The sequence below is a fragment of the Citrobacter sp. wls708 genome, assembly GCF_005281255.1.
GTDB lineage: Bacteria > Pseudomonadota > Gammaproteobacteria > Enterobacterales > Enterobacteriaceae > Citrobacter > Citrobacter werkmanii.
This window is the reverse complement of record NZ_SZXE01000008.1, coordinates 1-57,671: the sequence shown is the minus strand read 5'-3', so window position 1 is coordinate 57,671 and position 57,671 is coordinate 1. Positions and strand designations below refer to the sequence as shown.

Genomic DNA, 57,671 nt, shown 5'->3' with positions numbered 1-57,671 from the left:
TTATCTTCGGTGCGGCGGGCGCTGCTGCAGTCGGACAAGCAGATATTTCTGACGTGATGATAGCCCAGGGCCTGCTGCTGCCAGCAATTGTGGTGCTCGGCCTGAATATCTGGACCACTAATGACAATGCGCTGTACGCATCGGGTCTGGGATTTGCCAATATTACCGGCCTTTCCAGCCGTACGCTGTCGGTGGCTAACGGCATTATCGGCACACTGTGCGCGCTGTGGCTTTACAATAACTTTGTTGGCTGGCTAACATTTCTGTCGGCAGCGATTCCGCCGATTGGCGGGGTGATTATCGCCGACTATCTGCTGAACCATCGCCGATATGCCGATTTCAGCAAAGCACGATTTATGACCGTCAACTGGATAGCTATTTTGTCCGTTGCGCTGGGCATCGCCGCCGGTCACTATATTCCCGGTATTGTGCCAGTCAACGCCGTACTCGGCGGCGTATTCAGCTATATCCTGCTGAATCCACTTTTCAATCGCAGCCTTGCTAAATCACCAGAGGTCAGCCATGCAGAACAATAACATCACCATCCGTCAGGCGCGTTTACAGGGACGCGAAGGATTATGGCAGCTCACGATTGAAAACGGGCGCTTCAGCCGGATTGAGCCTCAGGACGCAGCTCCATTGCCGCAGGGCGAAGTACTTGATGCCGAGGGTGGTCTGGCAATCCCACCGTTCGTTGAGCCACATATCCATCTGGATACCACGCAAACCGCGGGTGAGCCGAGCTGGAACCAGTCTGGTACGTTGTTTGAGGGTATTGAACGCTGGGCCGAGCGTAAGGCAATGCTGACTCACGAAGACGTAAAAGCGCGCGCGATGCAAACCCTGAAATGGCAGATGGCTAATGGCATCCAGTATGTCCGTACCCACGTTGACGTTTCCGATCCTACGCTAACGGCTTTGAAAGCCATGCTGGAAGTGAAGCAAGAGGTCGCGCCGTGGGTAGAGCTGCAAATTGTCGCATTCCCGCAAGAAGGTATTCTGTCTTATCCCAACGGTGAAGCGCTGTTAGAGGAAGCCGTGCGTTTGGGGGCCGATGTCATCGGCGCGATTCCCCACTTTGAATTTACGCGTGAATATGGCGTGGAGTCGCTGCACAAAATCTTCGCCCTGGCGCAAAAATACGACCGACTTATCGATGTGCACTGCGACGAAATTGACGATGAGCAATCACGCTTTGTTGAAACCGTCGCGGCGCTGGCGCATCGCTACAATATGGGCGAGCGCGTGACTGCCAGTCATACCACGGCAATGCACTCCTATAACGGCGCATATGCTTCCCGTCTTTTCCGCCTGTTGAAAATGTCCGGCATTAACTTTGTCGCCAATCCACTGGTGAATATTCACCTGCAAGGACGCTTTGACACTTATCCTAAACGCCGCGGCGTCACGCGCGTCAAAGAGATGCTGGAATCGGAGATCAACGTCTGCTTCGGTCATGATGACGTCTTCGATCCGTGGTATCCATTAGGCACGGCAAATATGTTACAGGTGCTGCATATGGGGTTACACGTGTGCCAGCTAATGGGATACGGACAGATAAATGATGGACTGAATCTGATCACTACCCACAGCGCGAAAACCCTGCACCTGCAGGACTATGGCCTGAGCGTGGGGAACACCGCGAATCTGGTGATTTTACCGGCTGAAAATGGATTTGACGCGGTTCGTCGCCAGACGTCTGCGCGGTATTCTATTCGTCATGGGCGAGTCATAGCCGAGACAGTCCCCAGCCAAACCACGCTGCACTTGACGCAGCCGGAAGCGGTGACGTTTAAGCGCTAAATTGTTATATCCCGTGTCGGATGGCGCCAACCTTGTCATCCGACACCGTCTCTCTCATCGTCAGGCGTGTAACAAGCTGGCGCGCACCTTAATCACGACTTTTTTGATTTCCCCTGGGTCCCCCACTGCACAACCCGGTTTATGCGGTTCACCCGGCATAAAAATTGCGAATCTTCCCGGCTTTAAGGTGAGCGCCTGCTCATCGGCAATGTGATTGCACAGTTGATAATCGTCCTCAGCATGTATCTCTTCGCACTGGCGAGCAGAATCGGTCATCCCGAACAGAATGCGTTCTTCACCGGACAACAGCACCTGAATATCAATGTACTGCTGATGCAGCTCCGCTTTCTTTTGCTCTGGGCTCTGCGTGACGAACTGCATGACGTTCATAAAAATATTATCGCCCTGCAGCTCATAGCATCCTGGTACTTTCTCCTGCGGCCTTGCCGCAACGGCCAGCGTTAGCGCTTCCTGCAATACCGGATGTAATCCGGAAGAAGGCAGTGAACGCAGCTCATCGGTCATCATCATTATTCTCCCCGGGCCAACAGCGCAGCCCCCAATAATCCAGCGTCATGACGGTAATGCGCTGCCAGTAATTCCACGTGATAGGCCGCTGGCTCTTGTGCCAGATAATGTTCCACCAGCGCCAGATACCCTTCAGCCAGCCCAACGCTGCCGCCAATGACCATGCACTGGCAATCGGTCATGGCCTTCACATCAGCGACAAGCCTTGCCAATGTTCGCGCTGAGCGATGGATCAACTGGCTTGCCTGCTCATCACCCTGCCCGGCACGGCTAAAAATAGTTTTGGCGTCGCATCCGGCAAGCGCGCCTTCAGCAGCCGCCGCGATCCCACGACCAGATGCGATCGCTTCAACGCAGCCCACACGCCCGCAGCCACACACGGGTCCATGCGGATCGGCCAGCGTATGTCCCAGATGCCCGGCCAGACCGCCGACTCCGGTCAGCAGTTTCCCAGCACTCACTACCCCGCCGCCCACGCCGGTGGAAACAGTAATAAACACCATATCGCGATACTCGCCGCCAAGCGCATGATACTCAGCCCACGCCGCGGCCTGCGCATCATTGACCGCCAGCGTCGGCAAACCGGTGAGATCTTTTAGCGTTTGCCGCAGCGGAAAATGCAGCAACCCGCCGAGGTTATGCGGATTCAGCGCCAGCAGAGAACCCTCACGGATAATCCCCGTCGAGGCGATCGCCACCCGCTTCGCCTGCTCTTGTAGTGGCGCAATCAGTGCCTGTAACGCGGCGCGCAGCGCATCCGGCGTTTTGCTGGCAGGCGTTGGCAATTCACGCCGTTCGCGGATTTGCAGACTGCTGTCCACCAGCGCGGCAGCCAGTTTGGTGCCGCCAATATCAATCGCCAGCGTAGTCATGACGCAGCCTTCTGCATCGCGGTGATAAGCTTTTTATCCCACAGCTCAAATAACGACATCGTTCTTCCCTTTCGCTAGTTGCCCGGTTTAGCGCCGGGCAACCCGATTAACTTTTGGATTTCACCATGGTGCTTTTGTCACCGCCGAACGGCACGGCCCCGCTAAATGGCCGACCATCGATGGCATCATGCGTGCGTAACGCCTCAGGGCGCAGCCAGCGCTGTACGCGGGACGGCATATCGAGACCAATCAGCAGGATCACCACAAATGTCAGGCCGAAGGAGAGCGATCCCAGCGCAGTACCCAGATCCAGACGTTGTGCAATCAACGCGCCGATGATCGGCGCCAGTGCCCCGCCCAGCGCCCCAACGTTGTAGGTGAAGCCCAGACCCGCAGCACGCTGGTCGGTATCGAAATAGCCGCCGATTAATTTCGGTAAGATCCCGGAGATCCCCTGACCGAGCATTTGCTGGAAAAACAGCAGCAAACCGAGTACCCAGACGTTAGAACCACCGATCGCAAACACCGGAATAATCAGCAACTGCGAGGCCAAAAGACTGCAGACATAGGCTTTACGGGTACCCAGCCAGTCGCCAAGAAACCCACCGACGCAGCAACCGACCGCCGCGCCAAAGCCGCTAAAGAAGAGCACTCTGGCAACCGTTGAGGGGTCATACATGAGTTCGGTTTTCAGATACGTGGGCAGCAGCGCCTGAATCGGCCACGAGTAAAGGAAAGCGAACAGCACGACGACCATCAGCATGACGCCCGTGGGCCAACGCTTACCACTGCTTTGCACCATAAAGCTAATGAAGATAAATGCGCATATCAGTCCGAGAATCGCCACGATAGCCGCATTTTGCAGATTGCCCGCAAAGCAGAACCACAGCGCGGTTGCGGCGGCGAGAGTCATCAGAATATTGATAACCCGATGTTCGCCCCGGTAGAGAATGTCCACCATCGTCCGCACCGGCGCTTTGCCTTCGTGTTTCTCTTTCCAGTCTTCCGCTTCCGGAATATTTTTACGCAGCCAGAGGGCGAAGATAATCGGCAGAATGCCGATAAAAAACAGCGCGCGCCATCCCCAGACCGGGACCACCAGGCTGTAAACCTGGGCGGCGACCACGGCACCAACGGAGAAGCCGGAGATCAGGAAACCACTGGCTTTGTTACGCAGGTGTTTAGGCCAGCTTTCAATGACATAGGTGGCGCTGGAACCGTACTCGCCGGCCATCCCCATCCCAATAACCAGGCGGGCGATAAACATGGTGGTGTAACCCGGCGCGAAGCCGCAAGCCAGCGTCCCCACAGAGAACAGTATGATGCTGGTAACCATCGCCAGGCGGCGTCCGTAACGGTCGCCCATGGCCCCCAACATTAACCCGCCAAACCAGCGGGAGATAAAGGCGGCTGAGATCAAACTGGCAGCCTGCACCGTCGTCAGACCGAATTCGCCTTGTACTTCCGTCAGCACAAGGGCGATTAACACAAAATCAAAACCATCAAGTAAATATCCCAGCCAGGCGGCGGAAAATGCCCGCCATTGCGCCCGATTGAGATGGCGATACCACGGGATGCTCTGGGTAGAAGTACTCATTTTACTCTCCCGACGATTTTTGTTGTTGTGCCGGATAGCGGCTTTGCCTTATCCGGCCTACGGTCGAAAATCCAGGCCGGGCGAGCGAAGCGCCCCCGGCGACCCGCGATTACGCCTTTTCCGCCAGCAGTTGGTTAGCCAGCGCTTTCAGTTCCGGCAGATAGCGTTCATCTACCGGGGCAAACGGCTTACGACACAGCGGAACAGAAACCACGTCCATATAGTGCAGTACCGTTTTCAGGCCACGGAACACGCCAACCTTAATGAGCAGATCGATAACCTTATTGCACTCAGTTTGCAGCTTTTGTGCCGTCCGGATATCGCCTTCTTTGAGCGCTTTCACAATTCCCTGATAACGCCATCCCATGATGTTGTAAGTGCTACCGATACCGCCATCTGCGCCCGCCAGCAAACCAGAAGCGAAAATCTCGTCATAACCGTTATAAAGCACCAGATCGGGATGAGCGCGGCGGATCTGTTCCATCTGATAGAGATCGCCGGAAGTTTGCTTCAGCGCGCCAACGCCAGGTAGCGTCACCAGCGTGTTGATCTGATCCAGCGTCAGTTTTACGCCGCTCAGCGCCGGGATGTTATAGACCACCATCGGCAATCCATTCGCTGAATCAATAATTGCGCGGTAATGATCGCAGTGCTCTTCGAAGCTGAACGGATAGTAAAACGGCGTGACGGCTGAAACCGCATCAAAGCCGTAGCGATACGCGGCGCTCGCCAGCTGCTGGCTCTCTTCGGTGCTCACGGTGCCAACGTGGGCGATAAGCGTCACCTTGCCTTTCGCTTCTTCGGCAACAATTTCCAGCACCTGCTCTCTTTCAACGCGATTTTGGACAAAGGCCTCGCCCGTAGAGCCACCGACATAGAGCCCATCAATACCCTGGCCAATGTTGAAACGCACCAGCCGGCGCAGGCTCTCAACATCCAGCCGCTGTTGGTTATCGAATGGGGTTAACAACGCTGGCATTACGCCTTTTAGATCTCTTGCCATAACTACCTCTGTCGATGATTAGTGTTATCTGACTGCATACCTTTATACCTGTTATACCAGATCAAATAAGCAGCAATACAATACAGAACGCTTATAGTGCGATCTGCTTCACTAAAAGATCGTCAGGATCGCGATCACTTACGCAAGTTTTTATTTTTGCTGAAGGCGTGCCAGGTTGCGGAAACGCTGTTGAGGTGTTCTTGCAGTGCGCGGTCAGCTTCTTCAGGATCGCGCTGGCGAATTGCGTCGACAATGGCGATATGCTGCTGATAACTCACGTTGTTGTGCTCATACAATTCTTGATCGGCAACGGTCGGGCGGGCAGCAATCAGCCAGTCTAACAGCGCAACATGGATCGCCATAAAGATGGGATTCCCCGGGATCTCCGCCAGTACGCGGTGAAAATCAACGTCCGAGCGAATGAACAGCGTATTGTCATCCAGAGACTGGCTGTTGATCTCCAGTGCTTTCGCCAGTCTGTCGATTTGCTCGTCAGTAGCATGTTCTGCGGCATATCGTACCAGGCTGGATTCAAAGAACAGTCGCAACTGCTCGAAGTGGGCTATGCCGCCGGGATGCGCGAGGAAATCTTTGGCCATACCGGAGAGCTCGCTGATAATGGTATCAGCCGAAGGACGCGAAACGCGGGCGCGCTCGCCGTTGTTGATTTGTACCAGGCCTTTGCGTTTTAACGCTGCCAGCGCTTCTCGTACAGAAGGACGGCCCACGTTAAAGAAGGCCATCAGCTCCCGCTCAGACGGCAGTTGTTCCCCCTCGCCAAATTCCCGACGACGGATCATCTGCTCCAGTTCTTCTTCAACCATCTCAGACAGTTTTTTACGCGCCAGCGGGCGATTGCGTAAGCTACGGCCAATGGTGGATGGAGAGTCTTCAGCTTGCGAATCAAATGCGTTCATAGGGTCCATTCAGCTAAGTCGTGGTGACAAACAACAGCGGGTTAATCCTAACACAGGATCGAAAGCAGGGTGAAATGATGGTCATCCAGACAGTCTGGCTTATGAATAATATATTTAATATTAATATTATATTTCGCTTAAACATGCTGATTATCTTTAATTAAACAAGACCATACCAGCTTCGTGAAATTTATGAATATGAACGTGATAATTTATCATAACCCACTATTTTATAACAAAAAATAAATTAACCATTGCATTAAAAATAAGATATCCACTCCATAAAAAGTGCCCAGAAAAATATAACATCCATTTTGACAACAGCATTATTACCGGATTTATCATCTTCCCTGGCATGGAGTGAAACAATGTTCGGCATTATTATCTCTGTCATCGTTTTATTAACGATGGGTTACTTGATCCTCAAAAACTACAAACCCCAGGTCGTGCTGGCCGCAGCCGGGATCTTCCTGATGATCTGCGGCGTCTGGCTGGGTTACGGCATGCTGGTCGCTGACGATAAAAGTAGCGGCTATCTCCTGGTCGATATTTACAACGAAATTCTGCGTATGCTCTCAAATCGGGCGGCAGGGCTGGGGTTATCCATCATGGCGGTGGGCGGTTATGCCCGTTATATGGACAGGATGGGGGCCAGCAGAGCGATGGTTAGCCTGTTAAGCCGACCGCTGAAGCTAATCCGTTCCCCCTATGTCGTGCTGGCCGCCACCTATGTGATTGGTCAGATCATGGCGCAATTCATTACCAGCGCTTCCGGGTTAGGCATGCTGCTGATGGTGACGCTTTTCCCAACGCTGGTCAGTCTTGGCGTGAGTCGATTATCCGCGGTTGCGGTCATTGCTACCTCGATGTCGATTGAATGGGGCATTCTGGAAACCAACTCTATTTTTGCCGCGCAGGTCGCGGGCATGAAAATCGCCACCTACTTCTTCCATTATCAGCTCCCCGTCGCCTCATGCGTTATTGTCGCTGTCGCCATTGCGCATTTTTTCGTACAGCGCCGATTCGATAAAAAAACGTTACCGGAAAACAATGGGTTCGCTGAGCAAAAGACGCTGGAAGATGTGCCCCCGCTGTATTACGCCATTTTACCGGTGATGCCGCTGATCCTGATGCTGGGTTCACTGTTGCTGGCACATATGGGATTAATGCAGGCAGAGCTGAATCTGGTGGTGGTGATGCTCATGAGCATGACGCTGACCATGTTTGTCGAATTCCTGCATAAACATAATCTGCGCGAAACAATGGATGATGTGCAGGCTTTTTTTGACGGCATGGGGACGCAGTTTGCCAACGTTGTCACACTGGTGGTCGCCGGTGAGATCTTTGCCAAAGGGTTGACGACTATCGGCACAGTGGACGCCGTGATTAAAGGCGCGGAACACTCCGGCCTGGGCGGCATCGGCGTGATGATCATCATGGCCGTGGTCATCGCCGCCTGCGCGATCGTCATGGGATCAGGCAACGCACCGTTTATGTCTTTTGCCAGCCTGATCCCGGATATTGCCGCCGGGCTGCATATTCCGGCAGTGGTGATGATTATGCCGATGCATTTTGCCACTACGCTGGCGCGCGCGGTATCACCCATTACCGCGGTGATTGTCGTAACTTCAGGGATTGCCGGCGTGTCGCCCTTTGAGGTGGTAAAGCGCACCGCTATTCCGATGGCAGTAGGATTTGTGGTGAATATGATAGTCACCATCGCGCTGTTTTATTGATTGCGGAGCCAGAAAACAGAACAGGCCCGAAAGGGCCTGTTTTTTATTTCACTATTTACTTCACTACGCGTAGCGCTGGGCGCCCGCCGCGAGGCGGCGGCGGAGTGTCATCCGGATCGTTGTCGTCGCTGTTGTCAGGCTTATCGCCATCAATGACCGACATAACCGTTTCACTCTCAAAACCAGACGCTTCGTTGTCGTCATCATTTAAGCTGGCGACATCTTCGTCGTAGGCGGCTTCCGGTTCAAACATCGTACCGGCGCCGTTTTCACGAGCATAAATAGCCAGAACCGCAGCCAGCGGGACGGAAACCTGACGCGGCACACCACCGAAGCGCGCGTTAAAGCGTACTTCGTCGTTTGCCAGTTCCAGGTTCCCCACCGCGCGCGGTGCAATATTCAGAACTATTTGCCCGTCACGTGCGTATTCCATCGGAACCTGCACGTCCTGGAGCGTCACATCCACCACCAGATGCGGCGTGAGCTGGTTGTCTAACAACCACTCATAGAATGCGCGCAGCAGATACGGACGGCGTGGTGTTAGCTGTGGCAAATCCATACAGGTTAACCCCGGCCCAGACGCATTTCACGTTCAGGCTCAGTCAGAGAAGCCAGGAAAGAATCACGTTCAAAGACGCGAGTCATATAACCTTTCAGTTCTTTCGAACCGGCACCGTTGAATTCAATACCCAACTGCGGTAAACGCCACAGCAGCGGCGCCAGGTAGCAGTCTACCAGGCTGAACTCATCGCTCAGGAAGTAAGGTTTCTGACCGAATACTGGCGCAATTGCCAGCAGCTCTTCGCGCAGGCGCTTACGCGCGACCTCGGCTTCAGAAGCGGAACCGTTCACGATGACGTTCATCAGCGTGTACCAGTCTTTTTCGATACGCTGCATGTACAGGCGGCTTTCACCACGCGCAACCGGGTAAACCGGCATCAGCGGCGGATGCGGGAAGCGCTCATCCAGGTATTCCATAATGATGCGAGATTCCCACAGGGTCAGCTCACGATCCACCAGTGTCGGTACGCTCTGATTCGGGTTGAGGTCGATCAGATCCTGAGGTGGATTGTCCTTCTCCACGTGCTCAATCTCGAAACTAACACCTTTTTCAGCCAGCACGATGCGGACCTGATGGCTATAGATGTCAGTAGGACCAGAAAACAGCGTCATTACCGAACGTTTGTTGGCAGCGACAGCCATGAAAACCTCCAGGTATATTCAGAATTTTTACTGCTACCAGCCACTCAGTGACCAGCCAGAAGTGATGTCACCCAGACTCAGGAAAGCCATTACTGTTTAAAATACAAACAAAAAATGAGCGATACCTGACATTTGGGCAGAAAATTGGATGATAGTTTACCAGATTTTGTGACCTTTGTGGTGAGTCGATTCTTGAAATGGGAAAAAAGAGGTGGCAATCAGCGGATTACCGTGGTTCAAGGGAGAGAAATAGTGATAAAAAACCCGCCGAAGCGGGTTTTTTCGCAAATTGTTGTCTGCCAAAGCAGAAAGCAATTAACGTTTGGAGAACTGCGGACGACGACGTGCTTTACGCAGACCGACTTTCTTACGTTCAACCTGACGAGCATCACGGGTAACGAAGCCAGCTTTACGCAGTTCGCCACGCAGGGATTCGTCGTACTCCATCAGAGCGCGGGTGATACCGTGACGGATCGCACCAGCCTGACCAGAGATACCACCACCTTTAACAGTGATGTACAGATCCAGTTTCTCAACCATGTCGACCAGTTCCAGCGGCTGACGAACTACCATGCGGGCAGTTTCACGACCGAAGTACTGTTCCAGAGAACGTTGGTTGATTACGATTTTACCGTTGCCCGGTTTGATGAAAACGCGAGCTGCGGAACTTTTGCGGCGACCAGTGCCGTAGTATTGATTTTCAGCCATTGCCTATAATCCCGATTAGATGTCAAGAACTTGCGGTTGCTGTGCCGCGTGGTTGTGCTCGTTGCCAGCGTAAACTTTCAGTTTACGGAACATAGCACGACCCAGAGGGCCTTTTGGCAGCATGCCTTTAACCGCGATTTCAAGCACACGCTCAGGACGACGAGCGATCATCTCTTCAAAGGTCGCTTGCTTGATACCACCGATGTGGCCGGTGTGGTGATAGTACACTTTGTCAGTACGCTTGTTGCCAGTTACAGCAACTTTGTCAGCGTTCAGAACGATGATGTAATCACCGGTATCTACGTGCGGAGTGTATTCCGCTTTGTGCTTACCGCGCAGGCGCAGAGCCAGTTCGGAAGCCAGACGACCCAGAGTCTTACCGGTCGCGTCAACAACATACCAGTCGCGTTTTACGGTTTCTGGTTTAGCTGTAAAAGTTTTCATTAAAAGCTTACCCAAATAAATAAGTTACACGTAGGTGTTCACCCAAACGTTTTAGTCAGTTGAGGTTCACACGACAAAGTCCGGCAAACCTACCCCTTCGAATAGCCTATGCCGGCGAGAAAGTTTTGGGAAAAAACTCTCTTGTAACGTGGGGTCGCAAGATTATAGAGAAGTCAGGGTCAAAGATCGACCCCTTTATGTGATTTGCGGCAGGTTTAACCGGCTAAATGTTCCCGCTTCAGGTACTCCTCGCTTTGCATCTCCTGCAAACGCGACAAACAACGCTGAAATTCAAACTTCAGACGCTCGCCCTGGTAGATCTCATATAAGGGAGATGCCGCACTCACCACCAGCTTGACGTGGCGTTCGTAGAACTCATCCACCAGCGCGATAAAGCGCCGCGCTTCGCTTTCCATCAGCATCGTCATGACCGGCACATCAAACAACAGCACCGTGTGGAACAGACGCGACAGCGCAATATAGTCATGCTGACTGCGAGCATCGACGCAGAGCGTGGTGAATGACACCGCCAGCGTTTGGTTTTCGACAGCCAGCGTCTGCATCGGACGATGGTTAATCTCCAGCATCGGCGCATGTTCACCTTTGGTTCCCGCTAATGCCAGCCACAACTTATCCATCTGCTGGCGGGTTTCATCATTCAGTGGCGACAACCACAAATGCGCCTGCGTTAAGGTGCGCAGACGATAATCGACGCCGGCATCGACATTCATAATGTCACAATGCTGCTTGATGGCATCAATGGCAGGAAGAAAACGCGTGCGTTGCAAACCGTTACGATACAGTTCGTCAGGCGGAATATTGGAGGTCGCCACCAGCGTGATGCCTCGGGCAAACAGCGCCTTCATTAAGCCGCCAAGCAGCATGGCGTCGGTGATATCAGAAACAAAAAATTCGTCAAAGCACAGCACGTCCGTTTCGGCCTTAAAGCGGTCGGCAATGATTTCCAGCGGATCGCTATGCCCCTGCAGGGCGGTAAGCTCTTCATGGACGCGCAGCATAAAACGGTGAAAGTGCAAACGCTGTTTACGCCCCCCCGGCAGACTATGGTAGAACAGATCCATCAGCCAGGTCTTTCCACGTCCGACTCCGCCCCACATATACAAACCACGCACCGGCGGGTTGGTCGGCGACTCACGCTTGCCCAGCAATTTGCCAAACCGCGCCATCAGACCAATCTCCTGCGGCGCAGGTCGAGCTGGCGTCGTTAGCGCCTGGAAAATGGTTTCCAGTCGATTCACGGCTTCTTGTTGTACGCTGTCGGGCTGATGAGTGCCCTCTTTAAGGGCTTGCTGGTAACGCGATGTCGGGGAAAGGCTTTGCATGATGTTATTGTTATTCCTTGAGAATCGATGTGCCGTCGCTCACGGTTGACGAAAAAAAGGCCGTTCTACATTACGTGATATAAACACGGGATTCCACTTCTACGGGATTAGCGGTTATAGTGGCATAATCAGGCGCAGGCATGGAGCCTAAAGCCAACACCCTACGGAAACACAAGACAACGGGAGATGTTCATGACCTGGGAATATGCGCTAATTGGGTTAGTCGTCGGTATCATTATTGGTGCTGTAGCCATGCGTTTTGGTAATCGTAAATTACGCCAACAGCAGGCATTGCAGTACGAACTGGAAAAAAATAAAGCTGAGCTGGAAGAGTACCGCGAAGAGCTGGTGAGCCACTTTGCCCGCAGCGCTGAATTGCTGGATAACATGGCGGACGATTATCGTCAGATCTACCAGCATATGGCGAAAAGCTCGAGCAACCTGCTGCCAGGTATGTCGCCGGAAAACAACCCGTTCCGTAATCGTCTGGCAGAGTCCGAAGCTGGCAACGATCAGGCGCCGGTTCAGATGCCGCGTGACTATTCTGAAGGGGCCTCCGGCCTGCTGCGTAGTGGCGCAAAGCGCGACTAAACGCACATCATTAAGAAATTTATTGGGCGCAGTAATTGCGCCCTCCGCTTCTCTTCCCGTCCCAGCTATTATTTAGTCGTTAGCCTCATTGTGACCAAACCGAAAATTCAATAACATCAAACTGTTTTGAATCATCTTCCGTTTACTCAAGGTACGAGAGCAGGATCCATGAAAAAACAAACCCAGCTGTTGAGTGCATTAGCGTTAAGTGTCGGGTTAACTCTCTCGGCGCCATTCCCGGCCGTTGCGTCGATTCCCGGCCAGGTTCCCGGTCAGGCTGCGCTTCCCAGCCTCGCCCCGATGCTGGAAAAAGTGTTGCCTGCCGTGGTGAGCGTTAGGGTCGAAGGCACCGCAGTCCAAGGACAGAAAGTCCCGGAAGAGTTTAAAAAGTTTTTTGGTGATGAGCTTCCCGACCAACCTTCACAACCTTTTGAAGGGCTGGGCTCAGGGGTCATTATTGATGCCGCAAAAGGCTACGTCCTGACCAATAACCACGTCATTAATCAGGCGCAAAAAATCAGCGTTCAGCTTAACGATGGCCGAGAGTTCGAGGCGAAGCTGATCGGCAGTGACGATCAGAGCGATATCGCCCTGCTGCAAATTCAACACCCCAGTAACCTGACGCAAATCGCCATTGCCGACTCCGACAAACTCCGCGTGGGTGATTTCGCGGTAGCCGTGGGTAACCCGTTCGGTCTCGGGCAAACCGCCACTTCCGGCATTGTATCGGCGTTGGGTCGCAGCGGTCTGAACCTGGAGGGTCTGGAAAACTTTATTCAGACCGACGCCTCTATCAACCGGGGAAACTCCGGCGGCGCGTTACTTAACCTCAACGGTGAGTTGATTGGCATTAACACCGCGATTCTGGCGCCCGGCGGCGGCAGCATCGGCATTGGCTTTGCGATTCCGAGCAACATGGCGCGCACGCTGGCGCAACAGTTGATGCAGTTTGGCGAAATCAAACGCGGTCTGTTAGGGATTAAAGGTACCGAAATGACCGCCGACATCGCCAAAGCGTTCAATCTGAATGTGCAACGCGGCGCGTTTGTCAGCGAGGTTCTGCCTAACTCAGGTTCTGCCAAGGCGGGGGTGAAATCCGGTGACGTCATTACCAGTCTCAACGATAAACCACTCAGCAGCTTTGCCGAACTGCGTTCACGCATTGCGACAACTGAACCAGGAACCAAGGTCAAACTGGGGCTACTGCGTAACGGTAAACCGCTGGAGGTTGAAGTCACCCTTGATACCAGCACGTCATCGTCCGCCAGCGCAGAAATGATCGCCCCTGCGTTGCAAGGCGCTACGCTCAGCGATGGTCAGTTAAAAGATGGCACCAAAGGCATCAAAATTGATAACGTTGAAAAAAGTAGCCCAGCCGCGCAGGCCGGTCTGCATAAAGATGACGTTATCATTGGCGTTAACCGCGATCGCGTAAACTCGATTGCCGAAATGCGTAAGGTGCTGGAAACGAAGCCGTCGATCATTGCTCTGCAAGTGGTTCGCGGTAACGAGAGTATTTACCTGCTCCTGCGTTAACGCATTAAACCGGACATCCCCTCCCCGTGTGATGTCCGGTAAACTCGTGATATGCTGCTGCCGTTCCCTTTTTTAATGACGCCGCCATCATGTTTGTGAAGCTTTTACGTTCGGTCGCGATTGGTTTAATCGTCGGCGCCATTCTGCTGGCGGCGATGCCCTCTCTGCGCAAAATTAATACTCTTTCCACACCGCAGTTCGACAGTGCAGATGAAACGCCCGCCAGCTATAACCCCGCGGTTCGCCGTGCTGCACCTGCCGTCGTTAACGTTTATAACCGCAGTATGAACAGCACTGCGCATAACCAGCTTGAGATCCGTACGCTCGGCTCAGGCGTTATCATGGATCAGCGCGGCTATATCATTACCAATAAGCACGTCATTAATGATGCTGACCAAATCATCGTCGCATTACAGGATGGACGTGTATTTGAAGCGCTGCTCGTGGGCTCTGATACGTTAACCGACCTTGCGGTGCTGAAAATCAATGCGACTGGCGGACTGCCGACAATCCCCATTAATAACAAGCGCGTGCCGCACATTGGCGATGTGGTGCTCGCCATCGGTAACCCGTACAACCTTGGGCAAACCATTACCCAGGGGATCATTAGCGCCACCGGCCGTATTGGGCTAAACCCGACAGGACGCCAAAACTTCCTGCAAACGGATGCCTCCATCAACCACGGTAACTCCGGCGGTGCGCTGGTCAACTCATTGGGTGAACTGATGGGCATTAATACGCTGTCATTTGATAAGAGTAACGACGGCGAAACCCCGGAAGGTATTGGCTTTGCCATTCCGTTTCAGTTGGCAACCAAAATTATGGATAAGCTGATTCGTGACGGGCGCGTGATTCGCGGCTATATCGGCATCAGCGGTCGTGAAATTGCGCCACTGCACGCGCAAGGCAGCGGGATGGATCAAATTCAGGGGATAGTGGTTAACGAAGTGGCTCCGGACGGTCCGGCAGCCCAGGCAGGTATTCAGGTCAACGATCTGATCATTTCAGTCAATAATAAACCGGCAGTATCCGCTCTTGAGACCATGGATCAGGTGGCCGAAATTCGCCCAGGTTCGGTCATCTCCGTGGTCGTGATGCGCGATGACAAACAGCTGACGCTGCAGGTGACGATTCAGGAATACCCGGCCACCAACTAACGTCACGTCCTGGCTGCCTACTTACCATGAAAAACCGGAGCACATTGGCTCCGGTTTTTATTAGGCGATATCGTCGAGAGTTAGCACGTAATGCCTGATAGCGCGCAGCTTTCAGGCCTACAAATACACGCTGGCCTCTCTTCGCGTTACTTAACGAATTCTTCGCCCAGAGTGATATCTTTCTTCAGCGTGTCCAGCATGCCTTCCAGCGCGCTTTGCTCAAACGCGCTCAGCTTACCGATCGACTGACGCTCTTCTACGCCGTTTTTGCCCAGCAGCAACGGCTGAGAGAAGAAGCGAGCATACTGGCCGTCGCCTTCAACGTAAGCACATTCAACCACGCCTTTTTCGCCGCTCAGTGCGCGAACCAGTGACAGGCCGAAACGTGCTGCGGCCTGACCCATAGACAGGGTAGCAGATCCGCCACCGGCTTTAGCTTCCACAACTTCAGTACCCGCGTTCTGGATACGTTTGGTCAGGTCAGCCACTTCTTGCTCGGTGAAGCTCACACCAGGAATTTGTGACAGCAATGGCAGAATGGTCACGCCAGAGTGGCCGCCAATAACCGGGACTTCAACGTCGCCAGGCTGTTTGCCTTTCAGTTCCGCAACAAAGGTATTGGAGCGGATAATGTCCAGCGTGGTCACGCCAAACAGTTTGTTCTTATCGTATACGCCTGCTTTTTTCAGCACTTCTGCAGCGATAGCAACGGTCGTGTTTACCGGGTTGGTGATGATACCGATACATGCTTTCGGACAGGTTTTAGCAACCTGCTGCACCAGGTTCTTCACGATACCGGCGTTGACGTTGAACAGGTCGGAACGATCCATACCCGGTTTACGCGCGACGCCCGCAGAGATCAGTACCACATCAGCACCTTCCAGTGCAGGGGTAGCGTCTTCGCCGCTGAAGCCTTTGATTTTCACAGCAGTAGGGATATGGCTCAAATCAACGGCCACACCAGGCGTTACTGGAGCGATGTCATACAGGGAGAGTTCTGAACCTGAAGGCAGTTGGGTTTTTAACAGTAATGCTAGCGCCTGACCGATACCACCAGCAGCGCCGAGGACTGCAACTTTCATCCTAAACTCCTTATTATATTGATAAGCAAAGTGTCTATTGCTCCGCGGCGGCGACCTTAATTCACAAATCCAACGAATACAACAACCACGCGTCAAGAATGCGTAGTCACGCAAATTTGGCTTTTATGCATTTAACTTACGTAAAATAAAACCTAAGTTACGTAATTCAAAACCACCCGCACAGTAGAGCAACTTTCCAACAGGTGCTGACAATATACCCTACCCACCTCTCAAAACAACATCAATTTGATAACAATTAATTTACTTTTAACCTTATTTGCGAGCCGTGACACAGGCATGTTTCTTGATAACGAAATTTGATAAAATTCCGCTCTTTCATAACATTATTTCAGCCTTTACCAGGGCAGACCGTTTGCATAAAAATTCATCTGTATGCACAATAATGTTGATTCTACCGCCATATTACGGGTGACTTATGCGAAGCTCGGCAAAACAAGAAGAATTAGTGAAGGCGTTTAAAGCGCTACTTAAAGAAGAAAAGTTCAGCTCTCAGGGCGAAATCGTCCTCGCCTTGCAGGATCAGGGCTTTGATAATATCAATCAGTCCAAGGTTTCACGCATGCTGACCAAGTTTGGCGCCGTGCGTACACGCAATGCGAAAATGGAAATGGTGTACTGCCTGCCGGCAGAGTTGGGGGTGCCGACAACCTCCAGCCCGCTGAAAAATTTGGTACTGGATATCGACTACAACGATGCAGTCGTGGTTATTCACACCAGCCCCGGCGCCGCTCAGTTGATTGCCCGTCTGTTGGATTCGTTGGGTAAAGCGGAAGGTATTTTGGGAACGATTGCCGGTGACGATACCATCTTCACCACGCCAGCTAAGGGTTTTACGGTAAAAGATCTGTACGAAGCCATTCTGGAGCTGTTCGAACAAGAACTGTAATACCTCCTTCCCCGTCGTCTCCCGGCGGGGAAAAACCTCTGCTTCCCCCTCTTGGTTCTATTTTCCACTGCCATTCATTTAACAAATGGTGCGTTTAACCGCTAAAATTCGTTCACATAGTGAATATGAAGGCTGAAAAACGCACATTTTGCAAAATACAGTATCTAATTGATTTTACTTAATTTAATTCTATATGAATGTTAAAAACGCCAGTTTTAATTCCTTTAGGTTATAAAAAACAATCTCCTTAAAACCTAATAACCATAGAAACAATTAGCGTGGTATTAATTTATCGCGTTATTAGTGTATACTTGATTTTGTGATGAGGGTCACGAAACAAGACCCACAATAAAAGAATTCGACGAGGTAAATATCATGAAAATCAAAACTACTGTTGCAACTTTAAGTCTTCTTTCTGTTCTCTCTTTCGGTGCAAGCGCCGCGGTTACTCAGGTGAACTCACAAGAAGCACAGAACCTGCAATCCATGGGTAGCATCTCTGTATCTCAGATCGGTAGTTCACCAATGGATATGCGTCAGGCTATCGCCGCTAAAGCTGAAAAAGCGGGTGCCAGCAGCTATCGCGTCACTGAACTCCGTGAAGGTGCTCACTGGCACGCGACTGCAGAACTGTACAAATAAACCCTCGTCGTCTAAACCGACGACTTGCCCCCGCCTGCCGGGGGCTTTTTTGTACCTTACATTGAGTGACGAACATTAAAACGCAACTGCCCTTCCAGCTCTTCTTCCGCTTCATCGAACAGTAATATTAATGCGCCATATCGCCTGCGTAGTTTGTCCGGCAAATGGACAAATTCAATCTCCACCGGCAGCGGCAAGACATCTCCGGTAACGACCTCCCACAGAGAATCTAAATCGACCACTTTTTCCCGGGTCAGACCAAATGCGCGCGTGAACTCGCGGTAGAAATCACCCTGGTCTTCTATCTCGTCAAAATCAAACGTATAGATGTTCATCTATAGCCACCATCCCGACGCCAGTCACTCTACGGACCACCAATATGCAGGGCCTCCCGCATTTCAGGTAAGTATAGCCATAAAAAAACCGACGCTTCTGGCATCGGTTTTTTGTGCTTAATTGCTGGTCAGCGCGTGCTGGTATTTGTGTAGCATCCCACTGAGTCGTTTTACCGGCTCGGTCACCTGTGGAGGGGCTTGCCAGATGATTAACTTCTCCTGATAGATCTCAAGCTCTTCCAGCAACTGGCTAAAGTAGCGGCGGCGTTTATCGTCATTTCCTGCTGAAATCACATGATCGGCGGTGCGACGCAGCTGGCGATGGAAGGCAGATAAATCCTCATTTACCGGTACCGGCGCATCGCGCAGACGCTGATGCGCGATAATCATCGTCAGCGCCAGGCGAAACTTCGCCAGGTCGCCGGGGAATTTGTTCATCAGTAAAAACAACTGCTGATAAAGCGCCGGAAGGTGGTTTTCTTTACGACGAACCACGTTGGTAGTCATTGCAGAAACCGCCGCGGAGACAAACTGGTTGAGTAACACGCGACCAGTTCTGTCCCGCGAGTTATCGCGCACCAGCAGAATGACGATAAACGCCAGCACACAACCAACAATCTGCCCCAGCGCACTGTCAAGAAACTGGCTAAAGTGGAAGGTCATCGGGTTATCCAGCACGATGATATTAATGGTGCTGGCCAGCGCGCCCATCGATCCCAGCCGTCGTTTCTGCACCTCGATTCCCAGAAAGAATCCCAGCACGGCCAGGCTCAGACACAACAACAGCATACTTTGCTGCGTATTGGGGATAATCACCAGAAAATAGAGCGCCCCGAGTGGTAATGCCGCCAACGTACCGTAGATAAAATCTATCGCCACCATCCGAGGGTTAGGCAGGCGCATTGCCAGCGAGGTGACAACCGCAATCATCACCATCGCGCCGCTGCCGGATGTCCAGCCGGTCCACAGCCAGAATAAGGTGCCCAGCACACAGGAGAGCGTGGTACGCCAGAAGTTGACCATCGCATGGTGACGCTCGGCGGACTCCACTTTCACTACCGGCTCGCCTTGCAGGATCTCTTCTTCCGTCGCGCTAATTTTTGTATTACTCACCACACCGCGTTTCAGTAGCAAGTAGCGCGTCGCCGCACCTGCCCAGCTATAAATCGTTACCGGTGTTTCACGTTCGCCAGTCCAGACAATAACCCGACGCATCCGCTTCAACTGTTTATGGACATCCTGCACCGTTTCAACCGGCGTATCGAACAACTCGCGGAAGGTGTCGGTGATAAGTTCCGGGCGGGTATTTTGAATAAGGTAAGTTTCACAGGACTGAGTAATGAGCGTGAGCGACAGCGTGTTTAATGCTTTGAGTCTGCGATTAGCACGCACCCAACGTGAAGACTCCATATTGAGGTTGCTGCGCATGCCCTCCAGCGCCGCCGTTCGACGGACTAAATCGCCCCAGGCTTTGTCCACTTCTTCACTGTCGCCATGCTTTATACACAACTGCATAAGCTGATACTGCGCCACCAGCAGGCTGTCCAGTTCGACATCAATTTCCTGTTTCACCGAGCGGGGCGAAAAGAGCAGATCGGCAACAATGGCGCAGACAATCCCCATCACAATCTCGCTGCAACGCTCAAGTGCAAATTGCGGCGTCAACAACGGTTCAGCCTGGATAGTAATGACGATGATCAGCGCCGTATAACCCGAAAGTCCCCAGGCATAGGAATTCTCGATCTTCACCAGCGACGAGATCCAGGTACAAAAACCGGCCCAGATACAACACACCAGGATCATCAACAACGGAGCGCGGATCATGCTGATAATAATGATCAGGGCGGCAATACAGCCAATAAATGTGCCGACGATACGCAGCATCCCGCGGTAGCGGATGGCGCCTGAATAGGGTTCCCCACCGGCGGCAAAAGCCGGGCCTGCTGCCACAATTGCCGCGGTCAACACCGCCCAACGCGGAGTCTCAAGCTGAAAGTGAAAACCAACGAACAGCGCCAGGACAATTGCGCACGCCAGTTTTACCGCGAAGCGGATATGCTGGTTAGCAATGGAAAAAATACCCATCGCAATTATCCGAACTCGCGCAGGCGGTGCGCCATTTTACGGAAGAAGGATTCCTGACTGGCATCGCGATCCTGCTTGCCGGTGATAACAACGGTAGCCGTCGTCCCGGCTGGCCACAGGGTTCCCTGCTGCTCATCAAGACGAATGCGCACCGGTACACGCTGTGCCAGACGGACCCATTCAAGATTGGAATCAATGGTCGCCATACCTTTTGCGTCTCGCGTGCTGCTGGCATTCGTTACGCCAGCCGCCACGCTATCAACGGTACCCTTCAACACATTATTGCTACCAAGCGGGGTAATTTCAGCGCGATATCCAGGGCGTACGCCTTCCAGCTTGGTTTCTTCCATATACGCCAGGACATAGAACGAGTGCTGTTTTACCAGCGCTACCGCCGTGGAGCCTCGGGTAATAAATTCGCCGCTGTAAACATTCAGGTTAGTCACCCAACCATCCGCTGGCGCACGAATAACGGTACGTTCAAGATCCAATTTTGCCAAATCGCGGGTCGCTTGCGCCTTCGCCAACTGGTGTAATACGGTTTGCAGTACGTTGTTAGACTGATCAATCTCTTCACGAGACATGGCCTGCACGCCCAGACGGTTACGACGACCGGCTTCCTGACGTTTTTCCTGCGCCAGAACCTGGTAATAAGAGACGTCGGCTTCAGCCTGTTCGAGGGCTTTTTTATAGCGCGGCTGGTCGATGGTAAACAGCACCTGATCCTTTTTCACCAGTTGGTTATCATGGACGTTAACGTTGGAAATAAGACCCGCAACGTCCGGCGCAATGGCGACGACATCAGCGCTGAAACGCGCATCACGCGTCCACGGCGACTCGGTGTAGAACACCCATGCGCGAAAAATAGCAATGAAGGCCAGAATGACCAGTACGAGAGTCATGGCCGTACGGGAGAGTTTTTTTGTTAGTGTTTTCACTTCAACCTCAAACGAACAGGCGCGTTATTAAATAGAACAGGCAGCAATACAGCGCGGTGTTAAACAGAGCCGGATGCCAGACAAAATCATAGATGCCAGTTGGAACCAGCACCCGGCGCACCAGCCAGAAAATCGCCAGTGACAAAAGCAATTCGAAAAAAATCGGTGGGAAGGACAGACCAAACACCACGATAACGGGAAACAGACTCATGTTGACCTTGGTAGCTTAAGAGAGTGCAGGTGATAGATTTTCTAGCGTATGTCACCGCAGAGAAGGGCAAGGAAGAGCCAGGCGAGAGCGACATAGCCGTTATTTGAATAATAATATATTAACGTAACTGTTATGCTGTTATCTATATTATGTGATCTAAATCACTTTTAAGCCAGAGTGAATAATGGAACGATTAAAACGTATGTCGGTGTTCGCCAAAGTTGTCGAACTGGGCTCCTTCACCGCCGCCGCAAGACAGCTGCAAATGAGCGTTTCATCGATAAGCCAGACGGTCTCTAAACTGGAAGATGAACTACAGGTCAAGCTGCTAAACCGCAGTACGCGCAGCATTGGGCTAACCGAAGCCGGTAAAATTTATTATCAGGGCTGCCGTCGAATGCTGCACGAAGCGCAGGATGTGCATGAGCAGCTGTATGCCTTTAATAACACTCCTATCGGCACATTGCGTATTGGCTGTTCTTCAACCATGGCACAAAATGTCCTCGCCGGGCTGACGGCGAAAATGCTGAAAGAGTACCCCGGCCTGACGGTAAATCTGGTCACCGGCATCCCGGCACCGGATTTAATTGCTGATGGCCTGGACGTGGTCATCCGCGTCGGCGCGTTACAAGACTCCAGCCTGTTTTCACGTCGTCTGGGAGCCATGCCGATGGTGGTCTGCGCCGCTAAAAGTTATCTCGCCCAGTTTGGCGTTCCGGAAAAACCTGCCGATCTCAGCAATCACTCATGGCTGGAATATAGCGTGCGCCCGGATAACGAATTCGAGCTTATCGCCCCGGAGGGGATCTCTACCCGCCTGATTCCAGAAGGGCGCTTCGTCACTAACGATCCGATGACGCTGGTGCGCTGGCTGGCCGCAGGCGCGGGTATTGCCTATGTACCATTGATGTGGGTGATCAATGAGATCAATCGCGGCGAAGTGGAGATCCTGCTTCCCCGCTACCAGTCGGATCCGCGTCCGGTCTATGCGCTGTACACCGAAAAAGACAAACTGCCGCTTAAGGTTCAGGTAGTGATTAACTATCTGACGGATTATTTTGTCGATGTGGCGCAGCTGTTTCAGGGAATGTATGGTCGAGGGAAAGAGAAATAAAAGAGTCCAGGCCGGATAAGGCGTTGACGCCGCATCCGGCAAGATGCCCGATGGCACTGACGCTTATCGGGCCTGGATCATGATGCTATGCGGTGCCGCCGACCGTCAAATTATCGACCTTCAGCGTCGGCTGGCCCACGCCCACCGGCAGGCTTTGCCCTTCTTTACCGCAAACGCCTACGCCGTTATCCAGTTTCAGATCGTTACCTACCATCGAAATTTGCTGCATCGCTTCGATACCGGAGCCAATCAGCGTCGCGCCTTTCACGGGTTTGGTCACTTTACCGTTTTCAATCAGATACGCTTCGGACGTTGAGAACACAAATTTCCCGGAGGTGATATCCACCTGACCACCGCCGAAGTTCGGCGCATAAATGCCGTATTCGACGGATTCAATGATTTCCTGCGGCGTTGATTTGCCCGGCAGCATATAGGTGTTGGTCATCCGCGGCATCGGCAGGTGCGCGTAAGATTCACGGCGTCCGTTACCCGTTGGCGCCACACCCATCAGGCGCGCATTCAGTTTGTCCTGCATGTAGCCTTTCAGAATACCGTTTTCGATCAGCACGTTGTACTGGCCCGGTGTACCTTCGTCATCAATAGCCACGGATCCACGACGGTCCGCCATTGTGCCATCATCCACTACGGTACACAGTTCTGACGCGACCAGTTCACCCATATGACCGCTAAATACCGAGGTACCACGGCGGTTAAAGTCGCCTTCCAGACCATGACCGACCGCTTCGTGCAGCAGAACGCCAGGCCAGCCAGCGCCGAGTACCACCGGTAACGTACCTGCCGGCGCGGCTACTGCGGACAGATTGACCAGCGCCATGCGCACAGCCTCTTTCGCCCACGCGTCGGCACGAACGTCACCATCGAGATCGCCAAGGAAATAGTCATAGCCAAAGCGACCGCCGCCACCGCTCGCGCCGCGCTCACGTTTACCGTCTTCTTCGACCTGTACGCTGACGGACAAACGCACCAGTGGACGGACATCCGCGGCCAGCGTACCGTCGGTCGCCGCCACCAGAATCAGCTCATAAACACCGGTCAAGCTGGCGGTCACTTCCTGAACGCGCTTGTCAGCAGCACGCGCAACGCGGTCAACGCGACGCAGAATATCCAGTTTCTCTTCGCGGCTCATGCTTTGTAACGGATCGACCGAAGTGTAAAGCGCCTGATGCTCTACCGCACCCAGCGTTTTTACTTTGCCGTCACCACTGTCGCGCACAATAGTCCGGGCAGCATGCGCACTTTGCTCCAGCGCCAACAGGCTAATCTGGTCTGCATAAGCAAACCCCGTTTTTTCGCCGCTGATGGCGCGTACGCCAACACCCTGATCGATATTGTAAGAACCATCTTTAATGATGCGATCTTCTAAAACCCAGGATTCGTGATAGCTCGACTGAAAATAGAGATCGCCGTAATCGAGACGGCGTTCGGCCAGTTGGCCCAGAATGGCAAACAGATCCTGATGTTTCAGGCCATTCGCCGCTAGCAATTGTTCACTTACCAGGTTCAGACTCATCGTTTTGTTACTCATTTAATTCTGCCGGATGGCGGCAAAAACGCCTTATCCGGCCTACGTTGTTAGGCTACTGTAGGCCGGATAAGCGCTGCTCCATCCGGCAATACTATGTACTGAGATTGGGGCAATTACTTGCCCCCGTCAAATCATTGCTGGCTTTCTTTGCGCGGCTGACGCAGAACTTCGTTAATCTGCGGCTTATCAACCGGACCGGTGATACGGTAACGCAGAATCGAAACTTTACTCCACAGCGGCCCCAGAACCTTACTGGCGGCAAACACCGCCGCGCCGACAATCGGGTTGACGGCGAACGCGGCGGCAACCCCAACGGTGGCAGAAATTTCAGGCGCGACAACCGCTTCCATATCCAGTTCGCGGCGTACCAGATTCACCGAGCCTTTCATCGCGATGTCAGCTTCCAGACCGTCCACCAGCGTGTCGTCGGTATGCATCACACCATCCTTAATCCACGCCGTGCTGCGAATGGAGTCGAAATAGAAGCCTTCACTGAAGGTATCGCTAAAATCAAAGCGCAGTTTACGTAGCAACGCGTCAAAGCTTAACAGGCGTAACAGTTGCCCCGCATGTCCGGTACTGAGTTCGGTAAGCTCACCTTTGCCCAACCGGGTGCGCAAAATCCCATTCAGCGACGCTTCATCCGGATCCCACGGTGGATTACGCCAGTGCAGGTCGTACTCCACATTGAACGAAGAGTTACGAATCGGCGTCGATACGCCAAAGAAACCGGCGGCAGAGTCAATTTTTTTGCCGTTCAGTTTTCCCTTCAGTGACGTACGCTCTTTACCCGGCACATTCACCCATTCACCATCGGCAGTCAGTCTGGCAAAGCCGGTATCCAACAGACCGTTGCTCAACGAGAGCGTATCGCCTTTGATCGCCACATCGGCATCAATACGTCCATATTTCTGTCCCCACAGCCAACACTCTGCACAGCGGAGTTGAACATCCGGCCAGCCACGGAAGCTGACGTTATTGATGGTAGAGAAAGGCGACGCTGGCGCTGTGCCGGGAGAAGGCTTTGCGGCGCTCGGGTTGTAATAGAGGTATTTAATGTTCGCCAGCCACGGGGCGTTATTGCGCATAGCCAGCGTGGCGTTGATCTCACGCCCCTGCGCCTGCACGCTGGAACCGTTGCCCGAAGGCTCAGACACAATACTTAAATTGTTCCACTGCTGCCCCCCCAGGGATAACGATGGCGTACGTACCGTGATGCGTTGCGGGAAGTTGGCGTTCGAGCCAACGTTATCCGCAGCGCCTTTCTGGAACAAGGCCAGCCATTGCGCGCCGTCCATAGGGGGAAGATTGAGCTCAATGCCTTGCTGATCGGGTAACGCGGGCACGGTGCGGCTTTCCGACGTCCAGATAGCGCGGTCAAGGGTCAGCTTCTGATTCAGCAGCCAGTGGCTGTTGAAGTGATTCTTGCTCCCTGCGTTGCCGGTGAGATCAAAGCTGCGCAGATTGCCGTTGGCCTTCACGTTTACCGGCAGCGCCTCACCGGCCGCCTTATTCAGTGGAGCAGGTAAGTGACTACTTACATTCTTCAGGTCACTCTTTAACGCAATGTCGTAGGTCGCCCCGGCATGATACGGAAGATTGATATCCACCTTGCCATTCCACGCCATACTGCCGCTTAACGCATCGTTCACCTGCGTCGGCAAAATCCCCATACGGTTTGGCTGCCAGTCGCCTTGCAGATTCACCGCCACCTGATAGGCTTTGGCCCCTTCGGTAGTGGAAAAATCGACGTTCAGCGGCTGATTAAACCAGTTTGCCGTCATCGGCTCACTCTGCAGATCGCCGTTCACAAAGCTGAATTTACCGGTCAAATTCTTCAACGTGCTGTCGAGCGGTTTAATAAACAGACTGTTATTACGCAGATTGACATCACCTTTGGCCGTAACCAGCGAGCCATCCAACGGGATATCGAGATGTAAGCGAGCATTCACATCGCCATCAATCTGCAACTGCTCAAGCGTGGCGCCAAGAGAATCTTTTAGCGGCGTATCATCAAAATAAGGTCCAACCGCTTTGCCCGGCCCGTTGATGTCGGCATCAATCAGCAGTTTTTCTTTTGCATAGTCGGGAATATTGGCCGTCAGATTGCTGGCTTTTACGCCGCCTAAATTAACGCCATCCGTTTTCATCCACAGACCGTCGTTAATGAAGTTCAGTTCAATATTGAGGTCAGTCAACGCAGGCCAGTCGGGCTGAAAGGCGAATTTAGCATTGCGTAACGGCACCAGGACCTGAAACTGCCCTTCATTATGCAGATATGGGAACAAATGCGGGTTACCGCCATACACCAACGTGGCATTATCCGCTTCGCCGCCCTGAATCGCGCCGCTGAGGTAGTCAACCAGCTCTTTGCCCATCAGATTTTCAGGGAAGTAGCGCCAGGCCTGAGAGCCGTCATCAGTACTGATCCCCGCCAGAATGCCTAACCATGGCTCGTCACCGGTCGGTTGCAGATAGCGAAAACCACCGCGCGCATGTACCGCTTTCGCTTTGACATCAATATTGCGCCCATCTAACTGAAAACCTTTATCATTCTTCAGCCAGCTTAGCGTCGCCACGCCGTTTTCTATTTCCAATGGTGCGCGGAAGACGCTCTCATACGGCATGCGGGCTTGCTTGATGGAGGCGGTAAGCGCACCATTTTCCACGCTGCCCGAAAGCGTACCGGAGAAATGCTCCGCCCCCGGTAACAACTTCCACTGTTTCCAGGCCAGATTGGTCCACGAGGACTGGAAACGGGTCTTTTCTGTTGCCTGTAATGGGATATCCAGCGCCAGCACATCAATTTTGCCGCTTGGCTGCGTGGCGCGCCAAATATCCCCCAGCGCTGGCGATAACTTAGCCGCCATCGGGCGCAGCCCTTCTAATCCAGCCAGCTCCAGATTGCTGGCGCGAATGCGTAGCTCGTCACTGCGCTTGTTATTCTCACCACCGACTTCCTGCTCAGGGATCCAGGCCAGCGTTAACGCCCCGCTTGGCCAGGGTTTATCATCCATGGTGATACGGGTATCGGGAATAGAGAATTGCCAGCCCGGCTGTTCGCGGCTAATGTGCGCCGTCAGGTTATCCACGGAGAGCGTATGCGTGCGGTTGTTACCCAGCCAGCTGGCGCCGCCTTTCTTCAGCCAGACATCGCCTCCGGAAACGACGCCTTTATTGATCGTCATCCATGCTTCCAGGCTAAAACGCGCGGTTTGCAACGCGACATTATCCTGCATCCATTTGCCCAGCCACGGTTTGACGTCAATGTCGTCTGCCTGCAGCCAGACCCGACCATTATTCAACAGCCCATTGTCGTCGCGCAGATCCATGCGCACCTGCATAACGCCATGTTGACCGGTCAGACTGGAGAGACTGACCTGCCCCTCAGCGCGATGCCGGTTTTTACCGTTCAGCCAGGTAAGCTGTGGGATCGCCAGTTCAGCGCGCTGGCCTGAGAGGGTTAAAAAGCTGATTTGACTGTCGCGGAGATCGAAATGATCGAACTGACGCAGGAAGAGATCGCTGAGGTGACCCGCTTCAATTCCATCACCGCTTTCACTACTCTGGATAGGGGTATTGGTGCGCAACTGCAATTGCCAGAAGGTGAGATCGCGAAACTGCCAGCGCATGTGCAGTAAACTTTGCCAGACATCCAGCGCTAACGTGACGCGTTTTACCGAAAACTCACCGCCGTCTTTGAGCTGAGCGTGGATATCACGCGCTTCAAGCGTAGGGCCGAAATTTTGCCAGTTGGCGGATAGCTGGCTGGCGGTAACGGGCAGGCCAGTCGCGGATTCAATCTTACCGAGAATGGCCGGACGCCAGCTATCAAGATGAGGTAGCGCAAGGCGCAGTCCACTGACCATCAGCGCTGCAATGACAACGAATGCGGCTCCAGTGAGCAGTAATATCCCCGGCAATCGCCTCACGCGCCTCTCCTTGTCTGCAAAAAAATGTGACTCACACCCCTTGAGTGTATATTGCCGGATGGCGGCGCTTGCGCCTTATCCGGCCTACATGCGCTGGTGCTACTACTCAATTACATCATTACGACGTCGAACTGCTCCTGGTTATAGAGCGGTTCAACCTGGACTTTGACCTGTTTACCCACAAAGATTTCGACTTCCGCCAGCGCATGCGACTCTTCGCCTTTCAGGGTTTCTGCCACTGCCGGAGATGCATAAACCAGGAAGCGATCGGAGTCGTATGCATGGTGTACGCGGACAATTTCGCGCATGATTTCATAGCATACGGTTTCCACCGTTTTCACGGTACCGCGTCCATGACAGGTAGGGCACTCATTGCACAGCACATGCTCCACGCTTTCACGCGTGCGCTTACGCGTCATCTCCACCAGGCCCAGCTGTGAAAAACCGTTAATGCTGGTTTTTACGCGGTCCTTGCTCAGAGCCTGCTCCAGAGAGTGCAACACCCGGCGCCGATGATCTTCATTATTCATGTCGATAAAATCGATAATGATAATGCCGCCCAGGTTACGCAGACGCAGCTGACGCGCAATGGCCTGCGTTGCTTCAATATTAGTATTAAAAATAGTGTCGTCGAGATTACGATGTCCAACAAACGCGCCGGTATTGATATCCACGGTGGTCATCGCTTCGGTTTGATCGATGATCAAATAGCCGCCGGATTTCAGCTCAACCTTGCGTTCCAGCGCGCGCTGGATTTCATTCTCAACGTCAAAGAGATCGAAAATAGGCTGACGTCCGCTGTAATGCTCCAGCTTGCTGGTCATCTCGGGAATGTACTCCGCCGTAAATTCCAGCAACGCCTCATAGGTCAGGCGAGAGTCGACGCGGATCCGATCAAGCTGGGCATCGGCAAAATCACGCAAAACGCGCTGCGCCAGCGCAAGTTCGCCATACATCTGGTAGCGCGTTTGCGGACGTTTTTTGCGCTCCATGACTTTCGTCCAGACGCGCTTCAGGTAGGCAGCATCCGAGGCCAGATCCTCTTCGCATACGCCTTCCGCCGCTGTACGAATAATAAATCCGCCCTGCTCATCACAGTAATCGGCTACCACTTTTTTCAGACGTTCGCGTTCGCTTTCGCTTTCGATACGTTGGGAAACGCCAACGTGCGACGCGCCCGGCATAAAAACAAGATAACGGGAAGGCAGCGTAATGTCCGTCGTCAGACGAGCGCCCTTAGTACCCAGCGGATCTTTTACCACCTGCACCATCAAATCCTGGCCCTGGCGAACCAGTTCAGAAATGTCGCGCACGGTGAACTGTTTTTGTTCTTCACCGGCCACGCATTCGGTGTGTGGCATGATGTCTGAAGCGTGAAGAAATGCGGCTTTATCCAGTCCAATATCTACAAAAGCCGCCTGCATACCCGGAAGTACACGACTTACACGACCTTTGTAGATATTGCCTACGATTCCACGTCGCGCCTCACGTTCAATATGAATTTCCTGCAGAATACCGCCATCAATGTAAGCCACCCGTGTTTCCGATGGCGTTACGTTTACCAACAATTCAGCCGTCATGTTTATCCCTTTGCTCACGCAGTGCGTTAAAATTGGTCAGCAACTCATACGTTTCTACCAGCGGTAAGCCGACTACGGCGTGATAGCTGCCATTTATCTTCCTGACAAAACAGCCACCCAACCCTTGAATACCGTATGCACCTGCTTTATCCATTGGTTCACCGCTGGCAACATAACCCGCGATGTCCTCATCGGTGAGTGCTCTGAATGTCACTTCCGTCACCACCAGACAGTCCAGACTGTGCTGGCGATCGGCCAATGCCACGGCAGTCATGACCTGATGCGTGTTGCCCGACAGCTTACGCAGCATTGCGGCGGCATGGGCGGCGTCGTGCGGTTTTTCCAGCACTTCACCGTTAAGAATAACAATGGTATCCGCACCCAATACCGGCAAATCGCGCTGCGCCAACGCAACGCCAGCCTGCGCTTTTTCGCGCGCCAGACGAGAAACGTACTGCTGCGCGCTTTCCTGCGGGTGCCGCTGTTCTTCAATCCCAGGAACCAGCCGTTCAAACGTGATACCAAGTTGAGCGAGCAGTTCCTGACGACGTGGAGAACCTGAAGCAAGATACAGAGTATTCATATCAACCTTTATTGCACCGCAAACTGCTGACGGATTTTACGCATCAGTAAGAATAGCCATGGCCAGAGCACACCATTCACTACACTACTCCAGAACACTTCAGGTCTGAAAGAGACATTGATCACTAAAAACTCGGCCCAGAAAACAATAATATCCACGACCAGTGATAACAACACGACCACCAGCGCCTGTTGCCAGAGCGCGAGGTTGCGGAATAGTTGGAATTTCAGCGCGACCAGATAGGCAATGATACTCATCGACAAGGCCCGCACGCCAAGCGTGGAACCGCTAATGAGATCCAGTATGGCACCCACCACGAACCCTGTGCCCACATTTACGCGATGCGGTAGCGCCAGAATCCAATACAACAAGATGAGCAGCACCCAGTTTGGCCGGAAAACAAGAATGTCATCCGGCCAGGGCATAACTTGCAGCAACAGTGCAATAAGGAACGAAAGCCAAATAACCCAACGCCCCTGGCTACGATAGCTTGCCACTTACTGTCCTCCCGGCTTACGCGGAGCAGGTTGTGGCGACGTGGTGTCCGTAGGCGCTGTAGTGACGCCTGTAGCAGGTGCCGGTACTGGCGCAGGCGGCCCCATGGCATCTGGCGCAGGCAGAACTTGCGGCATCATTTGCATCAAACGTTCATTGGCAACACGGTGTACTTCTTCCGGCGTCATCGGATTGGCGCCATTACGATCGGCTCCCCACAACAGCAGCAGATAGCGCAAACGCTGCAAACCCGCGGTCGGACGAGCCTGAATGACGGTATAAGCACGCTGAGTGTCCAGCTTAACGGAAGAAACAACAGCAACCGGATAACCTTCCGGGAAGCGTCCACCCAAACCGGAAGTCACCAGCACATCGCCAACGCGAATGTCGGTGTTCGCCGGCAGATGTTCAAGCTGAAGATCGTCCGTACAACCGTTGCCCGCAGCAATGACGCGAATATCGTTACGCAGAACCTGGATTGGCAGAGCATGCGTCGCATCGCAAATCAGCAGTACGCGGCTGGTCAGTTTTGCTACAGCAACGACCTGACCCACTACACCTTTGTCGCTGATAACTGGCTGACCTTCGTAGACGCCGTTAACGCTCCCTTTGTCGATCACGACCTGATCGCTGTATGGGTCATTAACCGTTGAGATGACCTGCGTCACCATCTTTTGTTCGTCCTGACGCAATGGCGATCCCAGCAGCTCGCGCAAACGCGCGTTCTCCTGTTTATATTGCCCCAGCATCAGCAGCTCGCTATTTTTCAGCAGCAGTTCCTGACGCAGCGCCCGGTTTTCAAGTTCGAGTTGGTCACGCGAAGCCAGCGTTTGCGACACGCCGTCGAGTAATTCACGAGGACCATTAGAGATAAAGTAGAAAGGACTGACGGCGGTATCCATGTACGTTCGGATTTGACTAAACGTACCCAGGCGGCTGTCGGCAATAATAACGCCGAGCGCCACCAGCACCGCCAGAATAAGGCGAATCTGTAGCGACGGGCCACGGCTAAAAATTGGCTTCATAGTCTATGCGTATTCTCGTATCAGAGCGGAAGGGCAACCCGCGGGCCACCCTACCTGCGTCCGATTACTCTTCGCTGAACAGGTCGCCGCCGTGCATATCGATCATTTCCAGTGCTTTGCCGCCACCGCGCGCCACGCAGGTCAGCGGATCTTCAGCAACAACAACTGGAATACCGGTTTCTTCCATTAACAGACGATCAAGGTTACGCAGCAGCGCACCGCCACCGGTCAGCACCATACCGCGCTCGGAGATGTCTGACGCCAGCTCTGGCGGACACTGTTCCAGAGCAACCATTACCGCGCTCACGATACCGGTCAGCGGTTCCTGCAGCGCTTCCAGAATCTCGTTGGAGTTCAGGGTAAAGCCGCGTGGAACACCTTCTGCCAGGTTACGGCCGCGTACTTCGATCTCGCGGACTTCATCGCCCGGATAAGCGGAACCGATTTCGTGTTTAATACGTTCTGCGGTGGCTTCACCGATCAGAGAACCGTAGTTACGACGAACGTAATTAATGATGGCTTCGTCGAAGCGGTCACCACCAATACGTACGGAAGAAGAGTAAACCACGCCGTTCAGGGAGATAACGGCAACTTCAGTGGTACCACCACCGATATCCACAACCATTGAGCCGGTTGCTTCAGAAACTGGCAGACCCGCACCAATCGCGGCCGCCATCGGCTCTTCGATCAGAAAGACTTCACGGGCGCCTGCGCCCTGAGCGGATTCACGGATCGCACGGCGTTCAACCTGGGTTGCGCCAACCGGTACACACACCAGTACGCGCGGGCTTGGGCGCATGAAGCTATTGCTGTGCACTTGTTTGATAAAGTGCTGGAGCATTTTTTCAGTCACGAAGAAGTCAGCGATAACGCCGTCTTTCATTGGGCGAATTGCAGCGATATTGCCCGGCGTACGACCCAGCATCTGCTTCGCATCATGACCTACTGCAGCCACGCTTTTCGGCGAACCGGCACGATCCTGACGAATGGCCACAACAGAAGGCTCATTCAATACGATGCCTTGTCCTTTTACATAAATAAGGGTATTCGCGGTACCCAGGTCAATGGACAGGTCATTGGAAAACATGCCACGAAATTTTTTCAACATACTAAGGGATAATCCTGAAAGCTGGGGCGGAAAACAAAATCCGCTTACTTTACCAACCACACGCAGCAGCGACAAGGCGCAAAAATCATCTGCTACGGTGAAAATTAGTGCAGTTCGTTTCCTTTGTTACAAAACCGGCCTGAGTCCATCAGGGCTGAAAAAATCAGCAGCATTCCTCGCTTTTGTTTGCAACCTGTCAAAGGTCATTCACCTGCATGTTTGCTGTTACAACCTGGCGAGCAGACAAGCACACCCCCAGAAGGCACAGCGCGCGTTATTCTACGTGAAAACGAATTAAACGGCAGGTTAAACCGAATATCTTTGCGAATATTTTTTCACGTTAGTGTCAAGTGGCTGTGATGCGGCAAAAAAATCCCCTTGCCCACCAGCAACTCCGCGTTCCGTCAGCGTATGCCACTCGCTACGCGAACGAACTCCCGTGGCATAAACCTGCGTTGGCGTGCCTGAACAGGCCTCCGCCAGGCTTTGAACCAACAGTTGGTTTTCGGTTCGCTTATCAATATTCCTCACCAGGCTTGGATGCAGCTTCAATAACTCAACGTTAAGCTCTTTAATCCAACTGGTGCTCACCAGCGTTAAACCGGCCTGCGTAACGGCGATCCGTACCCCTAGCGCATCCATCAATCGAATGACGGGCTGTAATCGGCTGATATGTTGACAAACATCTGCCTCAGCAAGTTCAATAATTATGCGTTTGCGTAGTGATTTTTCGCACTGCATCAACGTATCACGCAGCCAGCGCTGAAAACGTGGGCGAATTAGCGATTCAACCGTTATCTGCATCGCCAGGCTTTCCTGCGGCCAGTAGCCCAAAAGCAGGATCAGACGACTTAACTGTAAACGGTCATACTCTTCAGCCAGGCCAAATTGCAGCACCATCGGCATATATTCCGCCGAAATAACCTCTTCGCTGCCATCAAAAATACGGCACATCAGTTCCCGGTGGTGTACCCGTCCTTCACGCGTTACCGCAGGTTTTTGATATATTCTCGGCCCGCCCCGGCTGAGCATCTGTTCAATCAGCGTCCGCCAGCGCACGTTGCCCCGGCCTTTTTCCGGCAGGGAGTCATCATAGACCGACCAGCTGTTCCCACCCTGCAGGACCGAATTCCGGGTGGCGGCCTCAGCATGATCCATCACCTGTTCCGTCGACTGACCACTGCGGCAAACGCAAATGCCAATATGAACCATATCGGCACGATCGATCATTTTATTAGTCGGAAGCGCATCGACCGCTTTTAATAATTGCCCGGCGATGCTTTCGGCTTCTTTCAGCGTGCGATGTGGCAACAGGATGGCAAAATCGCTACGGTGGTAGCGCGCCAGCAATGCCCCGGGATAACGCGTCATAAACGTCGACAACAAATTGATTAGCGTTGAAATTTGTTCTTCCGCCAGGGTGATTCCCCAGCTATCTCGCAGCAGAGTAAAGTCCGGCAGACGCACCATCATCACGACGCCATGCGCTCCCACCTTTTCTTGATCTTCCAGCAGCGTGGCCAACTGGTTATCAAAAAACAGACGGTTACTCAGCCCGGTTTTTGTATCCTGCGCAACATAGGAGCGAATCAGGGTGTCCAATCGGCTGCGTTGCTCGCGGGCATTTTGAATTTCAGTCAGCAACATATCGAGCGCACTGCTGGTGCGCGCTGGCCATTCATAGACCGTTCCTCGTACATTCGGCCCGCGTTCACCGTTCAGAATACGCGTGGAACGAATCTCCAGTAACTCCTGGCCTGAAAGCTGACGCTGAAGCCAGCGTACCGACAAAAAAAGCATCAGAATAATAAACGCAATGGCCAGCGTGAGCGGCGCGGTAGTCAGTAGCGAATGGAAATAGTTGCCCATCGGATCCTGATAAACCAGGCGAACTGACATGCCCGGATGCTTGACCAACGGTACGGTGATGTCGCGGTAGAGGTTGTTCGTTCCTGCCGGGCGGTAGCTGCTGGTTCGGGAGTGGTCATACACTATATGCTCCCCTTGCAGCAACTCGATACGCACGATATCAACAGAAACCATCAGTTCATCGATTTGCGGCGTCAGCGAAACGAAATCGCGGGAGACAAGATGTGTATCAATCGCCGTCGCCACCGCCTGCACTCGCGTAGTGAACTTATATTGAATAGCGTTGTAGAAACTCAGCGAGCAGCCAATCAGAGTCACAAAGATCGTTAACCCAGTAAGCAGCGTGACAAAAGCTGAGAATTTCGTCGTTAATCGCATCCTTGTGTTAACTCCGACAGTTATGAAACAGGTGTGAAAGAGATAAAGCGACTCGAAAATGCAAAACTGAACGCAAAATCCGCCAATTTATGCAAACTGTGGGGGCATACTACCAAATCAGGTATATCTGGCAATTTATTGCGCAGAATCGGCATCATGTTTTGATTAGCGAGTATAGTCTTCATTAACAATTTTCCAATCCACTATACGAATTGAGGACAGGTTATGCAGGCTTTGATCTTAGAACAGCAGGACGGAAAAACCCTCGCATCCGTTCAACCCCTCGACGAAAACCAGCTCCCGGAAGGCGATGTAACGGTGGAAGTCCACTGGTCGAGCCTGAACTATAAAGACGCCCTGGCTATCACTGGCAAGGGTAAAATCATCCGCAACTTTCCGATGATTCCTGGCATTGATTTCGCCGGTACCGTGCGTGCAAGCGAAGATCCCCGTTTTCATGCGGGTCAGGAAGTCTTACTGACCGGCTGGGGTGTGGGTGAAAACCATTGGGGCGGACTGGCTGAACGTGCGCGCGTCAAAGGCGACTGGCTGGTAGCGCTGCCGCAAGGGCTGGACGGGCGTAAAGCGATGGTCATCGGCACCGCCGGTTTTACCGCCATGCTGTGCGTCATGGCGCTTGAGGATGCAGGAATTCACCCGCAAGACGGCGAGATTGTCGTCACCGGCGCCAGCGGCGGCGTGGGCAGCACTGCCGTGGCATTACTGCATAAGCTGGGCTATCAGGTTGTGGCAGTATCAGGACGCGAAAGCACCCACGACTATCTGAAGAGCCTGGGCGCGAATCGTATTCTCAGCCGCGATGAGTTTGCTGAATCTCGCCCGTTGGAAAAACAACTGTGGGCCGGTGCAATTGATACCGTTGGCGATAAAGTGCTGGCGAAAGTCCTGGCACAGATGAACTACGGTGGCTGCGTGGCCGCCTGCGGCCTGGCGGGCGGCTTCGCGCTGCCGACCACCGTCATGCCATTCATTCTGCGTAATGTACGTTTGCAAGGGGTGGACTCGGTGATGACCCCACCGGCACGTCGCGCAGAAGCCTGGGCGCGTTTGGTTAAGGATCTGCCGGAATCGTTCTATGCTCAGGCCGCCACGGAGATTACGCTAGCGGATGCGCCGAAGTTCGCCGATGCCATCATCAATAACCAGGTGCAAGGTCGTACCCTGGTGAAGGTGAAATAACAGGCATCGGCGCAGAAATTTACACTTAACTAACAAAATTTCGCGGCATATATAGAGACTCCCTGCCATATTAACTACGCATCCCTTGTCTGTCATGACGCGTAAGCCGGGAGTCTGTTATGAAGAAATTACGTCCATTTACAGAAGCCGACGTCACCGCCGAGTCGGCTTTTTTTATGCAGCGCCGCCAGGTACTGAAAGCATTAGGGATCAGCGCTGCCGCGTTGTCTTTGCCTCACGCTGCGCAGGCCGACCTTCTGAGCTGGTTTAAGGGTAATGACCGCCCTCCGGCGCCTGCGGGTAAGCCGCTTAATTTCAGCAAGCCCACCGCCTGGCAAAATTCGCTTCCTTTAACGCCAGCAGATAAAGTTTCTGGCTACAACAACTTCTATGAATTTGGTCTCGACAAAGCGGATCCAGCGGCCAACGCAGGCAGCCTGAAAACCGATCCGTGGACCTTGAAAATCACTGGCGAAGTCGCAAAACCCCTCACTCTCGATCATGATGCGCTGACCACCCGTTTCCCATTGGAAGAGCGGATTTATCGGATGCGCTGCGTGGAAGCCTGGTCAATGGTGGTGCCGTGGATTGGCTTTCCATTACATAAACTGCTGGCGCAGGTTGAACCCACCAGCAACGCAAAATATGTCGCTTTCGAAACGCGCTACGCCCCGGATGAAATGCCTGGTCAGAAAGATCGCTTTATTGGCGGCGGGCTGAAATATCCCTATGTTGAAGGGTTACGCCTGGATGAAGCGATGCATCCACTAACCCTGCTTACCGTAGGGGTTTATGGTAAGGCCCTTCCGCCGCAAAATGGCGCCCCCATCCGCTTAATTGTGCCGTGGAAATACGGATTTAAGGGCATAAAGTCGATCGTGAGTATCAAACTTACGCGCGAACGCCCCCCAACAACCTGGAACCTGGCCGCGCCTAATGAATATGGGTTTTATGCCAACGTGAATCCACATGTCGATCACCCCCGCTGGTCCCAGGCCACCGAACGTTTTATTGGCGCTGGCGGTATTCTGGACGTACAGCGTCAATCCACGCTGTTGTTTAACGGTTATGCCGAAGAGGTTGCTTCCCTGTATCGTGGTCTTAATCTACAGGAGAATTTTTAAGTGCGTCTGACTGCAAAGCACATTATCGGGCTGAAAGTTTGCCTGCATCTTGGCGGATTTTTGCCGTTAATTTGGCTCTTTTGGGCGGTAAATCATGGCGGTTTGAGCGCCGATCCGGTCAAAGATATCCAGCACTTTACCGGTAGGACAGCTCTGAAATTCTTACTGGCGACCTTGCTGGTCTCTCCACTCGCGCGCTACGCTAAACAGCCATTATTGATACGCACTCGTCGCCTGTTAGGGCTATGGTGTTTCGCCTGGGCGACGCTGCATTTAACCAGCTACGCGTTACTGGAACTGGGTATTCATAATCTGGTGCTGTTGGGGCGGGAATTCATTTCGCGACCGTATTTGATGTTGGGTATTGTCTGTTGGGTCATATTATTTGCTCTCACCTTAACGTCCACGCAATCTGCACAGCGAAAGCTGGGTAAGTATTGGCAATTTTTGCACAACTTCGTCTATCTTGTGGCGATCCTGGCACCCATACATTATCTGTGGTCGGTTAAAATCATCTCCCCTCAACCGATTATTTATGCCGCACTTGCTGCGGTGCTGTTAGCCTGCCGCTACAGGAAGTTTCGCCAGTGGTGGCGGTAGTTTCACGATATGTGCAGTACGTTGCAAAACACGGACGATCCGATTTTCTTTACATGTTAACGGTTGATTATCTTCCCTGATAAGACCAGTATTTAGCTGCCAATTGCTACGAAATAGTTATAATGTGCGCCTTTGCTATCCCCGGTAGCGTTTTTACGGCGCGGAAAGGGTGACAATCGCATATTGAAGGTATATTTTGTCTTTTACCCGAAAATGACAGAAGATAGCCGCACAATGACTAACAAGTCTGGCAATCTCATGTAATGGCATCAGCACCCAGTGCAACGCCTGAGATGCGTGGCATCTTGTCACTCACTGTTATAAAAATGCTATACAGACGGCGGTAAAACGCCTGTCACAATCTCACTAAACAAAGAGTACGGAACCCACTCATGGATATTCGTAAGATTAAAAAACTGATCGAGCTGGTTGAAGAATCAGGCATCTCCGAACTGGAAATTTCTGAAGGCGAAGAGTCTGTACGCATCAGCCGTGCGGCGCCAGCTGCAAGTTTTCCAATGATGCAACAGGCTTATGCTGCACCAGTGATGCAGCAGCCAGCTCTGTCTAACGCTGTCGCACAAACTGCCTCTCCAAGTATGGAAGCTCCGGCAGCAGCGGAAATCAGTGGTCACATCGTACGCTCCCCAATGGTTGGTACGTTCTACCGCACCCCGAGCCCGGATGCGAAAGCGTTCATCGAAATCGGCCAGAAAGTGAATGCGGGCGATACCCTGTGCATCGTTGAAGCCATGAAAATGATGAACCAGATCGAAGCCGACAAATCCGGCGTCGTTAAAGCGATTCTGGTAGAAAGCGGTCAACCGGTAGAATTTGACGAGCCGCTGGTCGTCATCGAATAACGAGGCGAACATGTTGGATAAAATTGTCATCGCTAACCGCGGCGAGATTGCCTTGCGTATTCTTCGTGCCTGTAAAGAACTGGGTATCAAGACTGTCGCAGTGCATTCAAGCGCGGATCGCGATTTAAAACACGTATTGCTGGCGGATGAGACGGTCTGTATTGGCCCGGCTCCGTCCGTAAAAAGCTATCTGAACATCCCGGCTATCATCAGCGCCGCTGAAATCACCGGCGCGGTGGCAATTCACCCGGGTTATGGCTTCCTCTCTGAGAACGCCAACTTTGCTGAGCAGGTAGAACGTTCCGGCTTTATCTTCATCGGCCCGAAAGCCGACACCATCCGCCTGATGGGCGACAAAGTGTCCGCGATTACCGCGATGAAGAAAGCTGGCGTACCGACTGTCCCAGGCTCTGACGGCCCGTTGGGCGATGACATGGACGCTAACCGCGCTCATGCTAAACGCATCGGCTACCCGGTTATCATCAAAGCCTCCGGCGGCGGCGGCGGTCGCGGTATGCGCGTCGTGCGCAGCGATGCCGAACTGGCGCAATCCATCTCCATGACCAAAGCGGAAGCGAAAGCGGCTTTCAATAACGACATGGTCTACATGGAGAAATACCTGGAAAACCCACGCCACATCGAAATTCAGGTGCTGGCAGACGGTCAGGGTAACGCGATTTATCTGGCAGAGCGTGACTGCTCCATGCAGCGTCGTCACCAGAAAGTTGTCGAAGAAGCACCAGCGCCGGGCATTACTCCGGAACTGCGTCGCTACATCGGCGAGCGTTGCGCCAAAGCGTGCGTGGATATCGGCTATCGCGGCGCGGGTACTTTCGAGTTCCTGTTCGAAAACGGTGAGTTCTACTTCATTGAAATGAACACCCGTATTCAGGTTGAACACCCGGTAACCGAAATGATCACCGGTGTTGACCTGATCAAAGAACAACTGCGCATCGCAGCGGGTCAGCCGCTGTCTATCAAGCAGGACGAAGTTGTGGTTAAAGGCCATGCGGTAGAGTGCCGTATCAACGCCGAAGACCCGAACACCTTCCTGCCGAGCCCGGGTAAAATCACGCGTTTCCACGCGCCGGGTGGCTTTGGTGTGCGCTGGGAGTCTCATATTTACGCAGGTTACACAGTACCTCCGTACTATGACTCAATGATCGGTAAGCTGATTTGCTATGGCGAAAACCGCGACGTCGCTATCGCACGCATGAAAAACGCCTTGCAGGAACTGATCATCGACGGCATCAAAACCAACGTTGATCTGCAGATCCGTATCATGAATGACGAGCACTTCCAGCATGGTGGAACCAATATCCACTACCTGGAGAAAAAACTCGGACTTCAGGAAAAGTAAGCAAGCGTTAACCGAAAAGGCCGGAAATTCCGGCCTTTTGTTTTTCTCCCCTCCCACAGGTGCCATAAGGTACAATCCCCGCTTTCTTTATTCACAAGGGACAAAAAATGGACGCTCGTTTTGTTCAGGCCCATAAAGAGGCGCGCTGGGCGCTGTGGCTGACCCTTTTATATCTTGCCGCATGGTTAGTGGCCGCTTACTTACCAGACTCCTCTCTGGGTTTTACCGGCCTCCCGCATTGGTTCGAAATGGCCTGTCTGCTGACGCCATTGGTTTTCATCGTACTGTGCTGGGCGATGGTGAAGTTTATCTATCGCGACATTCCACTGGAGGATGATGATGCAGCTTGAAGTTATTTTGCCGCTGGTCGCCTATCTTCTGGTGGTTTTCGGTCTCTCTGTTTACGCCATGCGCAAAAGGTCGACCGGCACCTTCCTGAATGAATATTTCCTCGGCAGCCGCTCTATGGGCGGGGTCGTGTTAGCCATGACGCTAACGGCAACCTACATTAGCGCCAGCTCGTTTATCGGCGGCCCAGGTGCCGCTTATAAATACGGACTGGGATGGGTTTTGTTAGCAATGATCCAACTGCCCGCCGTCTGGCTGTCATTGGGTATTCTCGGCAAAAAATTCGCCATTCTGGCACGCCGTTATAATGCGGTTACCCTCAACGATATGCTGTTTGCCCGCTACCAAAGCCGCCTGCTGGTGTGGCTGGCGAGCCTCAGCCTGCTGGTCGCGTTTGTCGGTGCAATGACCGTACAGTTTATTGGCGGCGCGCGTTTGCTGGAAACGGCAGCGGGTATCCCTTACGAAACCGGCCTGCTGATTTTTGGCGTCAGTATCGCGTTATACACAGCGTTCGGCGGATTTCGCGCCAGCGTGTTGAACGACACGATGCAGGGCATGGTGATGCTGATTGGGACTATCGTACTGCTGGTCGGTGTCGTCCATGCCGCTGGTGGTCTCAGCAATGCGGTAGTCACTCTGCAAACCATCGATCCTAAACTGGTCTCGCCGCAGGGCGCTGATGACATTCTGTCCCCCACGTTTATGACTTCATTCTGGGTACTGGTGTGCTTTGGCGTGATTGGCCTGCCGCATACGGCGGTGCGCTGCATCTCCTATAAGGACAGCAAAGCGGTACACCGTGGAATTATCATTGGCACCATCGTGGTGGCTGTCCTGATGTTTGGTATGCATCTGGCCGGCGCGTTGGGCCGGGCGGTGATCCCTGACCTGACGGTACCGGATCTGGTTATTCCCACGCTAATGGTAAAAGTCTTGCCGCCGGTAGCAGCCGGGATCTTCCTCGCCGCGCCCATGGCCGCGATCATGTCGACGATCAATGCCCAATTGCTGCAAAGTTCCGCTACGATCATTAAAGATCTCTATCTGAACCTTCGCCCGGAACAACTGCAAAATGAAACACGGCTGAAACGCATGTCGGCAGTGATCACTCTGCTGCTGGGCGCGTTACTGCTGCTGGCCGCCTGGAAGCCGCCAGAGATGATTATCTGGCTTAACCTGCTGGCGTTTGGTGGGTTGGAAGCCGTCTTCCTATGGCCGCTGGTGCTGGGCCTTTACTGGGAGCGGGCAAACGCGGCAGGCGCACTGAGCGCAATGATTGTCGGCGGCGTACTTTATGCCGTACTCGCTACTTTTAACATTCAGTACCTGGGCTTTCATCCGATTGTGCCCTCGTTACTGATAAGTTTGCTGGCTTTCCTGATCGGCAACCGTTTCGGTTCCGCCGTTCCGCAAGTCGCCATATTGACTACTGATAAATAAAGAGTTTTGCCATGCCATGGATTCAACTGAAACTGAACACGACCGGTGCAAACGCTGAAGAGTTGAGCGATGCGCTGATGGAAGCGGGCTCCGTTTCCATTACTTTCCAGGATACGCATGATACGCCGGTATTTGAACCTCTGCCGGGCGAGACTCGCCTGTGGGGCGATACCGACGTTATCGGCTTGTTCGATGCAGAAACCGACATGAAAGAAGTCGTTGCGATTCTGGAGCAGCACCCACTACTGGGTACAGGCTTCGCGCATAAAATCGAACAGCTTGAAGACAAAGACTGGGAACGCGAATGGATGGATAACTTCCACCCGATGCGCTTTGGCGAACGTCTGTGGATTTGCCCAAGCTGGCGCGATGTCCCGGATGAGAACGCCGTCAACGTGATGCTCGACCCGGGTCTGGCGTTTGGTACCGGTACTCACCCAACCACCTCTCTGTGCCTGCAATGGCTGGACGGTCTCGATCTTAACGGTAAAACGGTTATCGACTTTGGCTGCGGATCCGGCATCCTTGCCATTGCGGCACTGAAGCTGGGTGCAGCGAAAGCGATTGGTATAGATATCGATCCGCAAGCGATTCAGGCCAGCCGTGATAACGCCCAACGTAATGGCGTTTCTGAGCGTCTGGAACTTTATCTGCCTAAAGACCAGCCAGAGTCGATGAAAGCCGATGTGGTGGTCGCCAACATCCTTGCTGGCCCATTACGTGAACTCGCACCTTTAATCAGCGTGCTGCCCGTTGAGGGCGGTTTGCTGGGGCTTTCTGGTATTCTTGCCAGCCAGGCGGAAAGCGTCTGTGAAGCCTATGCCGACCTCTTTACGCTCGATCCGGTTATCGAGAAAGAAGAGTGGTGTCGCATTACCGGACAGAAAAAATAATCCCTTCCGGCGTGGTTATCCGACCACGCCATTTTCAGACAACAGACCAGCATACTGATACTTTACCCAACGATATAATAACTAATTGATTTTTATATTTTTTGTTAAGTAAACGTATGCACTTCAATCGTTTTACAACAATTTTACTGGCAGCATGCTTAATGCCCCTGAAGACGCTGGCCGTGCCATGGGGCTATACCGGAGAAACCAGCCCTGCGCAGTGGGGCAAAATAAGCAAAGAGTATGCAACGTGTCAGACGGGTATCAACCAGTCACCCGTTGATATCCAGACCACGACAACCAGCAAACTCGGCCTGCCCGCGCTCAATTTACAATACATTGATGGCCCGACAAGATTTCGCAGCATTAACCATACGCTGCAGGCAACAATGAGCTCCTAACCCCCTAATTTCATTGAAATTGAAGAAAAGCTCTATTATTTAAAACATTTTGATTTTCACGCTCCAGGCGAACATACCCTCAACGGTAAAATCTATCCACTGGAGCTGCAGTTGACCCACGAAAACCAACATGGTGATATCGCCATTGTGGCGGTCATGTTTGACATTGGTGAGCCTAACCAGGCGATTCAAAACCTGTGGGAGTCCTTTCCCACCATGGAGGGCAACAGCATGCCCATTTTTTCGCCCGTCGATATCAACCAGCTTCTACCCGACAACAAGACCTACTGGCTCTACAGTGGCTCGATAACAACGCCTCCCTGTACTGAAGGCGTCACCTGGGTTGTCCTGAAAAAGCCTGTGGCCCTTTCCGCCGAACAGTTAGATAAATTTCACTACATTGTTGGGCCAGCGAACAATCGTCCACCGCAGCCGCTGAATGAACGCACGATTACGGACAGCAATTCAGGTGGCACCGAGATCCTGTACTAAAATGAGGTAACGATCACACAATAGCGAGGTAATTTGCTGATTAATTCAGCAGAATATCTTGTCAGTACCTTCTGTAACTGAAGAAAAAATGAGAAGTTACGCAAAATTATATGCGTATATAAAATCGACACATTTTTGTAACATCATGATTTATATGATTAAATATTTTCATGAGTTCATATTTACGGCAATTCATTGATCCACCTCAGTGGATTGGTCAAAGTTTGGCCTTTCATCTCGTGCGAAAAATGCGTAATATACGCCGCCTTGCAGTCACAGTATGGTCATTTCTTAACTCATGCGCATCGGACAACACCAGCTCAGAAATCGCCTGATCGCAGCACCTATGGCTGGCATCACTGACAGACCATTCAGGACGCTGTGCTATGAGATGGGAGCCGGATTGACGGTATCCGAGATGATGTCTTCTAACCCGCAGGTTTGGGAAAGCGACAAGTCTCGTTTACGGATGGTGCACGTTGACGAACCAGGAATTCGCACGGTGCAAATTGCCGGTAGCGATCCTGTTGAGATGGCCGATGCCGCACGTATTAACGTGGAAAGCGGCGCCCAGATTATTGATATCAATATGGGGTGTCCGGCTAAAAAAGTGAATCGCAAGCTCGCAGGTTCAGCCCTCTTGCAGTACCCGGATTTAGTGAAATCAATACTAACCGAGGTCGTCAATGCAGTGGACGTTCCTGTCACACTCAAGATTCGCACCGGCTGGGCTCCGGAACACCGTAACTGCGTAGAGATTGCCCAACTGGCTGAAGACTGTGGCATTCAGGCTCTGACCATTCATGGACGCACCCGCGCCTGTTTGTTCAATGGAGATGCTGAGTACGACAGTATTCGGGCAGTTAAGCAGAAAGTTTCCATTCCGATTATCGCGAATGGCGACATTACTGACCCGCTTAAAGCCAGAGCTGTACTCGACTATACGGGGGCGGATGCCCTGATGATAGGCCGTGCTGCTCAGGGAAGACCCTGGATCTTTCGGGAAATCCAGCATTATCTGGACACTGGGGAGCTGCTGCCCCCGCTGCCACTGGCAGAGGTGAAGCGCTTGCTTTGTGCGCATGTTCGGGAACTGCACGACTTTTATGGTCATGCAAAAGGGTACCGAATTGCGCGTAAACACGTATCCTGGTATCTCCAGGAACACGCTCCGGATGACCAGTTTCGGCGCACATTCAACGCCATTGAAGATTCCAGCGAACAGCTGGCGGCGTTGGAGGCATACTTCGAAAATTTTGCGTAAACAGAAATAAAGAGCTGACAGAACTATGTTCGAACAACGCGTAAATTCTGACGTACTGACCGTTTCTACCGTTAACTCTCAGGACCAGGTAACTCAAAAGCCCCTGCGTGACTCGGTTAAACAGGCACTGAAGAACTATTTTGCTCAATTGAACGGTCAAGACGTTAATGATCTCTATGAGCTGGTACTGGCTGAAGTAGAACAGCCCCTGTTGGACATGGTGATGCAATACACCCGCGGCAACCAGACCCGTGCTGCCCTGATGATGGGCATCAACCGTGGTACGCTGCGTAAAAAACTGAAAAAATACGGCATGAACTGATACTAATCAGTTAAATGTTTGTTTTAAAAGGCGCTACTCGGCATGGGGAAGCGCCTTTTTTATTAATGTCACACGGGAGGCTTTGGCGATGAACGCAAGAGGTGAACCTGTCTATTTTGGCGATGAATCTAAAAAGATAATCCTGGGTGATGCGCTGACCGAGCTAAAAAAGCTACCCGCTGAAAGCATCGATCTCATTTTTGCCGACCCACCTTATAACATCGGCAAAGACTTTGACGGGATGGTGGAATCCTGGGACGAAGAGACCTTTCTGGCGTGGCTGTTTGAGTGTATCGACGAGTGCCATCGTATTCTCAAACCACACGGTAGCATGTACATCATGAACAGTACGGAGAACATGCCGTACATCGACCTCAAATGTCGCCAGCTTTTTACCATCAAAAGCCGTATCGTGTGGTCATATGATAGCTCAGGGGTACAGGCTAAAAACTACTTTGGTTCGATGTATGAACCTATCCTGATGATGGTAAAAGATCAGAAAAACTACACATTTAACCGTGATGATATTCTGGTTGAAGCCAAAACGGGCGCTAAACGTGCGCTAATAGACTACAGAAAGAATCCGCCCCAGCCTTACAATCAGAAAAAAGTACCTGGAAATGTCTGGGATTTTCCCCGCGTTCGCTATCTGATGGATGAATACGAAAATCACCCCACTCAAAAACCCAAAGCCCTCCTGGAACGGATCATTCTGGCTTCCTCCAACCCGGATGACAAAGTGCTCGATCCGTTCGCCGGCAGCTTTACAACCGGCGCCACCGCAGTCGAATTAGGTCGCAAATTTGTCGGTATTGAAATCAATGATGAATACGTAAAAATGGGGCTCAGAAGACTGAGTATTGGTTCTCATTTTTCAGAGACTGAACTTGCAAAAGTGAAAAAACGTAAGACAAAAAACCTGTCCAAAAAGAGCCGATTAACGGCAAACAATGGCGCTCTTTCGGCAAAGTAAAAGCATTGTAAGTCTGCTTTTCAGCTTACTGATTTCGTGTATATTCCCTGCACGCTTGGGCATGAATACACAGGATTTAGCAATGATTCGCAAGTATTGGTGGCTGGTTGTTTTTGCGGTCTTCGTTTTTCTTTTTGATGCGCTGCTCATCCAGTGGATAGAACTGATGACGACAGAGCACGACAAGTGCCGGAATATGAACTCAGTGAATCCTCTAAAGCTGGTCAACTGCGCCGATCTCGACTAGCACCGTCGACAGCCGTCAGGCCCTGGCGGCTAAACTACCCAACCTGGTTTTCACTCTGTATTAATTGCATTACACAGCCATCCGGACTTAACATTTTTAATACATTATCAACTAATGCTGGTGCTTGCCCATAAAGATCATAACTCTCTGGATTCATTAGCCAGTTTTTTATTATTCCGCTAAAGCTACCATGCAAAATAATTATGATGACGTCTAAATCCAGACTGGTGGCAATCAAATTTTCATCTACGCACCGTTGGAGAGAATCGCGAATGCTTTGGTGGCTGAGACCTATTTTATCACGAATGGCCTGCTCTGATATCATATCTTTATGGAATTCGCATTTATGATATAAAATCTGCATTAATGCCTGCTGGCGAGGGTTCTCAGCAATATATTGTAATCCCACCACAAATTTTTCACGCAACCGCTGTAAAGGGTTATCCCCCCAACGACCAATAAGCCTGTCCTGAATAAGATCGCGTAAGGGAGGTTGTTGTAACCATAGCTCATTAAACAATTGAGTTTTATTTTCGAAATGCCAATAAAGTGCACCCCGCGTCACATTGGCGGCATCCGCTATGTCGTTTAGCGTCGTATTACTTACGCCACGTGCGGCAAACTGTACAATCGCCGTTTCCATCAGGTGCTGTCGCGTTTTGAGGGCATCCGCTTTCGTTTTTCTGGCCATGATTCCGACTATCTGGATTGGAGTAGAGAATGATTAACTTTCTTATCTAATATTTTCTATCTGGAACAAATGTATCACTTAGCGTTTATTTAGACGAGGGCTAAAGTATTTAATTACGGACATTACACACGAATAGATAAAACAAATAACAGAAACCAATATATTCACCAATCAGATGATCATTTCAAGATGTATTTATCAGCATCATAGTGTTGCTATAAATATCACAATGAAACGGTAGCTGATTAATCTTTTTTTGCTTTTATGTGCCGTGAACCCCGCCCATAAATAAGTATTGCTTACATCGCAAGCTAATAATTTGTAGGATAGCCAACTATTATTTTTCTTGTGCGCGTTATCACCTCCGCTGTTACCCGGTTAATAACGAGCGTTCGGTTTTTTAAGGAATAGAAATGACGAAAAATGCCAGGTTTTCACTCCTGCCCTCATTCATCATCATCTCCGCTGCATTACTCGCCGGTTGTAACGATCAGGGAGAAACACAAGCACATCCCGCAGAGCCGCAGGTGACTGTCCATGTCGTCGAAAAGGCCCCTTTAGCCGTGACGACCGAATTACCCGGGCGCACCACAGCATTCCGTATTGCAGAAGTCCGTCCTCAGGTTAGCGGAATTGTACTTAAACGGAATTTCACCGAGGGGAGCGATGTTGAAGCCGGTCAATCGCTTTATCAGATCGATCCAGCGACTTACCAGGCTGACTATGACAGCGCCAAAGGCGAACTGGCAAAGAGCGAAGCGGCCGCCGCTATCGCGCATTTAACGGTAAAACGTTATGTGCCGCTGGTTGGCACTAAGTACATCAGCCAGCAAGAGTACGATCAAGCAATTGCTGATGCCCGCCAGGCTGATGCCTCCGTAATCGCGGCAAAAGCGGCGGTCGAAAGCGCACGTATCAACCTGGCCTACACCAAAGTGACATCGCCCATTAGCGGACGTATCGGTAAATCTAACGTCACCGAAGGCGCATTGGTCACGAATGGTCAGGCAACTGAGCTTGCTACCGTGCAACAGCTCGATCCTATCTATGTCGACGTCACGCAGTCCAGTAACGACTTTATGCGCCTCAAGCAGTCTATTGAACAAGGTAGTCTGCATAAAGACAGCGCCAGCAGTACCGTCGAACTGGTGATGGAAAATGGTCAGGCATATCCGCTGAAAGGCTCATTGCAATTTTCTGATGTGACGGTTGATGAAAGCACCGGATCAATCACTCTCAGAGCCGTATTCCCTAACCCACAGCACACGCTGCTGCCAGGCATGTTTGTGCGCGCGCGCATTGATGAAGGCGTCCAACCGAATGCCATTCTTGTTCCGCAGCAGGGTGTAACGCGCACGCCACGCGGCGATGCCACCGTGATGGTCGTTAACGACAAGAGCCAGGTTGAAGCGCGGACAGTTGTCGCCGCTCAAGCCATTGGCGACAAATGGCTCATCAGCGAAGGTCTGCAACCCGGTGACAAAGTTATCGTGAGCGGCTTACAGAAAGCACGCCCTGGCGTTCAGGTTAAAGCAACCGCCGATACCGAAACCCCTGCGACGAAAGCCCAATAAGGTAACCGGATATGGCTAACTTTTTTATCAGGCGTCCTATCTTTGCTTGGGTACTGGCCATCATTCTGATGATGGCGGGCGCTCTGGCAATCATGCAACTGCCCGTGGCGCAGTACCCGACCATCGCGCCCCCTGCCGTATCGATTTCCGCCACCTATCCAGGTGCGGATGCGCAGACGGTGCAGGATACCGTCACGCAGGTTATCGAACAGAATATGAACGGTATCGATAACCTGATGTATATGTCCTCCACCAGCGATTCTGCCGGGAGTGTGACCATCACGCTGACCTTCCAGTCCGGTACCGACCCCGATATCGCGCAAGTTCAGGTGCAAAACAAGCTGCAGCTCGCCACCCCCTTACTGCCGCAAGAAGTTCAGCAGCAGGGGATCAGCGTCGAGAAATCAAGTAGCAGCTTTTTGATGGTCGCGGGTTTCGTTTCTGACAACCCGCAAACCACGCAGGATGATATTTCCGACTACGTCGCCTCGAACGTTAAAGACTCAATCAGCCGTCTGAATGGTGTGGGTGACGTGCAGCTGTTTGGTGCGCAGTACGCTATGCGCATCTGGCTGGATGCAAACTTGTTGAATAAGTACCAGCTCACACCGGTTGATGTGATCAATCAGTTGCAGGTGCAGAACGATCAGATTGCCGCCGGTCAGTTGGGCGGTACGCCTGCGTTGCCTAATCAGCAGCTTAACGCCTCAATCATCGCGCAGACACGCCTGAAAGATCCTGAAGAATTCGGGAAGGTCACGTTACGCGTCAACAGCGATGGTTCGGTTGTTCACCTGAAGGATGTCGCGCGTATTGAGTTGGGTGGTGAGAACTACAACGTGGTCGCGCGTATTAACGGTAAACCAGCCTCCGGTCTCGGGATCAAACTGGCAACCGGCGCAAACGCGCTGGATACCGCTAACGCTATCAAAGCCAAGCTGGTTGAACTGCAACCGTTCTTCCCGCAGGGAATGAAGGTGGTCTACCCGTATGACACCACGCCGTTCGTCACTATCTCCATTCATGAGGTCGTGAAAACGCTGTTTGAAGCAATCATACTGGTATTCCTCGTGATGTATTTGTTCCTGCAAAACATCCGGGCTACGCTCATTCCAACCATTGCCGTGCCTGTTGTATTGTTGGGCACATTTGCCGTGCTTGCCGCGTTTGGCTACTCCATAAACACCCTGACGATGTTCGGCATGGTACTCGCCATCGGCCTATTGGTTGATGATGCGATAGTGGTGGTGGAAAACGTGGAACGTGTGATGATGGAAGATAATCTGCCGCCCAAAGAGGCGACAGAAAAATCCATGTCACAAATTCAGGGCGCGCTGGTCGGTATCGCCATGGTGCTGTCTGCGGTATTTATCCCGATGGCCTTCTTTGGCGGCTCAACCGGGGCTATCTATCGGCAGTTCTCTATCACCATCGTTTCTGCAATGGCGCTTTCAGTGCTGGTAGCGCTGATCCTGACTCCCGCGCTTTGTGCAACGCTGTTGAAGCCGGTATCGGCGGAACATCACGAGAATAAAAGCGGTTTCTTTGGCTGGTTTAATGCCAAATTCGATCACAGCGTCAATCATTACACCAATAGCGTCAGCGGTATTGTGCGTAAAACCGGGCGTTACCTGGTCGTCTACCTGGTTATCGTGATTGGGATGGCGGTGTTGTTTATGCGCCTTCCAACCTCCTTCTTGCCAGAAGAAGATCAGGGCGTATTCCTGACGATGATTCAGCTTCCGGCCGGCGCAACGCAAGAGCGAACCCAGAAAGTGCTGGATCAGGTTACCCACTACTACCTGAATAACGAGAAAGCCAACGTCGAAAGCGTCTTTACGGTTAACGGCTTTAGCTTCAGCGGACAGGGGCAAAACTCAGGGATGGCGTTTGTCAGCCTCAAGCCCTGGGAAGAACGCAGTGGCGACGAGAATAACGTTGAATCGATTATCGCCAGAGCAACCCGCGCGTTTAGCCAGATTCGTGATGGCTTAGTGTTCCCTTTCAACATGCCAGCCATTGTTGAACTGGGTACCGCAACCGGCTTCGACTTCGAACTGATTGACCAGGGCGGGCTGGGACATACCGCGTTAACGCAAGCACGTAACCAACTTTTGGGCATGGTTGCTAAACATCCTGACCTGTTGGTTCGCGTGCGTCCAAATGGTCTCGAGGATACCGCGCAGTTCAAACTGGATGTTGATCAGGAAAAAGCCCAGGCCCTTGGTGTCTCGCTGTCCGATATTAATGAAACCATCTCCGCTGCGCTGGGTGGCTATTACGTCAATGACTTCATAGACCGTGGCCGCGTGAAAAAAGTGTACGTACAGGCCGATGCCAAATTCCGTATGTTGCCGGAAGACATCAATAATCTGTATGTTCGTAGCGCCAATGGCGAAATGGTACCGTTCTCCACGTTCAGTTCCGCACATTGGATCTACGGGTCACCACGTCTGGAACGTTACAACGGCATGCCTTCTATGGAACTGTTAGGGGAAGCGGCCCCAGGCCGAAGCACCGGTGAAGCGATGGCGCTGATGGAAAGTCTGGCTGAGAAACTGCCTAACGGTATCGGCCATGACTGGACGGGTATGTCCTATCAGGAACGACTCTCGGGGAACCAGGCGCCTGCGCTGTATGCCATCTCGCTCATCGTTGTCTTCCTTTGCCTTGCCGCTTTGTATGAGAGTTGGTCAATTCCGTTCTCGGTGATGCTGGTTGTACCGCTTGGCGTGGTTGGCGCACTGTTAGCAGCATCGCTACGTGGTATGAATAACGACGTGTATTTCCAGGTTGGGTTGCTAACCACTATCGGTCTCTCGGCTAAAAACGCCATCTTGATCGTCGAGTTTGCCAAAGACCTGATGGATAAAGAGGGCAAAGGACTGATCGAAGCGACGTTGGAGGCATCCCGCATGCGTCTTCGCCCTATCCTGATGACCTCTCTGGCCTTCATTCTGGGGGTTATGCCTCTGGTTATCAGCCACGGGGCGGGTAGCGGTGCGCAGAATGCGGTCGGTACAGGTGTAATGGGGGGAATGCTAACCGCAACATTGTTGGCGATCTTCTTTGTTCCCGTCTTCTTTGTTGTCGTCAGACGGCGTTTTAGTCGGCACACTGATTAATTTGTAAAATAAAGGCGTCTACGGACGCCTTTTTCATCAGTACACTCTCTCTTTGTTTATTAATAAGATAGCCATTTATTTCATTTAAGTCGTTCCTTCAAACCCACCCGCAACCTTTCTTTTTATCCATTATTTTTACAATCCACATGAATTGAGATTATTCCTCCTGTCAGTCTTTTTTTAAGAAGTGGTAAAATAATGACCGAGTTCGCAGATGGCTTAGCGTTTGTCTTTGCTCAATTAGCGAAACGCTTATTTTTGAGGTAACATCATGAAAAGATTAATATCCGTTGCATTGCTTACCGCGTTTCTTGCCGGTTGTGCACACGATTCTCCCTGCGTACCTGTATACGACGATCAGGGACGCCTGGTTCATACCAATACCTGTATGAAAGGCACCACGCAGGATAACTGGGAAACAGCCGGTGCCATCGCCGGTGGCGCAGCCGCCGTTGCCGGATTGACGCTTGGGATAGTTGCCCTGACCAAATAACTCTTCTTAAAGGTTTTAAAGCGCGGTGGTTACCGCGCTTTTAGCAATAAAATAAAACTCACATATAAGACAAAACGTTGGTTTATAGCTCTTACTGAATAATAAAATTATTATAGATATCCCTCACATATCCACGACTTGAAATTAGCATTTTTCCTGTTTTTTGTTACACCGCGTTTTCTTTTCATTATTCTCACGCGATCAATATTAACGTCCGAAATCGTTATCACGCGTCCTGTCTGATTTTAAAATTTTTGCGCTGAAATGTGGCTTACGTTTCAATTTTGCACCACTTCAGGGCGCTGCATTTATTTTTTCCTGTCTACACTCTGCATATTGCGCCGAATAATCGTGCGCAAAAACCTGGCACTACCTTTGCTTAAAAGAGTATGGCCAAAGCCACAGACCGGTAAAAGACGTTTTCAGAACGTTTTCATAACAATAATTCCTCCACACAGGATGCTCTATGAAAAAGATGATAATAGCCAGCCTGGCTGCGGCCGGCGTGCTCCTTGCGATTGCAAATCAGGCGCATGCCGGCGCAACACTTGATGCCGTAAAGAAAAAAGGGTTTGTGCAATGCGGGATCAGTGACGGGTTGCCTGGCTTCTCTTACGCCGATGCGAACGGTAAGTTTTCAGGTATTGATGTCGACGTATGCCGAGGCGTTGCCTCCGCCGTATTTGGTGATGATACCAAAGTAAAATATACCCCACTTACCGCCAAGGAACGTTTTACCGCGTTACAGTCGGGCGAAGTCGACATGCTCTCGCGTAATACCACATGGACCTCCTCTCGTGATGCAGGTATGGGCATGTCTTTCACTGGCGTAACCTATTACGATGGCATTGGTTTTCTTACCCACAATAAAGCCGGCCTGAAGAGCGCCAAAGAACTGGATGGCGCAACGGTGTGTATTCAGGCAGGAACCGATACCGAACTGAACGTGGCTGACTACTTTAAAGCCAACAATATGAAGTACACCCCTGTCACTTTTGACCGCTCGGATGAATCGGCTAAGGCACTGGAATCAGGACGTTGCGATACGCTGGCCTCCGACCAGTCGCAGTTGTACGCCCTGCGAATCAAGCTGAGCAATCCTGCAGAATGGATTGTCCTGCCAGAAGTGATTTCTAAAGAACCCTTAGGCCCGGTTGTACGTCGTGGCGACGATGAATGGTTCTCCATTGTTCGCTGGACGCTGTTCGCCATGCTGAATGCGGAAGAGATGGGTGTTAACTCGAAAAACGTTGACGAAAAAGCGGCTAATCCTGCAACGCCGGATATGGCGCATCTGTTAGGTAAAGAAGGGGATTATGGTAAGGATCTGAAGCTTGATAACAAATGGGCTTATAACATTATTAAGCAAGTAGGTAACTACTCGGAGATCTTTGAACGTAACGTTGGATCGGAAAGTCCATTGAAGATCAAACGTGGACAGAACAACCTCTGGAACAACGGTGGCATTCAATATGCGCCACCAGTGCGCTAATACAAAGTGATGTAACGGGCGCCGCAGCTGCGGCGCTCAGCCCAGAGTCATTGTTACCGAGGTTTTCTTATGCTTCATCGCCGCTCAACCGTAAAAGGATCGCTATCCTTTTCTAACCCTGCGGTCCGCGCCTGGTTATTCCAAATACTCGCCGTCATTGCGGTCATTAGCATTGCGGTCTATCTCATTCATAACACGATTAATAACCTGAGCAGTCGCGGTATTACCTCGGGATTTTCTTTTCTCGATCGCAGCGCCGGATTTGGTATCGTCCAGCATCTGATTGATTACGAGCAAGGCGATACCTATGGCCGCGTGTTCCTGGTCGGTCTGCTTAATACGCTGTTAGTTTCCGCACTATGTATCGTCTTCGCTTCATTTCTCGGTTTCTTTCTCGGGCTGGCACGCCTGTCAGATAACTGGTTATTGCGAAAGCTCTCCACGGTCTATATCGAAACGTTCCGCAATATCCCACCGCTATTGCAGATCTTCTTTTGGTATTTTGCCGTATTACGTAACCTGCCCGGCCCACGTCAGGCGGTTAACGCGCTGGATTTAATGTTTCTGAGCAACCGGGGGCTGTATATTCCGGCGCCGCAAATGGGAGAAGGTCTTTTTGCCTTTTGTACCGCGGTCCTTATTGCCGTCGTTGTCACCTTCGGGCTATTCCGTTTCAACAGAATGCACCAGATCAAAACCGGTCAGTTACGCCGTACCTGGCCCACAGCTCTGGCGTTGATCGTGTTCTTACCAATGATTTCACAGTGGTTTTTTGGCGCGGCACTTCACTGGGATATCCCCGAACTACGCGGTTTTAACTTTCGTGGCGGCATGGTGCTTATACCTGAACTGGCGGCTCTGACGCTGGCGCTTTCAGTGTATACCTCAGCGTTTATTGCAGAAATAATTCGGGCAGGAATTCAGGCTGTTCCTTATGGCCAACATGAGGCAGCACGCTCTCTGGGTTTGCCAAATCCGGTGACGCTCCGCCAGGTCATCATCCCGCAGGCGCTGCGCGTCATCATTCCTCCACTAACCAGTCAGTACCTGAATATCGTTAAAAATTCATCGCTCGCTGCCGCCATTGGCTACCCGGATATGGTTTCCCTGTTTGCCGGCACGGTACTCAATCAAACGGGACAAGCCATTGAAACTATTGCCATCACGATGTCGGTGTATCTGATCATCAGCCTGAGCATTTCTCTACTGATGAATATTTATAACCGTCGTATCGCACTGATCGAGCGCTAAGGAGCCATGATGACAAAAGCACTACTGTCTCACCCCTCGCGCCAGAGCAGTAACCCGGCAAGCCGCTGTCTGTTCTGGGTTCGCAAAAACCTGTTCTCCAGTTGGTCAAATAGCCTGCTCACGCTGCTATGCGTGTGGCTAATTTGGTCCTTCCTTCCACCGCTGTTGAACTGGGTATTTTTTCAGGCCAACTGGGTAGGCTCTACCCGAGCTGACTGTACCAAAGCGGGGGCCTGCTGGGTGTTCATTCATGAACGCTTCGGACAATTCATGTATGGACTTTACCCACACGATCAGCGCTGGCGCATTAATCTGGCCCTGCTGATTGGCCTGGTCTCAATCGTTCCCATGTTCTGGAAAACCATTCCCCACCGTGGTCGTTATATCGCCGTTTGGGCAGTCGTTTATCCTTTGGTGGTCTGGTGGTTGATGTACGGTGGTTTTTTCGGGCTTGAGCGAGTAGAAACCCGGCAGTGGGGCGGGTTAACGCTGACGCTTATCATCGCATCCGTCGGTATTGCGGGTGCGCTCCCGTGGGGGATTCTACTGGCATTGGGGCGTCGTTCTCATATGCCCGTCGTGCGGATTTTATCCGTGATTTTTATTGAGTTCTGGCGCGGCGTACCGTTGATCACCGTCCTGTTTATGTCCTCTGTCATGCTGCCTCTGTTTATGTCTGAGGGGACCAGTATCGACAAGCTTATCCGGGCACTGGTCGGTGTCATTCTTTTCCAGTCAGCCTATGTTGCAGAGGTGGTTCGTGGGGGATTACAGGCCTTGCCAAAAGGTCAGTATGAAGCGGCTGAATCACTGGCTCTGGGGTACTGGAAAACCCAAGGATTGGTCATTCTTCCCCAAGCCCTCAAGCTGGTTATTCCTGGTTTGGTTAATACGATTATTGCCCTGTTCAAGGATACCAGTCTGGTCATCATCATCGGCCTGTTTGATCTCTTCAGCAGCGTGCAGCAAGCAACCGTGGATCCTGCATGGCTGGGTATGTCGACGGAAGGATATGTTTTTGCCGCACTGATTTACTGGATCTTTTGTTTCAGTATGTCGCGTTACAGCCAACATCTGGAAAAACGTTTTAATACCGGGCGTACACCGCACTGAGGAATTTATGAACCAATTATTAAGGCCGTCTACCGACGCGATGATTACGCTGGAAAACGTCAACAAATGGTACGGACAGTTCCACGTTTTGAAAAACATCAATCTGCAGGTAAAACAAGGAGAGCGTATCGTCTTATGCGGTCCTTCCGGCTCGGGTAAATCGACAACTATCCGTTGTATTAACCATCTGGAAGAGCATCAGCAAGGACGTATTGTGGTGGATGGGATTGAACTCAATGAGGACATTCGCAATATTGAGCGCGTCAGGCAGGAAGTTGGCATGGTCTTTCAACACTTCAATCTCTTTCCTCATTTGACGGTCCTGCAAAACTGTACGCTGGCGCCAGTCTGGGTGCAAAAGATGCCGAAAAAAGAGGCTGAAGTGTTGGCAATGCACTACCTTGAGCGAGTTCGCATTGCTGAACATGCGCATAAATATCCAGGGCAAATCTCTGGCGGGCAACAGCAGCGTGTGGCCATTGCACGTTCTTTATGTATGAAACCTAAAATTATGTTGTTTGATGAACCCACATCAGCGCTGGATCCTGAAATGGTGAAAGAGGTGCTTGATACCATGATCGGTCTGGCGCAATCGGGTATGACTATGCTGTGCGTTACCCATGAAATGGGCTTTGCCCGCACAGTGGCTGACCGGGTGATCTTTATGGATCTTGGCGAGATTGTGGAGCAGGCACCACCGGATGAGTTTTTTGCCAATCCCAGGTCAGAACGTACGCGGGCATTCCTGTCGCAGGTGATTCATTAATCTTCTGTTTTGCCCGGTGGCCTGCGCTTACCGGGCCTACGGGTTAGCAAGAAACATAACGCAAAAAGGCCATCCTTTCGGATGGCCTTTTCACTTATTTGATGTCTGGCAGTTCCCTACTCTCGCATGGGGAGACCCCACACTACCATCGGCGCTACGGCGTTTCACTTCTGAGTTCGGCATGGGGTCAGGTGGGACCACCGCGCTACAGCCGCCAGACAAATTCTTTTCTAAGTGCCGAACTTTAACCGAAAAACTGGTGCTGATACCCAGAGTCGAACTGGGGACCTCACCCTTACCAAGGGTGCGCTCTACCAACTGAGCCATATCAGCACACTAAATTTGATGCCTGGCAGTTCCCTACTCTC

General features: G+C 52.0%; 55 protein-coding genes, 1 tRNA gene and 1 rRNA gene (1 of these 57 running past the window's edge). 31 read left to right on the top strand and 26 right to left on the bottom strand.

All coding sequences use genetic code 11. The features are described from left to right. Both codB and FDW97_RS02885 read left to right on the top strand, forming a co-directional pair. On the top strand, positions 1-536 hold the final stretch of the coding sequence (gene codB / locus FDW97_RS02890) for a cytosine permease (protein ID WP_085048636.1). The gene continues 718 nt to the left of window position 1, outside the view; 536 of the gene's 1,254 nt are visible here — the last part of the coding sequence; its start codon lies off the left edge, out of view; it ends in the stop codon at positions 534-536. Next, entirely contained in the window at positions 523-1,803 is a 1,281-nt protein-coding gene (locus tag FDW97_RS02885) for a cytosine deaminase (RefSeq protein WP_085048635.1), read from the top strand. The genes codB and FDW97_RS02885 overlap by 14 nt, the downstream gene beginning before the upstream one ends. A gap of 60 nt (positions 1,804-1,863) precedes the next feature. Here FDW97_RS02885 and nanQ read toward each other — a convergent pair whose 3' ends face one another. From nanQ to nanR, 5 genes are all read right to left on the bottom strand, one after another. Beyond that, positions 1,864-2,331 carry an N-acetylneuraminate anomerase gene (gene nanQ / locus FDW97_RS02880; RefSeq protein WP_038642896.1) on the bottom strand — a complete coding sequence of 156 codons (468 nt, stop codon included), beginning with the start codon at positions 2,329-2,331 and terminating at the stop codon, positions 1,864-1,866. 2 nt (positions 2,332-2,333) lie between these two features. Then, positions 2,334-3,203, bottom strand: a complete 870-nt coding sequence (gene nanK / locus FDW97_RS02875) for an N-acetylmannosamine kinase (RefSeq protein ID WP_087856902.1) — start codon at positions 3,201-3,203, stop codon at positions 2,334-2,336. Between the two features lie 106 nt (positions 3,204-3,309). Further along, positions 3,310-4,800, bottom strand: a complete 1,491-nt coding sequence (gene nanT, locus FDW97_RS02870) for a sialic acid transporter NanT (protein ID WP_038634306.1) — start codon at positions 4,798-4,800, stop codon at positions 3,310-3,312. A gap of 109 nt (positions 4,801-4,909) precedes the next feature. Beyond that, positions 4,910-5,803: an N-acetylneuraminate lyase gene (nanA, locus tag FDW97_RS02865; protein WP_110496719.1), complete on the bottom strand. Its 894-nt coding sequence runs from the start codon at positions 5,801-5,803 to the stop codon at positions 4,910-4,912. A 134-nt stretch (positions 5,804-5,937) separates the two neighbouring features. Continuing rightward, positions 5,938-6,729: a transcriptional regulator NanR gene (nanR, locus tag FDW97_RS02860; protein WP_137350625.1), complete on the bottom strand. Its 792-nt coding sequence runs from the start codon at positions 6,727-6,729 to the stop codon at positions 5,938-5,940. Positions 6,730-7,088: 359 nt separating this feature from the next. Between nanR and dcuC the strand changes: the two genes are divergently transcribed. Continuing rightward, on the top strand, positions 7,089-8,456 hold the full coding sequence (gene dcuC, locus FDW97_RS02855; RefSeq protein WP_069324410.1) for an anaerobic C4-dicarboxylate transporter DcuC: 1,368 nt from the start codon (positions 7,089-7,091) through the stop codon (positions 8,454-8,456). A 55-nt stretch (positions 8,457-8,511) separates the two neighbouring features. On the opposite strand, the gene sspB is transcribed toward dcuC, so the two are convergent. The 5 genes from sspB to zapE all read right to left on the bottom strand — a co-directional run bounded on the left by sspB (position 8,512) and on the right by zapE (position 12,154). Further along, complete coding sequence (gene sspB / locus FDW97_RS02850; RefSeq protein WP_038634317.1) at positions 8,512-9,015, bottom strand: ClpXP protease specificity-enhancing factor; 504 nt, start codon at positions 9,013-9,015, stop codon at positions 8,512-8,514. 5 nt (positions 9,016-9,020) lie between these two features. After that, on the bottom strand, positions 9,021-9,659 hold the full coding sequence (gene sspA / locus FDW97_RS02845; protein ID WP_003025132.1) for a stringent starvation protein SspA: 639 nt from the start codon (positions 9,657-9,659) through the stop codon (positions 9,021-9,023). A gap of 315 nt (positions 9,660-9,974) precedes the next feature. After that, a complete protein-coding gene (gene rpsI, locus FDW97_RS02840) occupies positions 9,975-10,367 on the bottom strand; it encodes a 30S ribosomal protein S9 (RefSeq protein WP_000829815.1) in 393 nt (130 codons plus the stop codon). A gap of 15 nt (positions 10,368-10,382) precedes the next feature. Continuing rightward, the gene (rplM, locus tag FDW97_RS02835) at positions 10,383-10,811 is read right to left on the bottom strand and encodes a 50S ribosomal protein L13 (protein WP_003025141.1); all 429 of its coding nucleotides are present in this window, start codon (positions 10,809-10,811) and stop codon (positions 10,383-10,385) included. 215 nt (positions 10,812-11,026) lie between these two features. Next, on the bottom strand, positions 11,027-12,154 hold the full coding sequence (gene zapE, locus FDW97_RS02830) for a cell division protein ZapE (RefSeq protein WP_137350624.1): 1,128 nt from the start codon (positions 12,152-12,154) through the stop codon (positions 11,027-11,029). A gap of 192 nt (positions 12,155-12,346) precedes the next feature. Between zapE and zapG the strand changes: the two genes are divergently transcribed. The 3 genes from zapG to degS all read left to right on the top strand — a co-directional run bounded on the left by zapG (position 12,347) and on the right by degS (position 15,438). Continuing rightward, positions 12,347-12,745: a Z-ring associated protein ZapG gene (zapG, locus tag FDW97_RS02825; protein ID WP_003025147.1), complete on the top strand. Its 399-nt coding sequence runs from the start codon at positions 12,347-12,349 to the stop codon at positions 12,743-12,745. Positions 12,746-12,913: 168 nt separating this feature from the next. Beyond that, positions 12,914-14,281 (top strand): serine endoprotease DegQ, encoded by a 1,368-nt coding sequence (gene degQ / locus FDW97_RS02820; RefSeq protein ID WP_038634331.1) that lies wholly within the window; start codon positions 12,914-12,916, stop codon positions 14,279-14,281. A gap of 89 nt (positions 14,282-14,370) precedes the next feature. Next, positions 14,371-15,438: an outer membrane-stress sensor serine endopeptidase DegS gene (gene degS / locus FDW97_RS02815; protein WP_137350623.1), complete on the top strand. Its 1,068-nt coding sequence runs from the start codon at positions 14,371-14,373 to the stop codon at positions 15,436-15,438. A 146-nt stretch (positions 15,439-15,584) separates the two neighbouring features. Here the strand turns inward: degS and mdh are convergent, their stop codons facing one another. Next, on the bottom strand, positions 15,585-16,520 hold the full coding sequence (gene mdh / locus FDW97_RS02810; protein ID WP_069324412.1) for a malate dehydrogenase: 936 nt from the start codon (positions 16,518-16,520) through the stop codon (positions 15,585-15,587). A 436-nt stretch (positions 16,521-16,956) separates the two neighbouring features. Between mdh and argR the strand changes: the two genes are divergently transcribed. Continuing rightward, on the top strand, positions 16,957-17,427 hold the full coding sequence (gene argR / locus FDW97_RS02800; protein ID WP_003025162.1) for a transcriptional regulator ArgR: 471 nt from the start codon (positions 16,957-16,959) through the stop codon (positions 17,425-17,427). 375 nt (positions 17,428-17,802) lie between these two features. Next, positions 17,803-18,069 carry a peroxide/acid stress response protein YhcN gene (gene yhcN / locus FDW97_RS02795; protein WP_038634340.1) on the top strand — a complete coding sequence of 89 codons (267 nt, stop codon included), beginning with the start codon at positions 17,803-17,805 and terminating at the stop codon, positions 18,067-18,069. A 56-nt stretch (positions 18,070-18,125) separates the two neighbouring features. Here the strand turns inward: yhcN and FDW97_RS02790 are convergent, their stop codons facing one another. From FDW97_RS02790 to aaeX, 4 genes are all read right to left on the bottom strand, one after another. Further along, positions 18,126-18,404 carry a hypothetical protein gene (locus FDW97_RS02790; RefSeq protein WP_038634342.1) on the bottom strand — a complete coding sequence of 93 codons (279 nt, stop codon included), beginning with the start codon at positions 18,402-18,404 and terminating at the stop codon, positions 18,126-18,128. Between the two features lie 117 nt (positions 18,405-18,521). Continuing rightward, a complete protein-coding gene (gene aaeB, locus FDW97_RS02785) occupies positions 18,522-20,489 on the bottom strand; it encodes a p-hydroxybenzoic acid efflux pump subunit AaeB (protein ID WP_038634345.1) in 1,968 nt (655 codons plus the stop codon). Positions 20,490-20,494: 5 nt separating this feature from the next. Then, entirely contained in the window at positions 20,495-21,427 is a 933-nt protein-coding gene (gene aaeA, locus FDW97_RS02780) for a p-hydroxybenzoic acid efflux pump subunit AaeA (RefSeq protein WP_038634348.1), read from the bottom strand. 7 nt (positions 21,428-21,434) lie between these two features. After that, positions 21,435-21,638 carry a p-hydroxybenzoic acid efflux pump operon protein AaeX gene (gene aaeX, locus FDW97_RS02775; protein ID WP_003025177.1) on the bottom strand — a complete coding sequence of 68 codons (204 nt, stop codon included), beginning with the start codon at positions 21,636-21,638 and terminating at the stop codon, positions 21,435-21,437. 184 nt (positions 21,639-21,822) lie between these two features. Between aaeX and aaeR the strand changes: the two genes are divergently transcribed. Then, the gene (gene aaeR / locus FDW97_RS02770) at positions 21,823-22,752 is read left to right on the top strand and encodes an HTH-type transcriptional activator AaeR (RefSeq protein ID WP_038634351.1); all 930 of its coding nucleotides are present in this window, start codon (positions 21,823-21,825) and stop codon (positions 22,750-22,752) included. 85 nt (positions 22,753-22,837) lie between these two features. Here the strand turns inward: aaeR and tldD are convergent, their stop codons facing one another. The 7 genes from tldD to mreB all read right to left on the bottom strand — a co-directional run bounded on the left by tldD (position 22,838) and on the right by mreB (position 33,021). Beyond that, on the bottom strand, positions 22,838-24,283 hold the full coding sequence (tldD, locus tag FDW97_RS02765; protein WP_038642897.1) for a metalloprotease TldD: 1,446 nt from the start codon (positions 24,281-24,283) through the stop codon (positions 22,838-22,840). A 146-nt stretch (positions 24,284-24,429) separates the two neighbouring features. Next, entirely contained in the window at positions 24,430-28,230 is a 3,801-nt protein-coding gene (gene yhdP / locus FDW97_RS02760) for an AsmA2 domain-containing protein YhdP (RefSeq protein ID WP_085048630.1), read from the bottom strand. A 110-nt stretch (positions 28,231-28,340) separates the two neighbouring features. After that, entirely contained in the window at positions 28,341-29,810 is a 1,470-nt protein-coding gene (gene rng, locus FDW97_RS02755; RefSeq protein WP_038634356.1) for a ribonuclease G, read from the bottom strand. Next, positions 29,800-30,393: a nucleoside triphosphate pyrophosphatase gene (locus FDW97_RS02750; RefSeq protein WP_085048629.1), complete on the bottom strand. Its 594-nt coding sequence runs from the start codon at positions 30,391-30,393 to the stop codon at positions 29,800-29,802. Before FDW97_RS02750 ends, rng begins: the two co-directional genes overlap by 11 nt. A gap of 8 nt (positions 30,394-30,401) precedes the next feature. After that, positions 30,402-30,890, bottom strand: coding sequence for a rod shape-determining protein MreD (mreD, locus tag FDW97_RS02745; protein ID WP_038634362.1), 489 nt, complete (start codon positions 30,888-30,890; stop codon positions 30,402-30,404). Beyond that, entirely contained in the window at positions 30,891-31,913 is a 1,023-nt protein-coding gene (mreC, locus tag FDW97_RS02740; RefSeq protein ID WP_038634365.1) for a rod shape-determining protein MreC, read from the bottom strand. Positions 31,914-31,977: 64 nt separating this feature from the next. Then, positions 31,978-33,021, bottom strand: coding sequence for a rod shape-determining protein MreB (mreB, locus tag FDW97_RS02735; protein ID WP_000913396.1), 1,044 nt, complete (start codon positions 33,019-33,021; stop codon positions 31,978-31,980). On the opposite strand from mreB, the gene FDW97_RS23390 reads away from it, so the two are divergent. Then, positions 32,999-33,319, top strand: coding sequence for a hypothetical protein (locus FDW97_RS23390; RefSeq protein ID WP_154050627.1), 321 nt, complete (start codon positions 32,999-33,001; stop codon positions 33,317-33,319). The genes mreB and FDW97_RS23390 overlap by 23 nt on opposite strands. A gap of 8 nt (positions 33,320-33,327) precedes the next feature. On the opposite strand, the gene csrD is transcribed toward FDW97_RS23390, so the two are convergent. Beyond that, positions 33,328-35,268 (bottom strand): RNase E specificity factor CsrD, encoded by a 1,941-nt coding sequence (csrD, locus tag FDW97_RS02730; RefSeq protein WP_087856908.1) that lies wholly within the window; start codon positions 35,266-35,268, stop codon positions 33,328-33,330. Between the two features lie 225 nt (positions 35,269-35,493). Here csrD and FDW97_RS02725 point away from each other — a divergent pair, with 225 nt between their 5' ends. The 14 genes from FDW97_RS02725 (at position 35,494) to FDW97_RS02665 (ending at position 46,798) form a co-directional block, all read left to right on the top strand. Continuing rightward, positions 35,494-36,468, top strand: a complete 975-nt coding sequence (locus FDW97_RS02725) for an MDR family oxidoreductase (RefSeq protein ID WP_137350622.1) — start codon at positions 35,494-35,496, stop codon at positions 36,466-36,468. 119 nt (positions 36,469-36,587) lie between these two features. After that, a complete protein-coding gene (gene msrP / locus FDW97_RS02720; protein WP_085048625.1) occupies positions 36,588-37,592 on the top strand; it encodes a protein-methionine-sulfoxide reductase catalytic subunit MsrP in 1,005 nt (334 codons plus the stop codon). Beyond that, positions 37,593-38,192: a protein-methionine-sulfoxide reductase heme-binding subunit MsrQ gene (gene msrQ / locus FDW97_RS02715; protein ID WP_137350621.1), complete on the top strand. Its 600-nt coding sequence runs from the start codon at positions 37,593-37,595 to the stop codon at positions 38,190-38,192. Between the two features lie 392 nt (positions 38,193-38,584). Continuing rightward, entirely contained in the window at positions 38,585-39,055 is a 471-nt protein-coding gene (gene accB / locus FDW97_RS02710) for an acetyl-CoA carboxylase biotin carboxyl carrier protein (RefSeq protein WP_003025210.1), read from the top strand. 10 nt (positions 39,056-39,065) lie between these two features. Then, positions 39,066-40,415: an acetyl-CoA carboxylase biotin carboxylase subunit gene (gene accC, locus FDW97_RS02705; RefSeq protein ID WP_003828838.1), complete on the top strand. Its 1,350-nt coding sequence runs from the start codon at positions 39,066-39,068 to the stop codon at positions 40,413-40,415. 107 nt (positions 40,416-40,522) lie between these two features. Next, positions 40,523-40,765: a YhdT family protein gene (locus FDW97_RS02700; protein ID WP_038634384.1), complete on the top strand. Its 243-nt coding sequence runs from the start codon at positions 40,523-40,525 to the stop codon at positions 40,763-40,765. Continuing rightward, a complete protein-coding gene (gene panF / locus FDW97_RS02695; RefSeq protein ID WP_038634386.1) occupies positions 40,755-42,206 on the top strand; it encodes a sodium/pantothenate symporter in 1,452 nt (483 codons plus the stop codon). Before FDW97_RS02700 ends, panF begins: the two co-directional genes overlap by 11 nt. Positions 42,207-42,217: 11 nt before the next feature. Then, positions 42,218-43,099: a 50S ribosomal protein L11 methyltransferase gene (prmA, locus tag FDW97_RS02690; protein ID WP_085048622.1), complete on the top strand. Its 882-nt coding sequence runs from the start codon at positions 42,218-42,220 to the stop codon at positions 43,097-43,099. A 161-nt stretch (positions 43,100-43,260) separates the two neighbouring features. Then, entirely contained in the window at positions 43,261-43,500 is a 240-nt protein-coding gene (locus FDW97_RS23580) for a carbonic anhydrase family protein (RefSeq protein WP_226809236.1), read from the top strand. Between the two features lie 12 nt (positions 43,501-43,512). Next, the gene (locus FDW97_RS23575; protein WP_326929220.1) at positions 43,513-43,992 is read left to right on the top strand and encodes a carbonic anhydrase family protein; all 480 of its coding nucleotides are present in this window, start codon (positions 43,513-43,515) and stop codon (positions 43,990-43,992) included. A gap of 298 nt (positions 43,993-44,290) precedes the next feature. Continuing rightward, positions 44,291-45,256: a tRNA dihydrouridine synthase DusB gene (gene dusB / locus FDW97_RS02680; protein WP_038634395.1), complete on the top strand. Its 966-nt coding sequence runs from the start codon at positions 44,291-44,293 to the stop codon at positions 45,254-45,256. A 25-nt stretch (positions 45,257-45,281) separates the two neighbouring features. After that, on the top strand, positions 45,282-45,578 hold the full coding sequence (gene fis / locus FDW97_RS02675; protein ID WP_000462905.1) for a DNA-binding transcriptional regulator Fis: 297 nt from the start codon (positions 45,282-45,284) through the stop codon (positions 45,576-45,578). Between the two features lie 88 nt (positions 45,579-45,666). After that, positions 45,667-46,551 carry an adenine-specific DNA-methyltransferase gene (gene yhdJ, locus FDW97_RS02670; RefSeq protein WP_137350696.1) on the top strand — a complete coding sequence of 295 codons (885 nt, stop codon included), beginning with the start codon at positions 45,667-45,669 and terminating at the stop codon, positions 46,549-46,551. 82 nt (positions 46,552-46,633) lie between these two features. Further along, on the top strand, positions 46,634-46,798 hold the full coding sequence (locus FDW97_RS02665) for a DUF2556 family protein (protein WP_032940702.1): 165 nt from the start codon (positions 46,634-46,636) through the stop codon (positions 46,796-46,798). A 34-nt stretch (positions 46,799-46,832) separates the two neighbouring features. On the opposite strand, the gene envR is transcribed toward FDW97_RS02665, so the two are convergent. After that, positions 46,833-47,489: an acrEF/envCD operon transcriptional regulator gene (gene envR, locus FDW97_RS02660; RefSeq protein WP_137350620.1), complete on the bottom strand. Its 657-nt coding sequence runs from the start codon at positions 47,487-47,489 to the stop codon at positions 46,833-46,835. Positions 47,490-47,902: 413 nt separating this feature from the next. On the opposite strand from envR, the gene FDW97_RS02655 reads away from it, so the two are divergent. The 7 genes from FDW97_RS02655 to FDW97_RS02625 all read left to right on the top strand — a co-directional run bounded on the left by FDW97_RS02655 (position 47,903) and on the right by FDW97_RS02625 (position 57,303). After that, complete coding sequence (locus tag FDW97_RS02655) at positions 47,903-49,063, top strand: efflux RND transporter periplasmic adaptor subunit (protein WP_085048618.1); 1,161 nt, start codon at positions 47,903-47,905, stop codon at positions 49,061-49,063. An 11-nt stretch (positions 49,064-49,074) separates the two neighbouring features. After that, entirely contained in the window at positions 49,075-52,188 is a 3,114-nt protein-coding gene (locus tag FDW97_RS02650) for an efflux RND transporter permease subunit (protein ID WP_085048617.1), read from the top strand. Between the two features lie 271 nt (positions 52,189-52,459). Continuing rightward, a complete protein-coding gene (locus FDW97_RS02645; protein WP_003025292.1) occupies positions 52,460-52,681 on the top strand; it encodes a lipoprotein in 222 nt (73 codons plus the stop codon). Positions 52,682-53,147: 466 nt separating this feature from the next. Next, the gene (locus tag FDW97_RS02640; protein ID WP_087856913.1) at positions 53,148-54,173 is read left to right on the top strand and encodes an amino acid ABC transporter substrate-binding protein; all 1,026 of its coding nucleotides are present in this window, start codon (positions 53,148-53,150) and stop codon (positions 54,171-54,173) included. 69 nt (positions 54,174-54,242) lie between these two features. Further along, positions 54,243-55,424, top strand: a complete 1,182-nt coding sequence (locus FDW97_RS02635; protein WP_038634418.1) for an amino acid ABC transporter permease — start codon at positions 54,243-54,245, stop codon at positions 55,422-55,424. A gap of 9 nt (positions 55,425-55,433) precedes the next feature. Next, the gene (locus FDW97_RS02630; protein WP_038634420.1) at positions 55,434-56,537 is read left to right on the top strand and encodes an amino acid ABC transporter permease; all 1,104 of its coding nucleotides are present in this window, start codon (positions 55,434-55,436) and stop codon (positions 56,535-56,537) included. 7 nt (positions 56,538-56,544) lie between these two features. Continuing rightward, on the top strand, positions 56,545-57,303 hold the full coding sequence (locus FDW97_RS02625) for an amino acid ABC transporter ATP-binding protein (RefSeq protein WP_038634423.1): 759 nt from the start codon (positions 56,545-56,547) through the stop codon (positions 57,301-57,303). Between the two features lie 103 nt (positions 57,304-57,406). Here the strand turns inward: FDW97_RS02625 and rrf are convergent. Beyond that, positions 57,407-57,522 (bottom strand): 5S ribosomal RNA (gene rrf / locus FDW97_RS02620). A gap of 38 nt (positions 57,523-57,560) precedes the next feature. Next, a tRNA-Thr gene (locus FDW97_RS02615) sits at positions 57,561-57,636 on the bottom strand. Positions 57,637-57,671: the final 35 nt, after the last annotated feature.

Excerpts from the sequence above, each read along its gene's own strand:
- zapG (WP_003025147.1), top strand. The coding sequence starts at position 12,347 with ATGACCTGGGAATATGCGCTAATTGGGTTAGTCGTCGGTATCATTATT.
- nanT (WP_038634306.1), bottom strand. The coding sequence starts at position 4,800 with ATGAGTACTTCTACCCAGAGCATCCCGTGGTATCGCCATCTCAATCGG.
- rpsI (WP_000829815.1), bottom strand. The coding sequence starts at position 10,367 with ATGGCTGAAAATCAATACTACGGCACTGGTCGCCGCAAAAGTTCCGCA.
- FDW97_RS02655 (WP_085048618.1), top strand. The coding sequence starts at position 47,903 with ATGACGAAAAATGCCAGGTTTTCACTCCTGCCCTCATTCATCATCATC.
- FDW97_RS02700 (WP_038634384.1), top strand. The coding sequence starts at position 40,523 with ATGGACGCTCGTTTTGTTCAGGCCCATAAAGAGGCGCGCTGGGCGCTG.
- panF (WP_038634386.1), top strand. The coding sequence starts at position 40,755 with ATGCAGCTTGAAGTTATTTTGCCGCTGGTCGCCTATCTTCTGGTGGTT.
- FDW97_RS02640 (WP_087856913.1), top strand. The coding sequence starts at position 53,148 with ATGAAAAAGATGATAATAGCCAGCCTGGCTGCGGCCGGCGTGCTCCTT.
- mdh (WP_069324412.1), bottom strand. The coding sequence starts at position 16,520 with ATGAAAGTTGCAGTCCTCGGCGCTGCTGGTGGTATCGGTCAGGCGCTA.
- FDW97_RS23580 (WP_226809236.1), top strand. The coding sequence starts at position 43,261 with ATGCCCCTGAAGACGCTGGCCGTGCCATGGGGCTATACCGGAGAAACC.
- mreB (WP_000913396.1), bottom strand. The coding sequence starts at position 33,021 with ATGTTGAAAAAATTTCGTGGCATGTTTTCCAATGACCTGTCCATTGAC.
- FDW97_RS02630 (WP_038634420.1), top strand. The coding sequence starts at position 55,434 with ATGACAAAAGCACTACTGTCTCACCCCTCGCGCCAGAGCAGTAACCCG.
- FDW97_RS02750 (WP_085048629.1), bottom strand. The coding sequence starts at position 30,393 with ATGAATACTCTGTATCTTGCTTCAGGTTCTCCACGTCGTCAGGAACTG.
- rplM (WP_003025141.1), bottom strand. The coding sequence starts at position 10,811 with ATGAAAACTTTTACAGCTAAACCAGAAACCGTAAAACGCGACTGGTAT.
- aaeB (WP_038634345.1), bottom strand. The coding sequence starts at position 20,489 with ATGGGTATTTTTTCCATTGCTAACCAGCATATCCGCTTCGCGGTAAAA.
- zapE (WP_137350624.1), bottom strand. The coding sequence starts at position 12,154 with ATGCAAAGCCTTTCCCCGACATCGCGTTACCAGCAAGCCCTTAAAGAG.
- yhdJ (WP_137350696.1), top strand. The coding sequence starts at position 45,667 with ATGAACGCAAGAGGTGAACCTGTCTATTTTGGCGATGAATCTAAAAAG.
- nanR (WP_137350625.1), bottom strand. The coding sequence starts at position 6,729 with ATGGACCCTATGAACGCATTTGATTCGCAAGCTGAAGACTCTCCATCC.
- accB (WP_003025210.1), top strand. The coding sequence starts at position 38,585 with ATGGATATTCGTAAGATTAAAAAACTGATCGAGCTGGTTGAAGAATCA.
- envR (WP_137350620.1), bottom strand. The coding sequence starts at position 47,489 with ATGGCCAGAAAAACGAAAGCGGATGCCCTCAAAACGCGACAGCACCTG.
- fis (WP_000462905.1), top strand. The coding sequence starts at position 45,282 with ATGTTCGAACAACGCGTAAATTCTGACGTACTGACCGTTTCTACCGTT.
- rng (WP_038634356.1), bottom strand. The coding sequence starts at position 29,810 with ATGACGGCTGAATTGTTGGTAAACGTAACGCCATCGGAAACACGGGTG.
- mreC (WP_038634365.1), bottom strand. The coding sequence starts at position 31,913 with ATGAAGCCAATTTTTAGCCGTGGCCCGTCGCTACAGATTCGCCTTATT.
- FDW97_RS02635 (WP_038634418.1), top strand. The coding sequence starts at position 54,243 with ATGCTTCATCGCCGCTCAACCGTAAAAGGATCGCTATCCTTTTCTAAC.
- nanK (WP_087856902.1), bottom strand. The coding sequence starts at position 3,203 with ATGACTACGCTGGCGATTGATATTGGCGGCACCAAACTGGCTGCCGCG.
- FDW97_RS02645 (WP_003025292.1), top strand. The coding sequence starts at position 52,460 with ATGAAAAGATTAATATCCGTTGCATTGCTTACCGCGTTTCTTGCCGGT.
- csrD (WP_087856908.1), bottom strand. The coding sequence starts at position 35,268 with ATGCGATTAACGACGAAATTCTCAGCTTTTGTCACGCTGCTTACTGGG.
- tldD (WP_038642897.1), bottom strand. The coding sequence starts at position 24,283 with ATGAGTCTGAACCTGGTAAGTGAACAATTGCTAGCGGCGAATGGCCTG.
- nanQ (WP_038642896.1), bottom strand. The coding sequence starts at position 2,331 with ATGATGACCGATGAGCTGCGTTCACTGCCTTCTTCCGGATTACATCCG.
- yhcN (WP_038634340.1), top strand. The coding sequence starts at position 17,803 with ATGAAAATCAAAACTACTGTTGCAACTTTAAGTCTTCTTTCTGTTCTC.
- accC (WP_003828838.1), top strand. The coding sequence starts at position 39,066 with ATGTTGGATAAAATTGTCATCGCTAACCGCGGCGAGATTGCCTTGCGT.
- degQ (WP_038634331.1), top strand. The coding sequence starts at position 12,914 with ATGAAAAAACAAACCCAGCTGTTGAGTGCATTAGCGTTAAGTGTCGGG.
- sspA (WP_003025132.1), bottom strand. The coding sequence starts at position 9,659 with ATGGCTGTCGCTGCCAACAAACGTTCGGTAATGACGCTGTTTTCTGGT.
- FDW97_RS02625 (WP_038634423.1), top strand. The coding sequence starts at position 56,545 with ATGAACCAATTATTAAGGCCGTCTACCGACGCGATGATTACGCTGGAA.
- FDW97_RS23390 (WP_154050627.1), top strand. The coding sequence starts at position 32,999 with ATGCCACGAAATTTTTTCAACATACTAAGGGATAATCCTGAAAGCTGG.
- FDW97_RS02665 (WP_032940702.1), top strand. The coding sequence starts at position 46,634 with ATGATTCGCAAGTATTGGTGGCTGGTTGTTTTTGCGGTCTTCGTTTTT.
- FDW97_RS02885 (WP_085048635.1), top strand. The coding sequence starts at position 523 with ATGCAGAACAATAACATCACCATCCGTCAGGCGCGTTTACAGGGACGC.
- FDW97_RS02650 (WP_085048617.1), top strand. The coding sequence starts at position 49,075 with ATGGCTAACTTTTTTATCAGGCGTCCTATCTTTGCTTGGGTACTGGCC.
- aaeR (WP_038634351.1), top strand. The coding sequence starts at position 21,823 with ATGGAACGATTAAAACGTATGTCGGTGTTCGCCAAAGTTGTCGAACTG.
- sspB (WP_038634317.1), bottom strand. The coding sequence starts at position 9,015 with ATGGATTTGCCACAGCTAACACCACGCCGTCCGTATCTGCTGCGCGCA.
- dcuC (WP_069324410.1), top strand. The coding sequence starts at position 7,089 with ATGTTCGGCATTATTATCTCTGTCATCGTTTTATTAACGATGGGTTAC.
- FDW97_RS02790 (WP_038634342.1), bottom strand. The coding sequence starts at position 18,404 with ATGAACATCTATACGTTTGATTTTGACGAGATAGAAGACCAGGGTGAT.
- dusB (WP_038634395.1), top strand. The coding sequence starts at position 44,291 with ATGCGCATCGGACAACACCAGCTCAGAAATCGCCTGATCGCAGCACCT.
- argR (WP_003025162.1), top strand. The coding sequence starts at position 16,957 with ATGCGAAGCTCGGCAAAACAAGAAGAATTAGTGAAGGCGTTTAAAGCG.
- aaeX (WP_003025177.1), bottom strand. The coding sequence starts at position 21,638 with ATGAGTCTGTTTCCCGTTATCGTGGTGTTTGGTCTGTCCTTCCCACCG.
- degS (WP_137350623.1), top strand. The coding sequence starts at position 14,371 with ATGTTTGTGAAGCTTTTACGTTCGGTCGCGATTGGTTTAATCGTCGGC.
- prmA (WP_085048622.1), top strand. The coding sequence starts at position 42,218 with ATGCCATGGATTCAACTGAAACTGAACACGACCGGTGCAAACGCTGAA.
- nanA (WP_110496719.1), bottom strand. The coding sequence starts at position 5,803 with ATGGCAAGAGATCTAAAAGGCGTAATGCCAGCGTTGTTAACCCCATTC.
- FDW97_RS02725 (WP_137350622.1), top strand. The coding sequence starts at position 35,494 with ATGCAGGCTTTGATCTTAGAACAGCAGGACGGAAAAACCCTCGCATCC.
- msrP (WP_085048625.1), top strand. The coding sequence starts at position 36,588 with ATGAAGAAATTACGTCCATTTACAGAAGCCGACGTCACCGCCGAGTCG.